General features: G+C 67.1%; 53 protein-coding genes (2 of these 53 running past the window's edge). 30 read left to right on the forward strand and 23 right to left on the reverse strand.

Annotated features, from left to right (window positions below; translation table 11 throughout):
• Positions 1-1,251, forward strand: the 3' portion of a protein-coding gene (locus tag AC0J42_RS17630) for an EAL domain-containing protein (protein ID WP_473002706.1). It extends 315 nt beyond the left edge of the window; 1,251 of the gene's 1,566 nt are visible here — the last part of the coding sequence; its start codon lies off the left edge, out of view; its stop codon occupies positions 1,249-1,251.
• A gap of 111 nt (positions 1,252-1,362) precedes the next feature.
• On the opposite strand, the gene AC0J42_RS17635 is transcribed toward AC0J42_RS17630, so the two are convergent.
• On the reverse strand, positions 1,363-3,411 hold the full coding sequence (locus AC0J42_RS17635; RefSeq protein WP_473006874.1) for a TonB-dependent siderophore receptor: 2,049 nt from the start codon (positions 3,409-3,411) through the stop codon (positions 1,363-1,365).
• Positions 3,412-3,664: 253 nt separating this feature from the next.
• On the opposite strand from AC0J42_RS17635, the gene AC0J42_RS17640 reads away from it, so the two are divergent.
• Positions 3,665-5,791 (forward strand): TonB-dependent receptor family protein, encoded by a 2,127-nt coding sequence (locus AC0J42_RS17640; protein WP_473002707.1) that lies wholly within the window; start codon positions 3,665-3,667, stop codon positions 5,789-5,791.
• A gap of 88 nt (positions 5,792-5,879) precedes the next feature.
• On the opposite strand, the gene AC0J42_RS17645 is transcribed toward AC0J42_RS17640, so the two are convergent.
• The gene (locus AC0J42_RS17645) at positions 5,880-6,461 is read right to left on the reverse strand and encodes a TetR/AcrR family transcriptional regulator (protein ID WP_473002708.1); all 582 of its coding nucleotides are present in this window, start codon (positions 6,459-6,461) and stop codon (positions 5,880-5,882) included.
• Between the two features lie 107 nt (positions 6,462-6,568).
• Between AC0J42_RS17645 and AC0J42_RS17650 the strand changes: the two genes are divergently transcribed.
• Entirely contained in the window at positions 6,569-7,648 is a 1,080-nt protein-coding gene (locus AC0J42_RS17650) for a sugar phosphate isomerase/epimerase family protein (RefSeq protein WP_473002709.1), read from the forward strand.
• A complete protein-coding gene (locus tag AC0J42_RS17655; RefSeq protein WP_473002710.1) occupies positions 7,645-8,529 on the forward strand; it encodes an alpha/beta fold hydrolase in 885 nt (294 codons plus the stop codon). Before AC0J42_RS17650 ends, AC0J42_RS17655 begins: the two co-directional genes overlap by 4 nt.
• Before the next feature lie 36 nt (positions 8,530-8,565).
• On the opposite strand, the gene AC0J42_RS17660 is transcribed toward AC0J42_RS17655, so the two are convergent.
• The 3 genes from AC0J42_RS17660 to AC0J42_RS17670 all read right to left on the reverse strand — a co-directional run bounded on the left by AC0J42_RS17660 (position 8,566) and on the right by AC0J42_RS17670 (position 12,592).
• Positions 8,566-9,516, reverse strand: a complete 951-nt coding sequence (locus AC0J42_RS17660) for a PDR/VanB family oxidoreductase (RefSeq protein WP_473002712.1) — start codon at positions 9,514-9,516, stop codon at positions 8,566-8,568.
• A complete protein-coding gene (locus tag AC0J42_RS17665; RefSeq protein ID WP_473002713.1) occupies positions 9,513-10,559 on the reverse strand; it encodes an aromatic ring-hydroxylating dioxygenase subunit alpha in 1,047 nt (348 codons plus the stop codon). The genes AC0J42_RS17660 and AC0J42_RS17665 overlap by 4 nt, the downstream gene beginning before the upstream one ends.
• A 107-nt stretch (positions 10,560-10,666) precedes the next feature.
• Complete coding sequence (locus AC0J42_RS17670; RefSeq protein WP_473002714.1) at positions 10,667-12,592, reverse strand: hybrid sensor histidine kinase/response regulator; 1,926 nt, start codon at positions 12,590-12,592, stop codon at positions 10,667-10,669.
• A gap of 330 nt (positions 12,593-12,922) precedes the next feature.
• On the opposite strand from AC0J42_RS17670, the gene AC0J42_RS17675 reads away from it, so the two are divergent.
• From AC0J42_RS17675 to AC0J42_RS17690, 4 genes are all read left to right on the forward strand, one after another.
• A complete protein-coding gene (locus tag AC0J42_RS17675; RefSeq protein WP_473006875.1) occupies positions 12,923-15,016 on the forward strand; it encodes a TonB-dependent receptor family protein in 2,094 nt (697 codons plus the stop codon).
• A 223-nt stretch (positions 15,017-15,239) separates the two neighbouring features.
• Positions 15,240-16,184 carry a fatty acid desaturase gene (locus AC0J42_RS17680; protein ID WP_473002715.1) on the forward strand — a complete coding sequence of 315 codons (945 nt, stop codon included), beginning with the start codon at positions 15,240-15,242 and terminating at the stop codon, positions 16,182-16,184.
• On the forward strand, positions 16,181-16,900 hold the full coding sequence (locus AC0J42_RS17685; protein WP_473002716.1) for a phosphate/phosphite/phosphonate ABC transporter substrate-binding protein: 720 nt from the start codon (positions 16,181-16,183) through the stop codon (positions 16,898-16,900). The genes AC0J42_RS17680 and AC0J42_RS17685 overlap by 4 nt, the downstream gene beginning before the upstream one ends.
• 124 nt (positions 16,901-17,024) lie before the next feature.
• Positions 17,025-18,068, forward strand: coding sequence for a DMT family transporter (locus AC0J42_RS17690; RefSeq protein WP_473002718.1), 1,044 nt, complete (start codon positions 17,025-17,027; stop codon positions 18,066-18,068).
• Here the strand turns inward: AC0J42_RS17690 and AC0J42_RS17695 are convergent.
• Together AC0J42_RS17695 and AC0J42_RS17700 are read right to left on the reverse strand one after the other, a co-directional pair.
• A complete protein-coding gene (locus AC0J42_RS17695) occupies positions 18,059-18,586 on the reverse strand; it encodes a GNAT family N-acetyltransferase (protein ID WP_473002719.1) in 528 nt (175 codons plus the stop codon). The genes AC0J42_RS17690 and AC0J42_RS17695 overlap by 10 nt on opposite strands.
• Positions 18,587-18,596: 10 nt before the next feature.
• Positions 18,597-19,163: a helix-turn-helix domain-containing protein gene (locus AC0J42_RS17700; protein WP_473002720.1), complete on the reverse strand. Its 567-nt coding sequence runs from the start codon at positions 19,161-19,163 to the stop codon at positions 18,597-18,599.
• Positions 19,164-19,311: 148 nt separating this feature from the next.
• Here AC0J42_RS17700 and AC0J42_RS17705 point away from each other — a divergent pair, with 148 nt between their 5' ends.
• A complete protein-coding gene (locus AC0J42_RS17705; protein WP_473002721.1) occupies positions 19,312-19,707 on the forward strand; it encodes a hypothetical protein in 396 nt (131 codons plus the stop codon).
• A 106-nt stretch (positions 19,708-19,813) separates the two neighbouring features.
• On the forward strand, positions 19,814-20,206 hold the full coding sequence (locus AC0J42_RS17710; RefSeq protein WP_473002723.1) for a hypothetical protein: 393 nt from the start codon (positions 19,814-19,816) through the stop codon (positions 20,204-20,206).
• A gap of 117 nt (positions 20,207-20,323) precedes the next feature.
• Here AC0J42_RS17710 and AC0J42_RS17715 read toward each other — a convergent pair whose 3' ends face one another.
• Positions 20,324-21,049 carry a uracil-DNA glycosylase gene (locus AC0J42_RS17715; protein ID WP_416424870.1) on the reverse strand — a complete coding sequence of 242 codons (726 nt, stop codon included), beginning with the start codon at positions 21,047-21,049 and terminating at the stop codon, positions 20,324-20,326.
• 33 nt (positions 21,050-21,082) lie between these two features.
• Between AC0J42_RS17715 and AC0J42_RS17720 the strand changes: the two genes are divergently transcribed.
• Entirely contained in the window at positions 21,083-21,223 is a 141-nt protein-coding gene (locus AC0J42_RS17720; protein ID WP_416424871.1) for a DUF2256 domain-containing protein, read from the forward strand.
• Positions 21,224-21,265: 42 nt separating this feature from the next.
• On the opposite strand, the gene AC0J42_RS17725 is transcribed toward AC0J42_RS17720, so the two are convergent.
• Complete coding sequence (locus tag AC0J42_RS17725) at positions 21,266-22,321, reverse strand: NAD(P)-dependent alcohol dehydrogenase (protein ID WP_473002724.1); 1,056 nt, start codon at positions 22,319-22,321, stop codon at positions 21,266-21,268.
• A 225-nt stretch (positions 22,322-22,546) separates the two neighbouring features.
• Between AC0J42_RS17725 and AC0J42_RS17730 the strand changes: the two genes are divergently transcribed.
• The 8 genes from AC0J42_RS17730 (at position 22,547) to glcF (ending at position 31,524) form a co-directional block, all read left to right on the forward strand.
• Complete coding sequence (locus tag AC0J42_RS17730; protein ID WP_416424873.1) at positions 22,547-23,734, forward strand: MFS transporter; 1,188 nt, start codon at positions 22,547-22,549, stop codon at positions 23,732-23,734.
• A gap of 145 nt (positions 23,735-23,879) precedes the next feature.
• Positions 23,880-24,083 (forward strand): hypothetical protein, encoded by a 204-nt coding sequence (locus AC0J42_RS17735; protein ID WP_416424874.1) that lies wholly within the window; start codon positions 23,880-23,882, stop codon positions 24,081-24,083.
• A gap of 60 nt (positions 24,084-24,143) precedes the next feature.
• On the forward strand, positions 24,144-25,955 hold the full coding sequence (locus tag AC0J42_RS17740) for an ABC transporter ATP-binding protein (protein ID WP_473002727.1): 1,812 nt from the start codon (positions 24,144-24,146) through the stop codon (positions 25,953-25,955).
• A gap of 64 nt (positions 25,956-26,019) precedes the next feature.
• The gene (locus AC0J42_RS17745; RefSeq protein WP_473002728.1) at positions 26,020-26,793 is read left to right on the forward strand and encodes an ABC transporter ATP-binding protein; all 774 of its coding nucleotides are present in this window, start codon (positions 26,020-26,022) and stop codon (positions 26,791-26,793) included.
• 27 nt (positions 26,794-26,820) lie between these two features.
• Positions 26,821-27,612: a 2OG-Fe(II) oxygenase gene (locus AC0J42_RS17750; RefSeq protein ID WP_416424877.1), complete on the forward strand. Its 792-nt coding sequence runs from the start codon at positions 26,821-26,823 to the stop codon at positions 27,610-27,612.
• Between the two features lie 144 nt (positions 27,613-27,756).
• Positions 27,757-29,256, forward strand: coding sequence for a glycolate oxidase subunit GlcD (gene glcD / locus AC0J42_RS17755; protein WP_473002730.1), 1,500 nt, complete (start codon positions 27,757-27,759; stop codon positions 29,254-29,256).
• Positions 29,256-30,299, forward strand: a complete 1,044-nt coding sequence (gene glcE, locus AC0J42_RS17760) for a glycolate oxidase subunit GlcE (protein WP_473002732.1) — start codon at positions 29,256-29,258, stop codon at positions 30,297-30,299. Before glcD ends, glcE begins: the two co-directional genes overlap by 1 nt.
• A gap of 1 nt (position 30,300) precedes the next feature.
• Positions 30,301-31,524 (forward strand): glycolate oxidase subunit GlcF, encoded by a 1,224-nt coding sequence (glcF, locus tag AC0J42_RS17765; protein WP_473002735.1) that lies wholly within the window; start codon positions 30,301-30,303, stop codon positions 31,522-31,524.
• A gap of 78 nt (positions 31,525-31,602) precedes the next feature.
• Here the strand turns inward: glcF and AC0J42_RS17770 are convergent, their stop codons facing one another.
• Complete coding sequence (locus AC0J42_RS17770) at positions 31,603-32,103, reverse strand: P-loop nucleotide/nucleoside kinase family protein (RefSeq protein WP_473002737.1); 501 nt, start codon at positions 32,101-32,103, stop codon at positions 31,603-31,605.
• A gap of 127 nt (positions 32,104-32,230) precedes the next feature.
• On the opposite strand from AC0J42_RS17770, the gene AC0J42_RS17775 reads away from it, so the two are divergent.
• From AC0J42_RS17775 to hpnA, 4 genes are all read left to right on the forward strand, one after another.
• Positions 32,231-32,506 carry a metal/formaldehyde-sensitive transcriptional repressor gene (locus AC0J42_RS17775; protein WP_416424882.1) on the forward strand — a complete coding sequence of 92 codons (276 nt, stop codon included), beginning with the start codon at positions 32,231-32,233 and terminating at the stop codon, positions 32,504-32,506.
• The gene (gene dmeF, locus AC0J42_RS17780; RefSeq protein ID WP_473002740.1) at positions 32,503-33,432 is read left to right on the forward strand and encodes a CDF family Co(II)/Ni(II) efflux transporter DmeF; all 930 of its coding nucleotides are present in this window, start codon (positions 32,503-32,505) and stop codon (positions 33,430-33,432) included. Before AC0J42_RS17775 ends, dmeF begins: the two co-directional genes overlap by 4 nt.
• Positions 33,432-33,608, forward strand: a complete 177-nt coding sequence (locus AC0J42_RS17785; protein ID WP_416424884.1) for a DUF1289 domain-containing protein — start codon at positions 33,432-33,434, stop codon at positions 33,606-33,608. The genes dmeF and AC0J42_RS17785 overlap by 1 nt, the downstream gene beginning before the upstream one ends.
• Before the next feature lie 118 nt (positions 33,609-33,726).
• Positions 33,727-34,701, forward strand: a complete 975-nt coding sequence (hpnA, locus tag AC0J42_RS17790) for a hopanoid-associated sugar epimerase (RefSeq protein ID WP_473002741.1) — start codon at positions 33,727-33,729, stop codon at positions 34,699-34,701.
• Here the strand turns inward: hpnA and AC0J42_RS17795 are convergent.
• Positions 34,688-35,584 carry a ferritin-like domain-containing protein gene (locus tag AC0J42_RS17795; RefSeq protein WP_416424886.1) on the reverse strand — a complete coding sequence of 299 codons (897 nt, stop codon included), beginning with the start codon at positions 35,582-35,584 and terminating at the stop codon, positions 34,688-34,690. The two genes, hpnA and AC0J42_RS17795, sit on opposite strands and share 14 nt — an antisense overlap.
• A gap of 34 nt (positions 35,585-35,618) precedes the next feature.
• On the opposite strand from AC0J42_RS17795, the gene AC0J42_RS17800 reads away from it, so the two are divergent.
• Positions 35,619-35,816, forward strand: coding sequence for a hypothetical protein (locus tag AC0J42_RS17800; RefSeq protein WP_473002744.1), 198 nt, complete (start codon positions 35,619-35,621; stop codon positions 35,814-35,816).
• A gap of 592 nt (positions 35,817-36,408) precedes the next feature.
• On the opposite strand, the gene AC0J42_RS17805 is transcribed toward AC0J42_RS17800, so the two are convergent.
• From AC0J42_RS17805 to hpnI, 4 genes are read right to left on the reverse strand one after another with little or no spacing between them, the layout of a single operon-like run.
• A complete protein-coding gene (locus tag AC0J42_RS17805; protein ID WP_473002746.1) occupies positions 36,409-37,449 on the reverse strand; it encodes a lysylphosphatidylglycerol synthase domain-containing protein in 1,041 nt (346 codons plus the stop codon).
• Positions 37,446-38,273: a hopanoid biosynthesis-associated protein HpnK gene (gene hpnK / locus AC0J42_RS17810; RefSeq protein ID WP_416424888.1), complete on the reverse strand. Its 828-nt coding sequence runs from the start codon at positions 38,271-38,273 to the stop codon at positions 37,446-37,448. The genes AC0J42_RS17805 and hpnK overlap by 4 nt, the downstream gene beginning before the upstream one ends.
• Positions 38,273-39,700 carry a hopanoid biosynthesis associated radical SAM protein HpnJ gene (gene hpnJ, locus AC0J42_RS17815; protein WP_473002748.1) on the reverse strand — a complete coding sequence of 476 codons (1,428 nt, stop codon included), beginning with the start codon at positions 39,698-39,700 and terminating at the stop codon, positions 38,273-38,275. The genes hpnK and hpnJ overlap by 1 nt, the downstream gene beginning before the upstream one ends.
• Before the next feature lie 57 nt (positions 39,701-39,757).
• Positions 39,758-40,882, reverse strand: a complete 1,125-nt coding sequence (gene hpnI, locus AC0J42_RS17820; RefSeq protein ID WP_473002750.1) for a bacteriohopanetetrol glucosamine biosynthesis glycosyltransferase HpnI — start codon at positions 40,880-40,882, stop codon at positions 39,758-39,760.
• Between the two features lie 150 nt (positions 40,883-41,032).
• Between hpnI and idi the strand changes: the two genes are divergently transcribed.
• The 4 genes from idi to dxs are packed head-to-tail and all read left to right on the forward strand — an operon-like array spanning position 41,033 to position 45,640.
• Positions 41,033-41,629 carry an isopentenyl-diphosphate Delta-isomerase gene (gene idi / locus AC0J42_RS17825; protein WP_416424891.1) on the forward strand — a complete coding sequence of 199 codons (597 nt, stop codon included), beginning with the start codon at positions 41,033-41,035 and terminating at the stop codon, positions 41,627-41,629.
• Between the two features lie 19 nt (positions 41,630-41,648).
• Entirely contained in the window at positions 41,649-42,740 is a 1,092-nt protein-coding gene (gene hpnH / locus AC0J42_RS17830) for an adenosyl-hopene transferase HpnH (protein ID WP_473002753.1), read from the forward strand.
• Positions 42,741-42,794: 54 nt separating this feature from the next.
• Entirely contained in the window at positions 42,795-43,682 is an 888-nt protein-coding gene (ispA, locus tag AC0J42_RS17835) for a (2E,6E)-farnesyl diphosphate synthase (RefSeq protein ID WP_416424893.1), read from the forward strand.
• A gap of 44 nt (positions 43,683-43,726) precedes the next feature.
• On the forward strand, positions 43,727-45,640 hold the full coding sequence (gene dxs / locus AC0J42_RS17840; protein WP_473002756.1) for a 1-deoxy-D-xylulose-5-phosphate synthase: 1,914 nt from the start codon (positions 43,727-43,729) through the stop codon (positions 45,638-45,640).
• A gap of 44 nt (positions 45,641-45,684) precedes the next feature.
• Here dxs and AC0J42_RS17845 read toward each other — a convergent pair whose 3' ends face one another.
• The 4 genes from AC0J42_RS17845 to AC0J42_RS17860 all read right to left on the reverse strand — a co-directional run bounded on the left by AC0J42_RS17845 (position 45,685) and on the right by AC0J42_RS17860 (position 50,417).
• Entirely contained in the window at positions 45,685-46,545 is an 861-nt protein-coding gene (locus AC0J42_RS17845; RefSeq protein WP_473002757.1) for an SPFH domain-containing protein, read from the reverse strand.
• A gap of 33 nt (positions 46,546-46,578) precedes the next feature.
• The gene (locus AC0J42_RS17850) at positions 46,579-47,016 is read right to left on the reverse strand and encodes an NfeD family protein (RefSeq protein WP_416424896.1); all 438 of its coding nucleotides are present in this window, start codon (positions 47,014-47,016) and stop codon (positions 46,579-46,581) included.
• 221 nt (positions 47,017-47,237) lie between these two features.
• Positions 47,238-48,611: a DUF1329 domain-containing protein gene (locus AC0J42_RS17855; RefSeq protein WP_473002760.1), complete on the reverse strand. Its 1,374-nt coding sequence runs from the start codon at positions 48,609-48,611 to the stop codon at positions 47,238-47,240.
• A gap of 12 nt (positions 48,612-48,623) precedes the next feature.
• A complete protein-coding gene (locus AC0J42_RS17860) occupies positions 48,624-50,417 on the reverse strand; it encodes a DUF1302 domain-containing protein (RefSeq protein ID WP_473002762.1) in 1,794 nt (597 codons plus the stop codon).
• Between AC0J42_RS17860 and AC0J42_RS17865 the strand changes: the two genes are divergently transcribed.
• Entirely contained in the window at positions 50,317-50,523 is a 207-nt protein-coding gene (locus AC0J42_RS17865) for a hypothetical protein (RefSeq protein ID WP_416427612.1), read from the forward strand. The two genes, AC0J42_RS17860 and AC0J42_RS17865, sit on opposite strands and share 101 nt — an antisense overlap.
• Positions 50,524-50,886: 363 nt before the next feature.
• Here the strand turns inward: AC0J42_RS17865 and AC0J42_RS17870 are convergent, their stop codons facing one another.
• The 4 genes from AC0J42_RS17870 to AC0J42_RS17885 form a co-directional block, all read right to left on the reverse strand.
• Complete coding sequence (locus AC0J42_RS17870; protein WP_473002764.1) at positions 50,887-51,813, reverse strand: 2-hydroxyacid dehydrogenase; 927 nt, start codon at positions 51,811-51,813, stop codon at positions 50,887-50,889.
• A 33-nt stretch (positions 51,814-51,846) separates the two neighbouring features.
• Positions 51,847-52,608 carry an SDR family oxidoreductase gene (locus AC0J42_RS17875; protein ID WP_473002766.1) on the reverse strand — a complete coding sequence of 254 codons (762 nt, stop codon included), beginning with the start codon at positions 52,606-52,608 and terminating at the stop codon, positions 51,847-51,849.
• 24 nt (positions 52,609-52,632) lie between these two features.
• On the reverse strand, positions 52,633-53,322 hold the full coding sequence (locus AC0J42_RS17880) for a fumarylacetoacetate hydrolase family protein (protein ID WP_473002768.1): 690 nt from the start codon (positions 53,320-53,322) through the stop codon (positions 52,633-52,635).
• A gap of 98 nt (positions 53,323-53,420) precedes the next feature.
• Positions 53,421-54,668, reverse strand: a complete 1,248-nt coding sequence (locus tag AC0J42_RS17885; protein ID WP_473006876.1) for an MFS transporter — start codon at positions 54,666-54,668, stop codon at positions 53,421-53,423.
• Positions 54,669-55,155: 487 nt separating this feature from the next.
• On the opposite strand from AC0J42_RS17885, the gene AC0J42_RS17890 reads away from it, so the two are divergent.
• Positions 55,156-55,938: the 5' portion of a helix-turn-helix transcriptional regulator gene (locus AC0J42_RS17890; protein WP_416424902.1), read on the forward strand. Its footprint extends 138 nt past the window's final position; 783 of the gene's 921 nt are visible here — the first part of the coding sequence; its start codon is at positions 55,156-55,158; its stop codon lies off the right edge, out of view.

The raw sequence follows: 55,938 nt of genomic DNA on the forward strand, positions 1-55,938 counted from the left end.
TCCACCCTGCCCTCGGCGCGCCAGCAGGTGGACCTGGGGCCAGCCAGCCATGTGACCGCCAGCAGCGGCCGGCGCTGGAGCCGGGTGGTGCTACCGGACGCGCCGGGCGAAATGTTCGCGATCAACGAGCACGACGGCTACGCGGGGATTATCGTGCCCAGCCTGGTGCTGGACGTGGTGGGCGAACAGACCGACATCGACATCACCCATTTCCGCAACAGCGACCAGGTGGTGGTGCGCTCGCGCGGCGAGTTCAAGCCGCAATGGCTGGCACAGTACCAACGGCAACCCGTGGCCTTCTTCGCCGATGGCAAATACGTGTTCATCCAGCCCTCCACCGATCGCGACTCCTCGGTGCTGGCTGCCATGCCCAAGGCGCGGGTCGCGCAGAGGGTGTGGGCCGTGCTGCCCGGTTACCTGGCGGTGGGCGGCCTGTCGGGGCTGATCGTTGGCGTGCTGCTGTACCTGGGCGTACGCCATCGGCTGTCGTTCAAGTCGCAACTGCTGCGGGCGCTGCGCCGGCGCGAGTTTTTCCTGCTGTACCAGCCGGTGATGGACCTGCGCAGCGGCAGGTGCGTGGGCGCCGAGGCGCTGATTCGCTGGAAGCAGCCGGAGCGCGGCTTGATCAGCCCGATGGAGTTCATTCCCGCCGCCGAAGCCAACGGCCTGATCCAGCAGGTGACCGCGCAGGTGATGGAGATGGTCGCCAACGATTCAGTGCAGTTGATCAAGGACAACCCCGACACCCACATCGCCATCAACTTCTCCGCCGAGGACCTGCACTCCGAGCAGACCGAGCAACGCCTGCAGGCGCTGATCCGCGCCTCGGGCGGCACCTCGGAAAACATCCTGATCGAGGCCACCGAGCGCGGCCTGATGGTGCCGGACAAGGCCAGGGAAGTGCTGCTGTCGATTCGCGCGAAAGGCTTCAAGGTGGCGATCGACGACTTCGGCACCGGCAATTCGAGCCTGTCGTACCTGGCCACCTACGACCTGGACTACCTGAAGATCGACAAGGCGTTCGTCGACGAGATCGGCGAGGCGCGCAGCAGCAGCCCGCTGCTGTTCCACATCATCGAGATAGCCCGTTCGTTGAAGCTGAAGATGATTGCCGAAGGGGTGGAGACCGAGCACCAGCGCAACGTGCTGCGCGATGCCGGGGTGCAGCTGGCCCAGGGCTGGTTCTTCGGCAAGCCGATGCCGATTGATGAACTGGGACAGTTCATCCAGCGCTGCAAAGCGGTTGCCTGACCCCGTAGCAGCTGCCGCCAGGCTGCGTCACACGGCGCATGCGGTAATCCTGGAAAACCGCGGTGCCGGTGACGCCGCCTGGCGGCAGCTGCTACGGGGTGGGGCGCGCGCTTAATACTTCCAGGTCACCGACGCCGTCACGTTGCGGGTGGCGCCGTAGCTGGCGGTGGTGGCGCTGTTGTACAGCGACAGCAGGTATTTGCGGTCGAAGACGTTGTTGAGGTTCAGCGACGTGCTCCAGTTGCTGTTGAAGTCGTAGCTGGCCATCAGGTCCACCAGGGCGTAGGCGTTCTGGCGGATGGCGCTGGTGTCGTCGTTCTGCACCGCGCTCTGCCAGCTCACGCGGGTACCCACCTTGGCCTGTTCCATGAACGGCAGGCGGTAGGTGGCCATGCCGCGCACGCTGTGGGTGGGCACGTATTTGCGCGCACGGTCGCCGTCGTCGTTCTCGATGTGCACGTAGGTGTAGCCGGCCAGCAGGTCCAGGCCCGGCAGCGCTTCACCCGAGGCCTGCAGCTCGACGCCGCGGCTCTTGTAGTCCACCGGGTTGTAGACTTCCTGCACGCCGTTGTAGCCGGCGTCCTCGGCGACGTTGCGCTGGTCGGCCTTGAACAGCGCGGCGGTGACGTTGAGGCGGCTGTCCATCAGGCTGCCCTTGACCCCCACTTCGGTGCTCTTGCCTTCCAGCGGCGCCAGCAGTTTGTTGTCGGCGCCGACGTTGTACTGCGGGGTGTAGATCTCGGTCCAGCTGCCGTACACGCTCCACTGCGGGGTCAGGTCGTAGACCAGGCCGGTGTACGGGGTCACCTTGCCGTGGGCGCGGGTGTAGTAGTCGGCGCCATAGCTGCTGCCCGAGGCATCGGCGCTGAGCATGCGCGCGCCGGCGATCCAGTGCAGGTCGTCAGTGAGGCTGAAGCGTGCGCCGGCGTAGACGCTGCGCTGGGTGTCGACGAAGTTCTGGGTCAGCGCGTCGCTGGTGTAGTTGAACGCAGGCAACGCGGCATTGCCCGCCAGTATGCCGGCGAACGAGGTCTCATACGAGCCATCGGCGCTCACATCGTACTCGCGGCCTTGTTGGTGGGTGCGGCCGTAGGCGGTGCCGATGGTCAGCTCATGCTCGCGGCCAAACAGGGTGAACGGGCCCGACAGCTTGGCCTCGCCCAGCAACTGGTGCGCCTCGCTGCTGGTGTGGTTGGCGTACACCGTGGCGTCGTCACCGGTCACCTGGTAGACGTAGAGCATGTTGGTGTCTTGCTTTTCCTTGACCGCGGTGGCGGTCAGGGTGGCGTTCCAGCCGTTGCCGAAATCATGCTTGAGTTCGGCGAAAGCACGCTGGGTGTTGAGGTTCCAGTACGTCCACGGCTGGCCGATGTTGGCGCCGCGGCTGCTGTAGTGGATGGCGTTGCCGCTGCTGTCCACCAACGGCAGGTTGCCCCAGGTGCTGGCGTTGGAATCACTGTTGTGCTGGGAAAAGCCCACGGTCAGGGTGTCGGCCTCGGACAGGTCGAAGGCCAGCAGGCCGGCGGCGACGTTGCGCTCGTGGCCATAGCGGTCCATCCACGAATCGCCCTTGTCGTGGGTGTAGATGAAGCGGCCGCGCACGTTGCCGGTCGGCGTCAGCGGGCCCGAGACGTCGACGTCCACCCGGCGGTTGTCCCACGAACCGACGCTGGTGTTGATCTGCGCCTGGAAGGTGTCGGTGGGGCGCTTGCGCACGAAGTTGACCGTGGCCGAGGGGTTGCCCGCCCCGCTCATCAGGCCGTTGGCGCCATGCAGCACGTCGATCTGCTCGTACTCGGCCAGGTCCTGCTCGCCCACCAGCACGGTGCCCACGAAGGGCATGCCCATGCCGTCGTATTCGAAGGTGTTGATGTCGAAGCCGCGCGAGGTGAATTCGGTGCGGTCGGTCTCGGTCTGCTCCACGGTCACCGACGGCGCCGCGCGCAGGGCGTCCTTGATGCCGGTGATCTTGAAGTCCTTCAGCTCCTGCTGGGTGATGGTGGTCACGCCTTGCGGGGTCTCCTTGTCGGTCAGGCCCAGGCGCGTGGTGCTGGACACCGGCTCGCCCTGATACCCCACGCTCTGCCCTTGGCTACTGTCACTGCTGCTTTCGATCTGGGTGGCCGGCAGGGTCATGTCGTCTGCGTAGGCCAGGGGCATGGCACTGCAGGCACCGGCGAGCAACAAACTGGCAGGGAGGCGATGTTTCAAGGCGAGACTTCCTGTAACGGTTTAGGTGAGAATGAGATTCTGTTTCAAAGTGTGAATGAGAATCTAACCCAGTTACCAATGAAATTTCGACAATTTTTTCACATTTCGTAATATTGCTTGGCCAGCAGGCAAATTTTCCTGTGCTCCGCTCGTCTCCCAGTGCGTCGCACCACTCTCTTGTCCCCCCGTTGGAGCCACCACCATGCGTTCGCCGAAAACCCTGCCCACCGCCCTGCTGGGCCTTGCCCTGTGCTGCCCGGGGCTGGCCGATGCCCAGGACATGGAACTGGGCCAGGTGCTGATCAAGGGCCAGGACGGCAGCGGCGACGACCAAGGGGCCGAAGACGCCAACGCGCGCCTGGCCCAGGTGCCGGGCGGCACCAACGTGGTGGACATGAAAAAAACCCTGCAGGGCCGGGTGGCCAGCAACCAGGACGTGCTGGCCTACCAGCCGGGCGTGTACGCGCAGTCGGCCGGCAACGAAGGCGTGAAGATTTCCATTCGCGGCTCGGGCATCAACCGCGCGCCGGGCGCCCATGCCTCGGGCATCTACGCCATGCTCGACGGCCTGCCGCTGACCGGCCCCGGCGGCACACCCTATGAGTTGCTGGAACCGCTGTGGCTGGACCATGTGGAGGTGCTGCGCGGCGCCAACGGCTTCGACTACGGCGGCCTGGCGCTGGGCGGCGCCATCAATTACGTCAGCCACAGCGGCTACGACGCGCCGCTGCTGCAAGTGCGCTACGCCATGGGCAGCCACGGCTACCGCCAGCGCCAGGTCAGCTCGGGCCAGGTGCTGGGCGACTTCGACTACTACGTGGCGGTGACCGACGCGCAGTCGGACGGCTACCAGGACCACACCGCCAGCACCAGCCAGGGGGTGATCGCCAACGTCGGCTACTGCTTCAACCCGAACCTGGAAACGCGTTTCTACATCCGCCACCGCGAGACTGACAACGAGCTGGCCGGGCGTGTGACCAAGGACTCCATCGAGCACCACGCCCAGGCGGCCAACCCCACGTACGAGGCGCGCGACTACCAGCGCGACGAGCCGGGCAGCACCTTCATCGGCAACAAGACCACCTACTACATCGACGACGATTCCAGCATTCAGACCGGGCTGGTGTACCACGACTACCCCATGGACCTGCGCGAAGGCCCCAACCGCCTGAAGGTGGCCTACACCGACGTCAGCGGCACCTTCGACTACAAGCGCCGCGACACCCTGTGGGGCCTGGAAAGCAACAGCACCTTGGGCCTGCGCGTGACCAAGCACCTGCCCAATGACGGCGCCAGCGAGTTCGTGCGCATCCCCACCGGCAACACCGCGGGCTACGCGCCGGGCACGCGCATCCGCAATTTCACCTACCAGGGTTCGGACACGGTGCTGCATTTCAGCAACGACCTGGAGATTGCCGACGACCTGTGGCTGACCACCGGCATCGCCGCCATCTACACCCGCCGCGAGAGCGCGGTCACCTACCCCGCCGACGGCGGCAAGGTCAGCCTGCATGACTGGGACTATGCGCCGCGCCTGGGCCTGCGCTACCAGCTGACGCCCGGCGTGCAACTGTTCGGCAACCTCAGCCGCTCGGTGGAAGCGCCGCACCCTTGGTCGCTGATCTACAGCTCCAACCAGCTATTCCCCGCCGGCAGCGGCGTGGCCACCGGCGCCCAGCGCGTGCCCGTCGCGCTGCGCAACCAGACCGCCACCACCGTGGAAATCGGCGGCCGTGGCGACAGCGTCGCTGGCCAGTGGAGCCTGGCCTGGTACTACGCCCAGGTGCGCCACGAACTGCTGTCGGTGCTGCCGGATGCCAGCGCCACCACGCCTTACGAGCTGAACGCCAGCCCCACCGTGCACCAGGGCGTGGAAGCCAGCCTGCAAAGCACCCTGTGGTCGCGCGACGGCGTGGGCGCCCTGAGCCTGCGCCAGGCCTACACCTTCAGCGACTTCCACTACCGCAACGACGACCAGTTCGGCAGCAACCGCCTGCCCGGCCTGCCCATGCATTACTACCAGGCGGAGCTGCGCTACGACTGGCCGCAAGGCTTCTTCGCGGCAGCCAACACCCAGCTGATGTCGAAAGTGGCGGTGGATTACGCCGACAGCTACTACGCCGATGCCTATGCGCTGTTCGGCGCCACCCTGGGCTACAACGCGCCCAAGGGCGACTGGCAGGCCTGGGTGGACATGCGCAACCTGACCAACCAGCACTACGCCGCCACCGTGACCCCAGGCTACGACGACAAGGGCGTGGACGCCGCGCGCTCCACGCCCGGCGAAGGGATGGGCGTGTACCTGGGCGTATCCTGGAGCCTGCGCTGACCCCGGACGCAGCCTGCGGCAGCTGCTACGCAAACCCGTAGCAGCGGCCGCAGGCCGCGTCCCATACGCGAGGCATCGCCCGGGGGCGTCACTGCAATAACTTCAACGCCTGCGCCACCGCCTGCAACAACGCCGCCGCCGGCACCCCGTCGCGGGCCTGCACCGACAACCCGTGCAGGAACGTCGCGTAGAAGTCCCCCAATGCCTGCACGTCGGCCGTCGCCGACAGCTGCCCCTGTGCCTGGGCCACCTGCAGGCGCTCGATGACCGACCGGGTGCGCTGCTGGCGGTGGCCCGCCAGCCAGTTCAGCACGCCGATGTTTTCCGCCGCCACGCCGTTCGCCGCGCTCACCACCAGGCAGCCACGCGGGTGGTCGGCACGGGTGTAGGTAGCCACCGCGTCGCGCAGCAGCTGGCCGATGGCCGCGCCGATATCTGCCTGGGCCAGCGCCCGTTCGGCAAAACCGCCCTCGCCGCTTTCGTACAGCGCCACCGCCTCCTCGAACAGCTGCTGCTTGCTGCCGAACGCTGCGTAGATGCGCGCCGAGGCAAGGCCCAGCGCCTCCACCAGCGCCGACATCGACGTGCCTTCGTAGCCGTGTTCCCAGAACACCCGCATCGCCTGTGCCAGTGCCTGCTGCTTGTCGAACTGCCGTGGTCGCCCTGCCATGTGGTTCCGCCTGGAAATCGAGAGCGCGCAGTTTAACGCAGTTGCGCTTGACGCTTGTCATCGCCGAACCCTATTCTTTGTCGATCGACAAAGAATAGGATGGACCCATGCGAACCCTCAAAGGCCCGAGCCTGCACCTGGCCCAATTCAGCAGCGCGCAACCGCCCTACGACAACCTGCCAAACCTGGCGGCCTGGGCCGCCGCCCAAGGCTTCAAGGCCCTGCAGATTCCCACCTGGGACGCACGCCTGTTCGACCTGGCGCAAGCGGCGCAGAGCCAGGCGTACTGCGACGACATCAAGGGCCTGCTGGCCGAACATGGCTTGCAGGTCAGCGAGCTGACCAGCCACCTGCACGGCCAGCTGGTGGCGGTGCACCCCGCCTACGAGGCCATGTGGGACGGCTTCATTCCGGCGCACCTGCGCGGCCGCCCCGAGGCGCGCACGGCCTGGGCCATCGACCAGGTGAAGCTGGCAGCCCGGGCGTCGGCGCGCCTGGGCCTGACCGAGCTGGGCACCTTTTCCGGCTCGCTCGCGTGGCCGTACCTGTTCCCCTTCCCCCAGCGCCCGGACGGTTTGATTGACGCGGCGTTCGACGAACTGGCGCGGCGCTGGCGGCCGATCCTCGATGAGTGCGAGGCGGCCGGAGTCAACCTCTGCTTCGAAATCCACCCAGCCGAAGACCTCCACGACGGCACCAGTTTCGAACACTTTCTCGACCGGGTGGGCCAGCACCCACGCTGCAACCTGCTGTTCGACCCCAGCCATTTCGTGCTGCAGCAACTGGACTACCTCAGCTACCTGGACATCTACCACGCGCGCATCCGCATGTTTCACGTCAAGGACGCCGAGTTCAACCCCACCGGCCGCCAGGGCATCTACGGCGGCTACAGCGACTGGGCCGAGCGCGCCGGCCGCTTCCGCTCGCTGGGCGACGGCCAGGTCAACTTCAAGGCGATCTTCGCCAAGCTGGCCGAGTACGACTACCCCGGCTGGGCCACCCTGGAGTGGGAGTGCTGCCTGAAAAACCAGGAAGACGGCGCCCGCGAAGGCGTGGCCTTCATCAACCATCACATCATCCGCGTCACCGACCGGGTGTTCGATGACTTCGCCGGCGCGCACCTGGCCAGCGCGCAAATCCAACAACTGCTTGGCATCACCCCACCCGCACGGAACGCCCGCCCATGAACCTGCCGGTTGACCCTGCCGCCCCCTGCGACAGCACTTTCACCCACCGCTACGTGCGCGTGCAGGGCCTGCGCCTGCACTGCGTGACCGCCGGCAACGGCACGCCGGTGCTGCTGGTGCCCGGCTGGCCACAGACCTGGTACGCCTGGCGCCACGTGATGCAGGCCCTGGCGGCGGCCGGCTACCTGGCGATTGCCGTGGACCCGCCGGGCCTGGGCGACTCCGACCGCCCCGAACAGGGCTACGACACCGGCAGCGTCGCCAGCCTGCTGCGGCAGGCCATGGCACAACTGGGCCACGAGCGCTTCCACCTGGTGGGCCACGACGTGGGCATGTGGATCGCCTACGCCCTGACCAGTGATTACCCCGAGGCGGTGCGCAGCGTGGTGATGACGGAGGCGGTGATACCCGGCCTGGCCGAGGCACCGCCGATATTCGTGGCGCCGGAGCAGAACATCTTCCTGTGGCACTTCCTGTTCAACCAGGTGCGCGACCTGCCGGAGCTGCTGATCACGGGCCGGGAAGCGGCGTACCTGACGTTCATGTTCGACCGCTGGGCGTTCCGCCGTCATGCCGTGGCGGCCGACACCTACATCCGCGCCTATTCAGCGCCCGGCGGGCTGCGCGGCGGTTTCGCCTATTACCGCGCCATTCCCGAGACCATCCGCCAGAACCAGCTGCGCGCGCAACGGCCGCTGGCCATGCCGGTGCTGGCGATTGGCGCCGAGCACGCCACGGGCGACGCGCCGTTGCGCACCTTGGAAGGCCATGCGCGGCAGGTGCAAAGGGTGATCATCGAAGGGTGCGGGCATTTCGTGATGGAGGAAGCGCCGGATGAGTTCATCCGGCATGTGTTGGCGTTCTTGCACCGAGCCCCGTAATGCTGCGGACAGGCAGCGGCTACGGGACCAAGCGCATCAGAGGTCCAACACCAGCAACGCCGACCTGGCCCGCGAACAGCACGGCGTGAACTGGTCGTTGGCGGCTTGTTCTTCCTCGGTGAGGAACAGGTCGCGGTGCTCCGGCACGCCCTCCAGCACGCGGGTCAGGCAGGTGCCGCAGACGCCCTGCTCGCAGGAGATCGGCACCTCCACCCCATGGCTTTCCAGCACCTGCACCACGGTCTTGTCCGCCGGGACCTGGAAGGTGCGCCCGCAACGGTTGAGCTTCACCGCGAAGCTGCCGTCCGCCGAGGTGTCCACCGCCAGCGGCGCGAAGTATTCGCGGTGCAGGTGGTCGTCCGCCCAGCCCTGGGCCTTGGCGGTGTCCAGCACGTGAGCCATGAACCCGGCCGGGCCACACACGTACAGGTGCTGGCCGGGCTGGGGGCTTGCCAGCACCTGGGCGGCGTCGAGACGAGTCTCGGGCTGTTCGTCGAAATGCACCTGCACGCGGTCGGCAAAGGGCGCGGCCCGCAGCCGGGCGAGGAACGCCGCGCGTTCGCTGGAACGCGCGCAGTAGTGCAGTTCGAACGGTGCGCCGTCGCGGGCCAGGGCCTCGGCCATGGCCAGGATCGGTGTGATGCCGATGCCACCGGCGAACAGCAGGCTGCGCTCGGCGCCTTCGTGCAGGGCGAACAGGTTGCGCGGCGCGCTGATGCGCAACCGGTCGCCCTGCCGGACCTGCTCGTGCAAGGCCTGGGAACCGCCGCGCGAGGCGGCGTCCTTGAGCACGCCGATCAGGTAGCGGTGGCGCTCCTGGGGGTGGTTGCACAGTGAGTACTGGCGCACCAGGCCATCGGCCAGGTGCACGTCGATGTGCGCGCCGGCGCTGAACGCCGGCAACGCCTGGCCGTCGGCTGCGGCCAGCTCGTAGCTGCAGATATCCACGGCTTCATCGTGACGCGCGGTCACCACCACCTCGATCATGAGGCTTCTCCCACGGGCGCGCGCTCACGGCTGATGAGGCGGTCCAGCACGCGCCGCGACTGCACGCCACCGGCGTCGATGTTGAGCTTGAGCAGGTTGCGCAGCGGGTTCGCCAGCAGGTTCTGCTGCTGGCGCTCGAGCATCTCCAGGTCTTCGCTGAAGATCTTGCCCTGCCCGTCGCGGATGCTGGCGGTCAGCGCCTCATCCTGCGGGTTGAAGTTGCGCGCCATGCCCCAGAAGTACCAGATCGAGGTCTCGGTTTCCGGGGTGATGAAGTCCACCACGATGCTCGACGCCTTGTGCTCGGCCGGCGCGTCATAGCCGCCCTTGCCGGCGTGGGCCACGCCCACCTCGATCAGCACGTGGCTGGGCGGGGTGAAACGGCAGATCTGCCAGCGGTCCACCGGCACGTCGTCGGCCAGGTTGTTGCCGCGCAGGGCCATGCGCCAGAACGGCGGCGGCAGGATGTTTTCCATGTGCCGGGCGGTCACCACCTCGTCGCCTTCCACCGTGGTGACCGGTGGCGCTTCGTCGATTTCCTTCTGGCCGATGCTGGACGCGTGCACGTAGGTCTCGTGGGTCAGGTCCATGAGGTTGTCGATCATCAGCCGGTAGTCGCAGTTGATGTGGAACAGCCCGCCACCGTAGGCCCACTCGTCGCTGACGGCCCATTCCAGGTGGTGGATCAGCGCCGGGTCGGCCTGTTCCTGGTCGCCTGGCCACACCCAGATGAAGCCGTAGCGCTCCACCACCGCGTAGGTCTTGTTGCAGGGGAAGCCGCGCACGCGCTGGCCGGGCATGGCCACGGTCTTGCCGTCGCAGCCCATCACCAGGCCGTGGTAGCCGCACACCAGGTTGCCGTCCTCGACGTAGCCCAGGGACAACGGCGCACCACGGTGCGGGCAGAAGTTTTCGACGGCGGCTACCTGGCCCTGGGCGCCGCGGTAGAAGGCGATGTGCTCGCCACAGATCTGCCGGCCCAGGGGCTTGTCGGCGATTTCATCGGGGGTGCAGGCGACGTACCAGGTGTTTTTTGGATACATGGGGAGACCTCTCAGGTTTTGTTTTTATGGATCCATGGAATCCTAAAAACCCTGAACAGGTCAACAAAAATAACAACCAATGGATCCATTAAACCCAAAACCATCCATCAAACCAGCTGCAGGCCCGCCAACGCCCGGGCCAGGCTCTGCTGGTCAAACGGCTTGGCCAGCCGCGCAAAGGCCGTGGCGGCGCTGTCCACCTCGCCAAAGCCGCTGACGATCAACACCTGCAGCCCCGGGCACAGCGCCAGGGCGCGGGCGGCCAGTTGCGGGCCGGACATATGCGGCATCATGTGGTCGGTGATCAGCAGGTCGAAGCCGTCGCTGCCTTGCTCCAGCAGCGCCAGCGCCTGCTCGCCGGAGGCCGCGGTGTGCACGCGGCAGCCCAGGTCTTCGAGCATGGCTTCGGCGCTGACCAGAATCAGCGGGTCGTCGTCCACCAGCAGCACGCTCAGGCCCTTGGCCGTGCTGACCTGGCTGCTGGCGCTGGCCACCGGGGCCGCGACGGTCGCGCCTTCGTCCACCGGCAACCACAGCTCGGCGGTGGTGCCGCCCGGCCGGGCGCTGCGCACCACCAGCTTGCCGCCCACCTGGGCGGCCACGCCGTCGACCATCGACAGCCCCAGGCCGGTGCCCTTGCCCACGCCCTTGGTGGTGAAGAACGGCTCGGTGGCCCGTGCCAGGGTCAATGGATCCATGCCCTCGCCCGTGTCGGTCAGCGACAGGCACACGTAATTGCCCGCCGCCACGCCCTCCCGCGGCTCGGTGAGCTGGCATTCACGGGCCTCGATCACCAGCACGCCGCCATCGGGCATCGCGTCCCGGGCGTTCACCGCCAGGTTCAGCACCGCCAATTCCAGCTGGTTGCCGTCGGCGCGCACCGGGCGTACGAACAGCGGAAAGCGCGTTTCGATCTGGATGCGCGAACCCAGCGAGCTTTGCAGCAGGTCGGCCATGCCCCGCACCATCACTCCCAGGTCCACCGCTTCCAGCACCAACTGCTGGCGCCGGGCGAAGGCCAGCATGCGCCGGGTCAGCGAGGCGCCGCGCTGGGCGCCCTGCACGGCATTGTTGAGCAGCGGCGTGATGCGCGGGTCCGGCGGCAGGCGCCGGCGCACGATCTCCAGGCTGCTGAGAATCACCATCAGCAGGTTGTTGAAGTCGTGGGCGATACCCCCGGTCAACTGGCCCAGGGCTTCCATTTTCTGTGACTGGAACAGCGCCTCGCGGGCCTCGTCGAGGGCGCGCTGGGTCTCCACGCTTTCGGTGATGTCGCGGGTGATCTTGGCGAAGCCCAGCAGCGTGCCGCTGTCGTCGCGAATGGCGTCGATGACGATGTTGGCGAAGAACCGCGTGCCGTCCTTGCGCACCCGCCAGGCGCGGTTCTCGAAGCGCCCTTCGGCCAGCGCCGTGGCCAGGCTGCGCTGGGGCTCGCCGGCGTTGCGCGCCGCCTCTTCGAAGAACATCGAGAAGTGCCGGCCGATCACCTCGTCGGGGCGGTAGCCCTTGATGCGCTCGGCGCCGGCGTTCCAGTTGGTGATGATGCCGTCGGGGTCGAGCATGTAGATGGCGTAGTCGGTGACGCCCAGCACCAGCAGGCGAAACTGCTCCTGGGACTGGCGTAGCGCCTCCTGGGCCTGGCGCTGCTGGGTCAGGTCGCGGGTCACCTTGGCGAAGCCGATCACGCTGCCGTCGGGCGTACGCACGGGGTCGATGATCACGTGGCACCAGAACTGCGAGCCGTCCTTGCGCACCCGCCAGCCCTCGCTCTCGAACCGCCCCTGCTGCGCCGCGCAGGCCAGCGCCAGGCCGGGCTTGCCGGCGGCGCGGTCCTCGTCGGTGTAGAACCGGGAGAAATGCTGGCCCAGGATCTCCTGCTCGTCATAGCCCTTGAAGCGCCTGGCGCCGGCGTTCCAGCTGATGATTTCGCCGTCCAGGTTGAGCATGTAGATGGCGTAGTCGGTGATTGAGTCGATCAGCAGCCGGAAGCGATCTTCGGCGACATAAGGGGGCTGAACCAGTTCTAGGGTCATGGGAGGTTGGCCGGGCAGGAAGGCTGGGAACGATACTGTAACGAGCATAGTGCCATCGACGAAAGCTGCCGATGCCCCTCCCACCCCGTAGCAGCTGCCGCAGGCTGCGTCCCCCCGCCCCCCGCACTGCGCCAATTGCCCCGGACCAGTGTCGGCAGCGCAACAGCACATCTGCAATTTGCCCTCCCGGCTACCCCGTGCTTGCCACGCAATGCCCCGAAAACCGCTCTAGCCCGGGTGGTACGGCATTTGCTCCTGCACCCGCGGGCCAGACTATTCACATAGATGCTCCTCACAGACATTGGACTCTCAGGGGTATTGCACTTGACCATGAATCACCGGGCGCCCACGCGCGTCTTCACCCAGCTTTCCCTGGCCACCGCACTGGCCATCCTCGCCACCACCGCCCACGCCGACGACACCACGCCAAGCCTGGGCACCGTGGAAGTCACCGGCCACGCCCAGACCGACGCCCAGGCTGACAAGGCGCGCCTGGACAAGGTGGCCGGCGCCACCAGCGTGGTCGACAACAAGGAGGTGGAAAAAGGCCGCGCCGCCACCGCCGAAGACGTGCTGGCCTACCAGCCGGGCGTCTACGCGCAGGCCACCAGCGGCCAGAGTGCGGCGAAGATTTCCATTCGCGGCTCGGGCCTCGACAGTTTCTACGGCGGCTACGCGCTGGGCATCAAGTACCTGTACGACGGCATTCCCATCACCGGCCCCGGCGGCACCCAGGAGGACCTGCTGGACATGGCGGCCGTCGACCACACCGAAGTGCTCTCGGGCGCCAACGCCTTCGAGTACAGCGCGCTGAACCTGGGCGGCGCCATCAACATGGTGACCCACACCGGCTACACCTCGCCGGGCAACTACGTGCGCCTGGAGGGCGGCAGCTTCGGCTACAAGAAGGAACAGCTGAGCACCGGCGGCGTGGTCGGCGACAGCGACTATTACCTGTCGGTGCTGCACAACGAGCGGCGCGGCTACCAGGACGACTCGCCCAACCACGGCAACGACGTGATCGCCAACTTCGGCCACGTGTTCAACGACAAGCTGGAGACCCGCGTGACCTTCCGCTACCGCGACGAGGTCAACACCAACGCCAGCCCGCTGACCCTGTACCAGATCAAGCATGACCCCACCGCCAACAACTACCGCTGGGTGCGCAAGAAACCCGGCACCACCCTGCTGGGCAGCACCACCACCTACACCTTTGACGACAACGCCAAGCTGGAAGTGGGCCTGGGCTACCACCACTACACCCTCACTGACGGCCTGCATTACTACGCCAACCCCGGCCAGTGGAACTCCACCGATTTCTCCACCTCGGTGCGCTACCTGCGCAAGGGCGACAGCCTGTTCGGCCTGCCCAGCGACACCACCCTGAGCTTCAGCAGCACCATCCTTGAGCCGGGCAACGAGAAGGTCCGCGACCCCAACACCTGGGCACTGGTGCAGAAGTACAACTTCGCCAGCTCGCGCGACACGGTGTTCTCCCTGGGCAACGAACTGCAGCTCACCGACCGCACCTGGCTGACCACCGGCCTGTCCCTGGCCAACACCAGGCGCGACGTGCGCAGCACCTACGCCACCAACGCCAACACCAGCGAGTTCCCCAGCGCGGTGGACTACGACGACTGGAACCTGGCCCCGCGCCTCGGCTTCCGCTACGCGCTCACACCGGGCCTGCAGCTGTACGGCAACGTCAGCCGCTCCATCGACCCGCCGGTGACCTGGTACTACTCCACCGGCCCCGTGTCCAACCCCTACGTCACCCCGCTGCAGGCGCAGAAGGCCAACACCGTGGAGTTGGGCATCCGCGGTAGCCAGGGCATCTTCGATGGCAGCCTGACGGTGTACCGCTCCTGGGTACAGGGCGAGCTGCTGTCGGCGGTGATCGCCGAAGCCACCGCCACCTCCAACCAGGTGATTTCCGACACCAACGCCTCGGGCACCATCCACCAGGGCGTCGAACTGGGGCTGAACACCCGGTTGTGGACCGGCAGCCACGGCGCCAGCGTCAACTGGCGCCAGGCGTTCACGGTGAACGACTTCTACTTCCGCAACGACCCCACCTTCGGCCACAACCAACTGCCCGGCCTGCCCCGCCAGGTGTACCAGGCCGCCCTGCAGTACCAACACCCCAGCGGCTTCTACGGCGAGATCAACATGAACCACGCCTCCAGCTACTACGCCGACTTCGCCAACACCGTGAAGGCGCCCGAATACACCATTTTCGGCGCCAAAGTCGGCTACCAGGCCCCGGGTCAGCGCTGGAACGTGTTCCTCGACGCCCGCAACCTCACCGACAAGCACTACGTCACCGCTACCCAGACCACCTACGACCTCAAGGGCGTGGACTCGGCGAACTTCTACGTGGGCGACGGCTTCGGCGTGACCACTGGCGTCTCCTACCGGTTCTGACCCCACAACTCCGCGCTAACAGGCCATGGCACGTTGCAACAGATGTAGGAGCCGGCCTTGGCCGCGATAGGCCGCGCGGGCGGCCGGTGGTGGCCATGATTGAGTCCCGAAATAGGCGCATGAGGTTTAATGCACTCTGGTTCTAAGCAAGTAGCGCAATATGATTATTCGCGCATAACCAGACTTGCTAAGGTGCCGCCATCAGCACCACCGGTCGCCCCTTATGCCTGCCTACCTCGACGCCGCCCACCAGCGGCACATCAACCACCTGCTCGGCACCTGGACCGCCCGCAGCGACTGGCCCACCTGGCTGCTGTTACTGGGCACCTACGCCGGTTGGCTGGGCCTGGTGCACGCCAGCCCACACCTGGGCCAGGGCCTGACGCTGCTGGTGCTGGTGCCACTGATCACCCTGTGGATGTCGTTGCAGCACGAGCTGCTGCACGGCCACCCTACCCGCTGGCCATGGCTGAACAAAGGGTTGGGCTACGCGCCCATCGCCCTCTGGTACCCCTACACCCTGTACCGCGACGACCACCTGCGCCACCACCGCGACAGCGAACTGACCCGCCCGGCACGGGACCCTGAGAGCCGCTACCTGGACGACCACGCCTGGGACCGCAGCAGCCCTGCCGAACGCGGCCTGCACTGGCTGAACAAGACCTTGTACGGCCGCCTGCTGGTCGGCCCGGCGCTGGCCCTGGGCGGCCTTTGCGGTGGCCAGCTGGCGCGCCTGCGCCGTGGCGAAGCCTGGGGCATGTGGCTGTGCCACGGCGCCTGGGTGGCGGTGCTGCTGGCCTACGTGCAGGCCCAGGGCCTGGCTATCGGCACCTACCTGCTGGCCAGCGTGCTGGCGTTGGCGCTGTCCATGGTGCGCTCGTACCACGAACACCGCCCCGCCACCTCGCCGGAACAACGCTCGGTGCTCAACGAAGCCGGCTGGCCGTGGCGCTGGCTGTTCCTCAACCTCAACCTGCACCTGGTGCACCACGACCTGCCGGGGCTGCCCTGGTACTACCTGCCCCGGGTGTACGCGGCGCGCCGCGATGACTGGCTGCGCCGCAGTGGCCAGTTCCGGGTGGGCGGCTATGGTGAACTGTTCCGCCGCCACGGCTGGCGCCCCATCGACAGCCCGCGGCACCCCTGGCATTCAGGAGCCCGGCCGTGACCGCCGCACAGATCGCCGAACTGCCCATGTACGTGGCCCCCAGCGCCGTGCGCGAAGCCAGCGAGCAGTGGTTGGCGCTGACCCTGCAACTGCTGGGGGTTGCCGCGCGCGAGCGCTTTGCCGGCGACCTGTACGACCTGTGGCTGCACCCGCGATTGCTGTTGGCGCAAACCTGCGGCTACCCGTTGCGCACCCGCCTGGGCGAACAGGTGCAGCTCGTCGGGCGCCCGCGCTTCGACCTGCCTGACGCCCAAAACGGCGCACATTGCAGCCTGCTGGTGGTGCGCCGCGACGACCCGCGCCAGGCGCTGGAACAGTGGCGCGGCAGCCATGTGGCGCTGAACAGCCGCGACTCCAACAGCGGCACGCACCTGCTCTACGACACCCTGGAAGCCCTGGCCCCGCGCGGGCAGTTTTTCGGGCGTGAAAGCCTCAGCGGCAGCCACCGCCAGAGCCTGGCCTGGGTCGCCACCGGCAAGGCTGACCTGGCGGCCATCGACAGCGTTACCTTCGCCTACCTGCCGGCGGAAGAAACTGCCGGCGTGCGCATCCTCGGGCGCACCGGCCAGAGCCCGACCCTGCCCTACATCACCCGCGCCACCGGCACCGCCCCCGAGGCGATACGCGCCGCCATGAACCAGGCCCTGCCGCCGTTCCGCGACACCCTGCGCATCACCCAAATCCTCCCCGCCACCCTCACCGACTACCACCCGTAGCAGCTGCCGCAGGCTGCGTCCCCAGGCGCCGCAATCGGCAAAGGAACACACTGGCCTCGGACGCAGCCTGCGGCAGCTGCTACGGGTATGATGGGGGCCTGTCCCGCCTGTTTCGGTTTTTGCCATGAACATCAGCATCCTCTACGCCCTGGCCGCCGCCGCGCTGTTCGGCGCCAGCACGCCGCTGGCCAAGTACCTCGGCCTGTCCATTCACCCGGTGCTGCTGGCTGGCCTGCTGTACCTGGGCAGCGGCGTCGGCCTGCTGGCCGTGCGGCTGCTGCGCGACAAGGGCTGGCAGCGCCCACGCCTGGCGCCCGGCGAGTGGCCGTGGCTGCTGGGCGCCATCGGCTTTGGCGGGGTGCTGGGGCCGGTGGCGCTGATGCTGGCGCTGACGCGCACCCCGGCGGCCAGCGCCTCGCTGCTGCTGAACCTGGAGTCGGTGCTGACCGCGCTGCTGGCCTGGGTGGTGTTCAAGGAAAACGCCGACCGCCGCATCGTCCTGGGCATGGCGGTGATCGTCGCCGGCGGCGTGGTGCTGGCGTGGCCCGGCGCCGGCCTGCAGCTGCACAGCCTGCTGGGCCCGCTGGGCGTGGCGGCGGCGTGCCTGTGCTGGGCCATCGACAACAACCTGACGCGCAAGGTATCCGCCTCGGACGCGCTGTTTTTGGCCGGCATCAAGGGCCTGGTGGCCGGCGCGGTGAACACCGCCCTGGCGCTGCTGCTGGGCGCGCAGCTACCGGGCCTGGCGTTGCTGGCGCCCACTTTGCTGGTGGGCCTGCTGGGCTATGGCGTCAGCCTGGTGCTGTTCGTGCTGGCGCTGCGCGGGCTGGGCTCGGCGCGCACCGGGGCGTATTTCTCCACGGCGCCGTTCCTGGGCGCGGCCATCGCCCTGCTGTTGCTCGGTGAGCCGGTCACTGCCAGTTTCTGGCTGGCGGCGGCGCTGATGGCCGTGGGCGTGTGGATTCACCTCACCGAACACCACGCCCACGAACACCAGCACGAGCCGATGGCCCATACCCACCCCCACGTGCATGACGAGCACCACCAACACAGCCATGATTTCGCCTGGGACGGCGTCGAGCCCCATGTGCACCCGCACCAGCATCAGCCGCTGCGCCACAGCCACGCGCACTTCCCCGACATCCACCACCGCCACGATCACCCGTAGCAGCCGCCCACCCGTTTGTGGAAGATCGTGGTGGCGCACAGGCCGCCCGCCGGCCACAGGGCGTAGGCTGGCACCTGCCCGGTCACCTGCCAGCCCAGCCGTTGGTACAGGCGCTCGGCGTCGCCGCCGGAGGCGGTGTCCAGCACCAGGACGCTCTTGCCTTCGTCGATGGCTGCACGCTCCGCCGCCTCCATCAGCGCCTGCCCCACGCCCAGCCGGCGGCCACGGCGGTGCACCAGCAGCTTGGCGATGTCGGCGCGGTGCGGCTGGTTCTCCGGCTGGGCCAGCACCACCTGCACCGTGCCCAGCAGCTGCCCGCCTGCGTCCTCAGCCACCAGCAAGGCCCGCTCGCCCGCTTCGACGCTGGCGCGCAGGCCCTGCCAGAACGCCTCGGCACGCGCCTGCGACAAGGGCAACATGAAGCTCACAGAGGCGCCGCCTTCGACGCAGTCAATGAGGATGTCGGCGAGCTGCGCGCAGGCGGCGTCGTCGAGACGGGTGAGGCGTTTGATGTGCATGGGGCTGTCCTTAGCGGCGGCTGTCAGTGACGATGATCACGGCGTAGCGCGCCGGCTCGCCGTGGGGGTTGTGAAAACGGGTAGGCTTGTCCAGGGGAAACGCCAGGCAGTCGCCGGTTTCAAGCTGGTAGAGCTGCTCGCCCACCTGGATGTCCATGCGCCCGGCCAGCAGCCACACCTGCTGGTCCACCCGCACATCACGGGTGGAGGTTTCATAGGCCACCGACGCGCCGGCCGGAAACTCCACTTCCACCAGCTGGATGGGTGACTGCGCGCCGCTGGGCGAGACGTTGCGGCGGATGTAGCCTGATTGCGGGTCGCGCCATTGCAGTTGGTCGGCGGCGCGCAGCAGTTGCCCTGCCTCTTCGGCAGGTGCTTCGAACAAGGCTGACAGCGGGACGCCCAAGGCGGTGGCGAGCTTTTCCAGGACCACGGCGGTAGGGCTGCTCTGGCCGCGCTCAATGAGGGAAATCATCGAGCGGCTGACGGCGCTTTTTTCCGCCAGGGCTTCCAGCGACAGGTGCAAGGATTTGCGCAGGGTGCTGATACGGGTGGCGATGCGGGTGTTGATGTCCATGCAGAAGGCCGTAACGGTGGTGTCACCACATCATCCATCATGATGGATTTATTAGTCAATATACTGGATAAAATCCCACAAACGTCGGACGCCGCGTGGAAACCGGCTACGCTGAATCTCTCGCCCTGTCGCGTGTTCGAGGTGTGTCATGGCACGTATTTACCCGCTCCCCCTCCTCGCCCTGGTGCTGCTGACGGCCTGCGCCGGCCCCGGGCAACCGCCCATCAAACCTGTCTCCGCTGCCGCCACGCCGCTGACTGACGCGCAAGTGCGCCAGACCCTGATCGGCAACAAGCTGACCAACATCGGCACCTCCGGGCGCCCGTACTCGTTGAGCTTCCGCGGCGATGGCACGGAGATCTTCCAGATGGGCGGCGACACCCCGGTCACCGAACACTGGACCGTGCAGGACGGGGTGATCACCTTCACCTCTCCCAACCAGCCGGTGGAACGCTACCGCCTGCTGCAGGACAAGGATGACTACTGGCTGGTGGACCCGCAGACCGGTGCAGTGCATTACCACTACTCGCTGGCCCCGCAGTAACGCGGCGTCAACCGTTCGGCGCAATGGATCCCAGATGTGCACGGGCTCATCTAGGCTTTGATTTGTCCCGAAAAAATGGTTTTCGGGCTATCGAAGAGGGTGTGCCATGAACAACAGGACTCTCGCCGCCGCCTCACTGCTTGCCCTGCTGGCCGGTTGCGCCAGCACCTCCAACCACGAACCGCCCCCCGTGCCGCCGGGCGCGGTGACCCTCAACGATGGGCAGGTGCGCGATACCCTGGTAGGCAAGAAGTTCTATGGCACCACCCGCATGGGCTACCCCTACTCGCTGGCCTTCGCCGCCGATGGCACCGACGTGTTCAGCATGAGCACCGAGCAACCCGTGGCCGAAAAATGGACGCTGAACAACGGCACCGTGTGCCTGATCATGAAGGACTACCCCACCGAATGCAGCCAGGTGAAAATGGCCGATGGCGCCTACTGGTTCGTCGACCCGAACACCGGCAAGGTCAATTCCTGGCTGAGGCTGAACCCGTAGCCTGGCGACACTTGCACTGACGTCATCGCGACTAAAGTCGGCTCCTACACCGTCCGTGGTAGGAGCCGACTTTAGTCGCGATGCAGACGACGCGATTCTACGAGGGAACTGCCACCATCAGCGAACACTCCCATTACTCTCGACTAACGCAGCGCAAACATAGGTGTGGACCTGGTGCAGGGTAGCCAGGATTTTCTCGCGGTTGCCTAAGCGTCGGTTCACGTACAAGGGGCTTGGATGGCCGCAGCTGAATACTTTAAGATCAGGCCGGACCGTAGCGATCAACGCCGCCGCCTTCTCTGCTTTCCTGCCCAGTAATACGACAGCTCGCAGCGCTGGCAGCAAGGCCAGTAAACGCGGCAATGGTCGAAGCCCTGCTACAAGATCTTTCGGCGTAGCAGGGCGAATTCTTGTGCCGCTACCGATGTACCAGGGCACCACGTTCCAGAGCACCGTCTGCTTGCGCTCAAGGCCGGCAACAGCACTAAGCTCAAAGATGTTTTTTGCGGTTTCATCCGGGTTGTTGCGGGAGATGAAGCCCGAGGCGACCGCCTTGGCGCCAGGTGCCTCAAGCAGGAACAGCACCTGGGCCGCAATGCCTGCATCCCACGGGTCGAAGTAGGGAATGTGGGCATCAGGCCCGGCTTCGTCCCGAAGCTCCTGAACGAACGCATTCAGCGTGGTGACATGGCTTGCGTGAATCTGGCTCAGGCGCATGGCCTTGTGGTCCGGATCCTTCAGGGTCTTGGGTCCGTCAAGTATCATTGTGGATGCTGCGGCAATGGATGAGTGCAGATCATAACTCCCCAATGAAACCAATGGCTTGCCATTCAGGTTCCGCACGCAGCCCCCGCAAGCCCCATCAAGGAGAACCCGTTGAAGAAAAGCGAACTCCCGGTCAAGACCTGTGTGGTCTGCGGGCGGCCGTTCAACTGGCGCAAGAAGTGGGCGCGCTGCTGGGACGAGGTGCGCTACTGCTCGGAGCGCTGCCGCCGCCACACACCACCGCCCCCGTAGCAGCGGCCGCCAGGTCGCGTCCCGGCCGCCGCTACTCCTCCATCAGGTCTCTGGATTCAATGTCGCGCTGTCGATGACGAAACGGTACTTCACATCACCCTTGAGCATGCGCTCGTAGGCCTGGTTGATCTCGTCGGCGCGGATCAGTTCGATGTCGGCGGTGATGCCGTGCTCGGCGCAGAAATCGAGCATCTCCTGGGTCTCGGGAATACCGCCGATCATCGAGCCGGCCAGGGTGCGGCGCTTCATGATCATGTTGAACACGTTGGGCGAGGCATGCGGCGAGGCCGGGGCGCCCACCAGGGTCATGGCGCCGTCACGCTTGAGCAGCACCAGGAAGGCGTCGAGGTCATGTGGCGCGGCCACGGTGTTGATGATCAGGTCGAAGCTCTTGGCGTGGGCGGCCATCTGCGCGGCGTCGCGCGACACCACTACTTCGTCGGCGCCCAGGGCCTTGGCAGCCTCGCGCTTGGACTCGGACCTGGTGAAGGCCACCACGTGGGCGCCCATGGCGTGGGCCAGCTTGATGCCCATGTGACCCAGGCCGCCAATACCGACGATGCCGACCTTCTTGCCAGGGCCGGCCTGCCAGTGGCGCAGCGGCGAATAGGTGGTGATGCCGGCGCACAGCAGCGGCGCGACGGCGGCCAGTTGGCTGGCCGGGTGGCGCACGTGCAGCACGTAGCGCTCATGCACGACGATGCTTTCCGAGTAACCGCCCAGGGTCCAGCCCGGCGCGTCGGGGGTGGGGAAGTTGTAGGTGCCGATCATGCCGTCGCAGTAGTTTTCCAGGCCTTCCTCGCAGTCCTGGCAGTGCCGGCAGCTGTCCACCAGGCAGCCGACGCCCACCAGGTCACCGACCTTGAAGCCGCTGACGTGGCCGCCCACGGCGCGCACGCGGCCGACGATCTCGTGGCCGGGCACGCAAGGGAATTGGGTGCCTTCCCACTCCGCGCGGGCCTGGTGCAGGTCCGAATGGCAGACGCCGCAGAAGGCGATGTCGATGGCGACGTCGTGGGCGCCAGGCTCGCGACGGTGGATTTGCAGGGGTTCAAGCGGCTTGTCGCCCGCGTGGGCGCCGTAGGCGTGTACTGGCATAACAGGGTTCCATGGATAGTGGCTGGCGGTGGCCAGCGCTCGCCCCCATGTTCAACGTTGGTGCCGGTGCACCGTTAGAGCAATCCGGTTGAATGCTTGCCTGATCCTGCGAGCGGCCGCCGCGCGTGGAACTCCAGCGTGAAACCCTGTTCTAGACGCTGCTGAAACCATTTCGCTATCATTGGCGGTTTTCCCTGTTGCCAGCCCTGAAGAACGGAGCGACGCATGACCATCCAGCAATCACCGGGGCTTGTGCTGCCCGCGCGCGCCGCCGCCAAAATGGAAGCCGCCATGGCGGTGGGCAGTTTCGCCATCGGCACCGGCGAGTTCGCCATCATGGGCCTGATGCCCGACATCGCCACCAACCTGCACCTGAGTGAACCGCAGGTGGGCCACGCCATCAGCGCCTACGCTCTGGGCGTAATGGTGGGCGCGCCGCTGCTGGCGATCCTTGGCGCCAAGCTGTTGCGCAAGCACCTGCTGATGCTGCTGATGGTGTTGTACGCCGTCGGCAACCTGGCCACGGCCTTCACCCCCACGTTCGCCAGCCTGGTGGCGTTCCGCTTCATCAGCGGCCTGCCCCACGGCGCCTATTTCGGCATTGCCGCGGTAGTGGCCTCGAGCATGGTGCCGGCCAACAAGCGCGCCGGCGCCGTGGCGCGGGTGATGATGGGCCTGACCCTGGCCATGCTGCTGGGCAACCCCATCGCCACCTTCCTGGGGCAGTTCTTCGGCTGGCGCTCGGCGTTCGCCCTGGTGGGCGCCATTGCCATCACCACCATCGCCCTGATCTGGCGCTTCGTGCCGGACCGCCATGACGAGCCGCGCAGCGACCCGCGCAAGGAAATGCGCGCGTTCAAGCAGCCGCAGATCTGGATGGCCCTGAGCATCGGTGCCATCGGTTTCGCCGGCATGTTCTGCGTGTTCAGCTACCTGGCGCCGACCATGCTCGACGTCACCCGCGTGAAGCCGGAATGGATCCCCTTCGGCCTGGCGGCGTTCGGCGTGGGCGGCATCATCGGCAACATTGCCGGCGGCAAGCTGTTCGATCGCCTGGGCTTCCGCGCCGTGGGGCTGCTGCTGGTGTGGTCGATGGCCGTGCTGCTGTTGTTCCCCGTGGCCGCCGGCTCCCTGGCCGGGGTGATGCTGGGCATCGGCCTGGTGGGAACCATGGTGGCCCTGGCGTCGCCGCTGCAGATCCGCCTGATGGACATCGCCCACGAGGCCCCGAGCCTTGCCGCGGCCTCCAACCACGCTGCCTTCAACCTGGCCAACGCCCTGGGCCCATGGCTGGGCGGCATGGCCATTACCGCAGGGCTGGGCTGGACCAGCACCGGCTACATCGGCGCGGCGACGGCGCTGGTCGGGTTGGGGCTGTACCTGGTGGCGCGGCGGATGAAGGGTGGGGAGTGATCTGCGCGTCGCCTGCATCGCGGCCAAGGCCGGCTCCTACCACGAACGGGGTAGGAGCCGACTTTAGTCGCGATGCAGGCGACGCCATTTCAAGACAGTTGCTGGTACGGTTGGTTTTTCTTTGCAGGTAGGCCGCTGACTCACCATGCTGGACGACTACGCGCACATGGAAGCCGCCCCGGCCTGGATCCGCCGGTATCGGACGCTGATCCGCGTGGCGTTCGTGCTGTGCGTGCTGCCGGCAGGCGTGGTGGCGCTGGTACTGGCCCTGCTGCACCGCCGCCGATCCCCCCCCGTAGCAGCGGCCGTCAGGCCGCGTCAAAGCCTGGCACACCGCGGTGTGCCGTGACGCGGCCTAATTGCCGCTGCTACAGTGGGGCGCGTTTTTCTCCTGGGAACCGTTTCTGGCATGCCTGTGGTTGCTCGCTTCACCGCTTTTCTCGACCAGGCCCGCCGCGCCGTAGCGCTGGTGTGGAGCACTTCGCGCCCGCTGTTTGCCGGGCTGGTGCTGGCCACGCTAGCGGCGGGCATGCTGCCGGCGCTGGCGGCGTGGATCGGCCAGCGCATCGTCGATGCCGTGCTGGCGGCCATGCAGTTGCACGCCAGCAGCGGCCAGGCGCCGCTCTGGCCGGTGCTGCGCTATGTGCTGGCCGAGGCCGGCGTGCTTGGCCTGCTGGCGGCGGCGCAGCGTGGGCTGTCGGTGCAGCAGGCGCTGCTGCGGGTGCAACTGGGGCAGAAGGTCAACCTGCTGATTCTGGAAAAGGCCCAGACCCTGTCGCTGCTGCAGTTCGAGGACTCGGCCTTCTACGACAAGCTGGTGCGCGTGCGCCGCGACGCCTCCACGCGGCCGCTGGGGCTGGTGACCAAGGGCCTGGGGCTGGTGCAGAACCTGATCTCGCTGATCAGCTTCGCGGTGCTGCTGGTGCACTTCTCGCCCTGGGCGCTGGCGATCCTGGTGCTGGGCGCGCTGCCGGTGTTCTTTGCCGAGGCGCATTTTTCCGGCGACGCGTTCCGGCTGTTCAAGCGCCGCGCGCCCGAAACCCGCCAGCAAGGCTACCTGGAGGCGCTGCTGTCCCAGGAGGCGCACACCAAGGAGGTCAAGCTGTTCGGCCTGGCGCCGCTGCTACTGCAGCGCTACCGCGACAACTTCACCCGCCTGTACGCCGAGGACCGGCGCCTGACCCTGCGCCGCGACGGCTGGGGCTTCGCCCTGGGCCTGCTGGGCACCGCGGCCTTCTACCTGGCCTACGCCTGGGTGGTGCTGGACACGGTCAACGGCCAGACCACCCTGGGCCAGATGACCATGTACCTGGTGCTGTTCAAGCAGGGTCAAAGCGCCATCAGCGCCAGCCTGGGCGCCATCGCCGGCCTGTACGAGGACGGCCTGTACCTGTCCGACCTGTACGAATACCTGGGCCACCCGGTTACCCCCGCGCGCGGCACCCTCACCCACGGCATCAAGCCCGGCGACGGCCTGCGCTGCGAACAGCTGGGCTTCCGCTACCCCGGCGCCAGCCGCGATACGCTCAGCGGCATCAACCTGCACCTGGCGCCGGGCCGCAGCCTGGCGCTGGTGGGCGAGAACGGCTCGGGCAAGACCACCCTGATCAAGCTGCTGACCCGCCTCTACACCCCGGACCACGGCCGTATCCTGCTGGACGGCAGCGACCTGCAGGACTGGGACGAACACGCCCTGCACCAGCGCATCGGGGTGATTTTCCAGGACTACATCCGCTACCAGATGACCGTGGGCGAGAACCTCGGCGTGGGCGACGTGCGCGCCTTCGGTGACCAGGGCCGCTGGCGCGATGCCGCGGCGCAGGGCATTGCCGCTGATTTCATCGAACAGCTGCAGCACGGCTATGCCACCCAGTTGGGCCGCTGGTTCGTTGGCGGCCAGGAGCTGTCGGGCGGGCAATGGCAGAAGGTCGCGCTGTCGCGCGCCTACATGCGCCGGGACGCCGATATCCTGATTCTCGACGAACCCACCGCCGCCCTGGATGCCGGCGCCGAGGCCGCGGTGTTCGAGCATTTTCGCGAGTACGCGCGCGGGCGCATGACGCTGCTGATCTCGCACCGCTTCTCCAGCGTGCGCAGCGCCGACCACATCGTGGTGCTGGACCAGGGCCGGGTGCTGGAAGAAGGCAACCACCCGCAGCTGATGGCCGCCGGTGGGCGCTATGCGCAGCTGTTCGACCTGCAGGCCCAGGGCTACCGCTAGCCCCCGTTGCAATAAGGCGGCGTGATTGCTTCAATGACGCCCCCGCCCTTCGCTAAGGCTTGTCATGATCGAACTGAACCAGGTCACCGCCTACCAACAGGAAAACCGCGTCTTCGACCAGCTGTCGCTGCACATCGGCGACCGCGAGCGCGTGGCCATCCTGGGCCCCAACGGCGCCGGCAAGAGCACGCTGCTCAAGCTGATCAACCGCGAGATCTACCCGGTGGAGCGCCCTGGCAGCTTCCTGCGCCTGTTCGGTCACGAGACCTTCAACCTGTGGGACCTGCGCGCCAAGATCGGCTTCGTGTCCCAGGACATGCAGGAAGACTACACCCCCTACACCTCGGCGCTGGACGTGGTGATTTCCGGCTTCTTCGGCGCCATGGGCACCCACGCCCACCTGCAACCCAACGCCGAGCAAATCGCCCACGCCCGCGAACTGCTGGGCCAGCTGGGCATGCAGATCGACGAACAGCGCATGTTCCAGCGCCTGTCCACCGGGCAGAAACGCCGCCTGCTGCTGGCCCGCGCCCTGGTGCACAACCCGCGCGCCTTGATCCTCGACGAACCCACCGCCGGCCTCGACATGGGCGCCAGCCTCAGCCTGCTGAGCCTGATGCGCGAGTTCTGCCACGACGACCGGGCGATGATCATCACCACCCACCACATCGACGAGATCATCCCCGAGATCGAGCGCGTGGTGCTGATCAGCCAGGGGCGCATCATCGCCGACGGGCCCAAGGCCCAGGTGCTGACCAGCGAGCAGCTGTCGAACCTGTACCAGACCCAATTGCAGGTCAGCGAGCACGACGGCTGGTACCGCTGCTGGCACGGCTGAACCCTGTCACCTATTCAAGGAGTTGCAATGCACACATTGCCCATCACCGCCGTGCCGGAGCTGGATTTCGACCTGGAGGCCGCGACCCGGCTGGGCCAGGCGCTGGCCGATGACTACCGCGCAGCCACGCCGTTCGCGCACATCGTGCTCGATGATTTCCTGCCCCAGGACCTGATCCAGCGCATCTGCGAGACCTTCCCCGTGGAGGCCACCGCCAACGAGACCCTGTACGAGCGCGGCTACAAGGGCCAGCTCAAACGCCAGATCAGCCCCAACGAATGCCCGCCGTACCTGCGCTCGGTGTTCGCGGTGTTCAACTCGGCGCCCATGCTCAGCTTCCTCGAACAGATGACCGGCATCGAAGGGCTGATCCCCGACCCGTACTTCGTCGGCGGCGGCCTGCACGAGACCAAGGCAGGCGGTTTCCTGGGCGTGCACTCGGACTTCCGCCTGAACAAGAAGCTCAAGGTGCAGCGGCGCATCAACGCCATCATCTACCTCAACCCCGAGTGGGAAGAGGCCTACGGTGGCCACCTGGAGCTGTGGGACAAGCCCATGCGCACCTGCCTGAAGAAGGTGTTGCCGGTGTACAACCGCTGCGTGATCTTCAACACCGACCCCGACAGCAACCACGGCCACCCCGAGCCGCTGACCTGCCCGCCGGACCGCTCGCGGCGCTCCATCGCCCTGTACTACTACACCGCCGACCTGCCCGAGGCCGACCCCAACCAGCGCCACAAGACCCACTACAAGCCCCGCCCCAAGGACCTGGTGAGCCCGGGCTACTACATCAACAAGTTCTTCAAGAAAAAACGCTGAGCCGTGTCCAACCCTGTTGCGTAGCCGCCGCCGAAGGCTGCGCTGGCCCTGCGCCCCACTGAAGGTCTCAAGGGTTCACACCGACCAGCGCAGCCTGACGGCAGCGGCTACGCTACTGGCATCACAACAACAAGATGCCCGGCCATGAACATCCTCCACGACGAGCGCCTGGACGGTGCCCTGCCGCAGGTCGACAAGCAGGGCCTGATCAACGCGCTGATCGGCGCCCTGCCCGACCTCGACCTGCTGTACCGCAGCGAAGACCTCAAGCCCTACGAATGCGACGGCCTCTCGGCCTACCGCACCACGCCGCTGCTGGTGGCCCTGCCCCGGCACCTTGAGGAAGTTCAGACTATCCTGCGCATCTGCCACCAGCGCCACGTGCCGGTGGTGCCCCGTGGCGCCGGCACCGGCCTGTCGGGCGGCGCGCTGCCCCTGGCCCAGGGCGTTCTGCTGGTGCTGGCGCGCTTCAACCAGATCCTCCACATCGACCCGCAGGCACGCACCGCCCGGGTGCAGCCGGGGGTGCGCAACCTGGCCATTTCCCAGGCCGCGGCGCCTCATGGCCTGTACTACGCCCCCGACCCGTCGTCGCAAATCGCCTGTTCCATCGGCGGCAACGTCGCCGAAAACGCCGGCGGCGTGCACTGCCTCAAGTACGGCCTGACCGTGCACAACCTGGTCAAGCTTGAGGTGCTGACCGTGGAGGGCCAGCCCCTGACCCTGGGCAGCGACGCCCTGGACAGCCCCGGCTTCGACCTGCTGGCGCTGTTCACCGGCTCCGAAGGCATGCTCGGCGTGGTCACCGAGGTCACCGTGCGCCTGCTGCCCAAACCCCAGGTGGCCAAGGTGCTGCTGGCCGCCTTCGACTCGGTGGAAAACGCCGGGCGCGCCGTGGCCGATATCATCGCCGCCGGCATCATCCCCGGCGGCCTGGAGATGATGGACAACCTGGCCATCCGCGCCGCCGAGGACTTCATCCACGCCGGCTACCCGGTGGACGCCGAGGCGATCCTGCTGTGCGAACTGGACGGCGTCGTAGCCGACGTGCACGAAGACTGCGCGCGCGTGCGCCAGCTGCTGGAAGCGGCCGGCGCCACCGAAGTACGCCAGGCCCTGGACGAGGCCGAGCGCGTGCGCTTCTGGGCCGGGCGCAAGAACGCCTTCCCCGCCGTGGGGCGGCTGTCGCCGGACTACTACTGCATGGACGGCACCATCCCGCGGCGCGAGCTGCCCGCCGTGCTCAAGGGCATCGCCGCGCTGGCGGCCGAGTACCAGCTGCGCGTGGCCAACGTCTTCCACGCCGGCGACGGCAACATGCACCCATTGATTCTGTTCGACGCCAACCAGCCCGGCGAGCTGGAACGCGCCGAGGCCCTGGGCGGCAGGATCCTGGAGATGTGCGTGGCGGTGGGCGGCAGCATCACCGGCGAACACGGCGTGGGCCGCGAGAAAATCAACCAGATGTGCGCCCAGTTCAACGCCGACGAACTCACCGTGTTTCACGCCATCAAGGCCGCCTTCGACCCCAGCGGCCTGCTCAACCCCGGCAAGAACATCCCCACCCTGCACCGCTGCGCCGAGTTCGGCGCCATGCACATCCACCACGGCCAGTTGCCGTTCCCTGAACTGGAGCGCTTCTGATGAGCCTGGACACGTTGCTGGACGCCGTGCACCAGGCCATCGCCAGCGCCACGCCGCTGCGCATCCGCGGTGGCGACAGCAAGGCGTTCCTGGGCCGCCCCACCCCGGGCACCCCGCTGGACACCCGCGGGCACCGGGGCATTGTCAGCTACGACCCCACCGAACTGGTGGTCAGCGTGCGCGCCGGCACGCCGCTGCGCGAACTCAACGCCGCGCTGGCGGAGGCCGGGCAGATGCTGCCCTGCGAACCGCCGGACTTCGACGGCCAGGCCACGGTGGGCGGCATGGTCGCTGCCGGCCTCGCCGGGCCACGGCGGCCATGGAGCGGCGCGGTGCGTGATTTCGTCCTCGGCACGCGGGTGATCACTGGCACCGGCAAGCACCTGCGCTTTGGCGGCGAAGTCATGAAAAACGTCGCCGGCTACGACCTGTCGCGCCTGCTGGCCGGCAGTTTCGGCAGCCTGGGGCTGCTCACCGAAGTGTCGCTGAAGGTGCTGCCCAGCCCGCGCTGCAGCGCCAGCCTGACCCTCGACCTGGGCCCCGCCGAAGCCCTGCGCCGGCTGACCGAATGGGGCCAGCAGGCGCTGCCCATCAGCGGCGCCTGCTACCACGGCGAGGTGCTGCACCTGCGCCTGGAGGGCGGCGAAGGCTCGGTGGCGGCGGCCCGCGAACGGCTGGGTTGCCGCGCCGCCGACGCGCAGTTCTGGGCGGACCTGCGCGAGCAGCGGCTGCCATTTTTCCGTGACCCACGACCGCTGTGGCGGCTGTCGTTGCCGTTCAACGTCGGCCTGCTGGAGCTGCCGGGCACGCAGCTGCTCGATTGGGCCGGCGCCCAGCGCTGGCTGAAATCCGACGCCGAGGCCGCGCAGATTCGCGCGGCGGCCAGCGCCCTGGGCGGCCACGCCAGTTGCTTCAGCAGCGGCGCCTGCGACACACCGTTCCAGCCGCTGGCCCCGGCCCTGTTGCGCTACCACCAGCAGCTCAAGGCGCAGCTCGACCCCCACGGCATTTTCAACCCTGGCCGCCTGTACCCGGAGCTCTGACATGCAAACCCACCTCAGCGAACAGGCGCGCCAGCTGCCGCGCGCCGCCGAAGCGGAAAAGGTGCTGCGCAGCTGCGTGCACTGCGGCTTCTGCAACGCCACCTGCCCCACCTACCAGCTGCTGGGCGACGAACTGGACGGCCCGCGCGGGCGCATCTACCTGATGAAGGAAATGCTCGAAGGCGCGCCCATCACCGCCGCCACCCAGACCCACCTGGACCGCTGCCTGAGCTGCCGCAACTGCGAAAGCACCTGCCCGTCGGGCGTCGAATACCACACCCTGCTGGACATCGGCCGCGACTTCATCGAGCAGCAGGTGCCGCGCCCCCTGGGCGAACGCCTGCTGCGCGGCGGCCTGCGCGCGGTGGTGCCGCGCCCGGCGCTGTTCACTGCGCTGACCCGCGCCGGCCAGGTGCTGCGGCCATGGCTGCCCGGCGGCCTGCAGGCCAAGCTGCCGCGCCAGGCTCGGCCGGCCGGGGTGCGCCCGCCCATCCGCCACCCACGGCGCATGCTGATCCTGGAAGGCTGCGTGCAGCCGGGTTTCTCGCCCAACACCAACGCCGCCACCGCGCGGGTGCTCGACCGCCTGGGCATCAGCCTGCTGCCAACACCCCACGCCGGCTGCTGCGGCGCCGTGGACTTCCACGGCAACGCCCAGCACCGCGGCCTGGACCGCGCCCGGCGCAACATCGACGCCTGGTGGCCGGCGGTGCAGGCCGGGGTCGAAGCCATCGTGCAGACGGCCAGCGGCTGCGGCGCCTTCGTCAAGGAATACGGCGTGCTGCTCAAGGACGATGCGCATTACGCCGACAAGGCCCGCCGCGTCAGCGCCCTGGCCCGGGATTTGGTCGAGGTGCTGCGCGACGAACCGCTGGCTGCATTGAACGTGCACGGCGAGCTGCGCCTGGCCTTCCACTGCCCCTGCACCCTGCAACATGCGCAAAAACTGGGTGGCGCCGTGGAAGGCGTGCTGACGCGCCTGGGCTTCAGCCTCAGCGCGGTGCCCGATGGCCACCTGTGCTGCGGCTCGGCGGGCACCTATTCGCTGACCCAGCCGGCGCTGGCCCGGCAGCTGCGCGACAACCGCCTGGGCGCGCTGGAAAGCGGCCACCCGGACGTCATCGTCACCGCCAACATCGGCTGCCAGACCCACCTCGACGGCGCCGGCCGCACCCCGGTGCGGCACTGGATAGAAATCATCGACGAGTCCCTACCACCCCCGTAGCAGCTGCCGCAGGCGGCGTCCTCCACCCGCGGTGCATCAGGTACACCTCAGCGCCCAGGACGCGGCCTGCGGCCGCTGTTACGGGGTGGGGGTCGACAATTGCTGGTGGATCATGGCCAACGCTTCGGCAACCGAGAGCCGGGCGGTATCGACGGTGAACGGCGCGGGCAGCCAGGGCTCGTACTCGTGGGCCAGCACCGAGGCCCAGCTGGGCGGCACCAGGCCGGGCACATCGACAGTGCGAGACTGAGTGCGGCGCTGGTGTTCGGCAAGGTCCGAACACACCACCTGCACATCCAGCAGCACCACCCGTGCGGTCGCCGCCACGTCGCGCCATGCCTGGCGGCTCTCGGCCACCGGGTTGACACAGTCCACCACCACCCGGTTGCCCAGCTGCAGGTTGCCCAGCGCCACGGCATTGGCCACCCGATAACCATTGGCCCCCACCTCGCAGCCGCCGTCGCGCAGCGCCTGTTCGATGCTGTCGAGGCGCACATACAGCGCGCCCATGTGCCGGGCAAGGGCCTTGGCCAGGGTGGTCTTGCCGGTGGCGGGCAGGCCGCTGAAGACGATGAGCATGGCTTCTCCTTGGTTACCCGGCCGATGCTGCCCGCATACCCGGCCCGCCGCAAGCACGACCGACGCCCCTTGCATAGGTATAGGGGGTATACCTATACTGCGCGCATTCACATTTCAGGTACCTCCCATGGGCCACATTGCTTCCAACCGCGACGACCTGCTCAAGCGCGTCAAGCGCATCGCCGGGCAGATCCAGGCCATCGAGCGCGCCCTGGAGGGCGACCACGACTGCGCCAAGACCCTGCACCTGGTAGCCGCCACCCGTGGCGCCATCAACGGCTTGATGGACGAGATCATCGAAGACCACGCCCGCGAGCACGTCGCCAACCCGGCCCTCACCGACGCCCAGCGCAACCAGGGCGTGGAAGAGCTGCTGGAAGCCATCCGCCGGTACTCCAAATGAGCGCCGCCCTGCACGGTCACAGCCACGTGTTCCTGGGCTCGGCCCACGCCGAGAACGCCCGCCGCACCCTGTGGGTGGTGGTGCTGACAGTGGTGATGATGGTCGGCGAGATCGCCGCCGGCTATTTCACCGGCTCCATGGCGCTGCTGGCCGACGGCTTTCACATGGCCACCCACGCGGTGGCGCTGGGCATTACCGCGGCGGCCTATGCCTACGCCCAACGTCACGCGCAGAACGCCCACTTCAGTTTCGGCACCGGCAAGGTCGGCGACCTGGGCGGCTTCGCCTCGGCGCTGATCCTGGGGCTGGTGTCGCTGGGCGTGGCGATCGAGTCGGTGCAGCGCCTGCTGCACCCGGCGGACGTGCAGTTCGGCACCGCCACGCTGATCGCCATTGTCGGCCTGCTGGTGAACATCGCCAGCGCCCTGCTGCTGGGGCATGGCCACAGCCACGGCCATCACGACCATGATCATGATGACCATCACCACGACCACCATGGCCATGACAACAACCTCAAGTCCGCCTATGTGCACGTGATCGCCGACGCCTTCACCTCGGTGCTGGCCATCGCCGCCTTGCTGGCCGGCCGCTACCTGGGCTGGGTGTGGCTGGACCCGGTGATCGGCATCGTCGGCGCGCTGGTGATTGCCCGCTGGGCCTGGACCCTGATGGGCGCCACCGCCGCCGTGCTGCTGGACCACACCGACGACCACGTGGCGGAAGAAATCCGCGCACTGGTGGAGGCACCCGGTGACGCCACCATCACCGACCTGCACGTGTGGCGCGTCGGCCCTGAAGCGCGCGCGGCGATTGTCAGCGTGGTGGGCCAGGCGGGCGTTTCGGCCGAGGCCATCCGCGAGCGCCTGGCGCCGGTGCATGAGGTCAGCCACCTGACCGTGGAAGTCCAGCGACGGGGTCAGGGTTGATGGCCAAGGAAATCGAAAACCCCTGCACGGCGCTGTGCCAGCTCAGCGGCGACCTGTGCGTGAGCTGCGGGCGCAGCAAGGACGACATCCGCAAATGGAAGCGCATGAAGCGCCCGGAAAAGATGGCCGCCGTGCAACGCGCCACCGCACGCCTCAAGGCCCTGAAAAAGAAATAGCCCCGTAGCAGCGGCCAAAGGCCGCGTCCGCACTCCTCCTGATACACCGCGCTGGCTGGGACGCGGCCTATGGGCCGCTGCTACGCTGTGTGCGTGGTTTCATCAAAGGAGGCAGCCCTTGAGTACTCTGGTTACCGGTGCCACCGGTTTCGTCGGCTCCGCCGTGGCGCGCCGGCTGTTGCAGCAGGGCCATGCCGTGCGGGCGCTGGTGCGGCCGGGGGCCGACCGCAGCAACCTGGCGGGCCTGCCCATCGAGGTAGTGGAAGGCGACCTCACCCGCCCCGACACCCTGGCCCGCGCCTGTGCCGGCTGCGCGGCGCTGTTCCATGTGGCCGCCGACTACCGCCTGTGGGCACCCGACCCCAATGACCTGTACCGCACCAACGTGCAGGGCACCGAGGCGCTGCTGCAGGCCGCCGGCGACGCTGGCGTGGCGCGCATCGTCTACACCAGCAGCGTCGCCACCCTGGGCATCCCGCCCGGCGGCGCCGAGGGCGACGAAAGCACCCCGGTGGCGCTGGCCGACATGATCGGCCACTACAAGCGCTCCAAATTCCTCGCCGAGCAACGAGTGCGCGAACTGGCGGCCGGCGGCCTGCCGGTGGTCATCGTCAACCCGTCCACGCCCCTGGGCCCGCGGGACATCAAGCCCACCCCCACTGGCCGCATCGTCCGCGACGCCCTGGCCGGGCGGCTGCCCGCCTACGTCGACACCGGCCTGAACCTGGTGCACGTCGACGACGTCGCCCTGGGCCACTGGCTGGCCTTCGAGCACGGCCAGGTGGGCGAGCGCTACGTGCTGGGCGGCAGCAACCTGAGCCTGCGTGAAATGCTCGAACAACTGGCCGCCCTGTGCGGCCGCCAGCCGCCACGCTGGCGCCTGCCCCACGGCGTGGTGCTGCCCATCGCCCACCTGGCGCAGGGCTGGGCGCGGCTCACCGGCACCCAGCCCCTGGCCACCGTGGAAGAGGTGCGCATGGCGCGCAAGCTGATGTACTTCTCCAGCGCCAGGGCCCGCCGCGAACTGGGCTACGCCCCACGGCCGGTGCAGCAGGCGCTGGAAGACGCGGTGTGCTGGTTCAGCCGCGCATGAAACGCCGCGCCAGGCGCGCCAGTTTCGGCACGAAGGTGGGCCGCAGCAGCCGCTGGTCGTAGCCGCCCATGCGCCGCCGGTCCTCGGCCAGGCACAGGTCCAGCAAGGCGCCCACGCTCAGGTCCAGGCCGATCTGCTGGTTGCCGGTGAGGGCGAAATTGGCGTCCTGCATCTGCCCGGCGCCATCCAGCCCTCGGGCGATGCCAATGCGTTCCCACACCAGGAACGCCCACACCCGCGCCACCTTGAACTCGAACGCCAGCCGCTGCCACCACGACAACTGCCGCCGGTACCAGGCCACCCAGTTGGCGAAGAACAGAATATGCCGGGCCTCCTCCTGCACCACCGGCTCGAAGGTATCCACCAGCTCGGCGGGGAAATAGCCGGTGCGCTTGGCCGACTCGAACAGGCCGAAGGCGAAGAAACTGTCGATACATTCGCTGTAGCCGGTCACCAGCCAACCCCACTGCGGGTCCTTGGGCACCAGGTATTCCGGCTCCGGCGCCAGGGCGATGCCGTAGGCTTCCACCAGTTTGCTCAACACCACCTTGTGCCGCGCCTCCTCGCCGCCATCCATCACCAACGCCTCGTGCAGCAGCGGGTCGCGAACGGTGTGGGCGTAGGTGTGCACCTGCAACTGCGCGCGGCCTTCGGTTTGCACGGCGATGTCCCAGATGGGCAACGAGGTGATACGGCCCAGGGCTTCGTCGTCCAGCGTTGGCCAGAGCATGACGGCGGGTTTGTAGGGGTTGTGGGTGTCAAGCAGCATGCGGCAGAACAGGCGCTTGTGCGCCTCGGAGCCCACCTTGATCTGCCCAGGCTCACTGCTGCGCCAGTGGCGCATGGCGTGGTCGGCTGCGTCGATGACGGCGTCACTGCACATGGTGTCTCCTTCTACGAAGTTCAGGTTTGAAGTCATGAACCATCTGTTGTTGCTGTTGATCTGGCTTTTGATCTCGCTCTTGATCTGGCTTTTGATCTGGCTTTTGATCTGGCTTTTGATCTTGATCTGGCTCTTGATCTGGCTTTTGATCTGGCTTTTGATCTTGATCTGGCTCTTGATCTGGCTCTTGATCTTGGCCCCGTTAAGCGCCCGGGCCGACCGGAGGCGTTGATCAAGCGGGCCTCGGCGGAGCCGAGGGAGACGGAACCGGAGGCGCTTCTATTCCGGGCCGTCGTCCGCTTGAGCGACGCCGAAGGGAGGGGACCCGTAGCACAGCGGAGGGCCCAAGCAGGGGCGAGCCCTTTTTGCTTCCTTTTTGGGGCGACTGCCAAAAAGGGAGTCGCCGTAAGGGCGAAACGGTCGGTGGTATCCCCGCGAAAATGGATATGTTCGAAATCGCCGAAGCGGGATTCGAAAGCCCTATGTATATCCAGCATTTAGGGTGATGCCACTTCACCTTTCCGGCCTTACGCCGGCTCACTTTTTGTCAAACGCCACAAAAAGTAAGCAAAAAAGGCTTGCCCCTGCTTGGTCCCTACGCTTTGCTACGGGTCCCCTCCCTCCGGCGCCGATCAAGCGGACGACGGCCCGGAATAGAAGCGCCTCCGGTTCCGTCTTCCTCGGCTCCGCCTCGGACCGCTTGCTCGACGCCTCCAGTCGGCCCTGGCGCTTTACGGGGCATACAATCAAGATCAAAGGCCTCACGGAAGCAAAAGCAGTCTGCGGTGTCACGGCTGTTGCTGTTGCTGTGGCTTTTGCTGTGGCTATTGCTGTTGCTGTTGCTGTTGCTGTTGCTGTTGCTGTTGCTGTTGGCGTTGCGGCCGCGGCCGCTGCCGCACCTGCCGCACCTCCACCCAATACCAGGAAACCAACGCCGGCACCCCAAACCCAATCTCCCGCAACCGCTTCACCAACGACAACGCCAGGCTCGCCTCCACCGGCACGCCAATCAAACTGCCAAACAACACCAACCCACCCTCCTGCACCCCCAGCCCCGCCGGCACGATGAAGATCAGGTGGCGCAGCGCCTGGGTCACCGCCTCGATGGCGATGGCGTCCCAGACGCTCACCTCGAACCCCAGCAACCGCAACGCCAACCACGTCTCCAGGCTGCCCACCACGAACCCCGCCAGCTGCCAGCCGCCGGCCGCCAAAAGCCGCCAGCGCGGGGTGCTAAGGGCACGGATGTCCTGGTCCAGGCGCTGGCCGTTGATCAGTTCGGTGAGCCGCGTGCGGCCACCCAGGATGCGTTCGGCCACGCTTTCCAGGCGCGCGAACAGTTGCCCGTGACGCACCAGCCAGAACAGCCCCAGGGGCAACGGCAGGCTGGCGAGCAAGGCGAATAACAGCGAATCCAACGCCCCCACCTGACGGGTGATGGCGATCAGCAACACCACCCCCAGGGCGGTGAACAGGTACTGATTGACCAGGGTCAGCAGCACTTCAAGGACGATGCTGGCGGTGGCCGCTGCGCCGTCGACGCCGCGCCACTTCACCAGGCGGATGCCGACGATCTCACCGCCAATATTGGCCACCGGCAGCAGCCGGTTGAAGGCCTCGCGGATGGCCGCGATCCACAGCAGCACCGCCACCCCGGCGCGGCCCTCGGGGTCGCGCGGGGCCAGCAACACCCGCCAGCCGAGCACGTCCAGCCACAGCGGCACGAGGTGAAACGGCAGCAGCCACAGCAGCGCCCAGCCGGCGTGCTGGACGGCGGCGAGGATGGCGCCCACGTCCTGGTGCAGCACCAGGGCGATCACCGCGATCAGCCCCAGCAGCCCGGCCAGCCAGGTCCAGCGGTTCATGGTTGCAGGGCCGCCGGGTCGCCGAAGCCGTTGCACAGCCGGCAGTGGTGATCAACGGCCTGGCGTACCCGCGGCGACAGCAGCGCGGCCAGTTCGTCGGCGTGGCGGTAGCTGCCCATGGCCGGGGTCAGGCCGCCATGCACCGCCGGGTGCAGGTACAGCTCGGACAGGCCGCCAGGCAGCCGAGCCAGGGCGTCCAGCAGCACGCCTTCGTCCATGGCGCCGCTGTGGCGCAGGCCGAACACGTGGTCGTTGCAGGCCACCCCGGCACGCCCCAGGCGCCAGCGCATCAGCGCCAGCCACGGCCGCAGCCAGGGGCCCATGCCCGGCTCGGCCGGCACGCGCACGGCGCGCAGGCCGAAGTCGCGGCCGATGCGCAGGATCAGCGTCAGCACCGTGGGGTGCAGGTGGAAGTGCTTGTGGGCGTTGACGTGGTCCAGGCGCAGGCCGGTGGCGGCGAACGCCTGGAACTGCGCACGGATCTCCGCCGCCAGCTGCCGGCGCACCCTGGGCAGGAAGAAAAAGCGCACGCCGGCGCCGACCATGTTGCTGCCGAACTGGCCGCTGGCGTCTACAAGGTCGGGGATCTGCGCGGGCGCCAGCACCGCCCTGCCCTCGGCCAGCACCAGGTGCAGGCCCACGGCCAGGCCAGGCAGGCGCCGGGCCCGGGCCACCGCATCGGCCGCCGCCGGCGCGGCCACCATCAGGCTGGCGGCGCGCAGCACGCCCTGGCTGAAACCCTGCTCCACCGCCTGGTTCACCGCCGGGTGCAGGCCGAAATCATCGGCGGTGACGATCAGCCGCGGCCGGGTGTCGGCTGCCATCAAGCCTGGTGCTCACGCAGGAAGCGGAAAAACTCCACGCCCTCGCGCAGGCGGCGCTTGGTCATTTCCCAGCTGCCGAGCATCTCGCGCACGATTTCCCAGATCTTTGAGGGGCGGAAATAGAAACTGCGGTAGAAGGTCTCGATGCCGTGGAATATGTCTTCGCGCGACAGGTGCGGGTAGCTGATGGACGCCAGTTGCACGCCCTTGTCGTTGACCAGGTGGCCGCCCTCCTCGGGCTGCAGCCAGCCGTTCTCCACGGCCTGGCGGTACAGGGTGGTGCCGGGGTACGGCGCCGCCAGCGACACCTGCACGGTGTGCGGGTTGATCTCCTTGGCGAAGGCGATGGTCTTGGCGATGGTCTCGCGGGTCTCGCCGGGCAGGCCGAGGATGAAGGTGCCGTGCACCTGAATGCCCAACTGCCGGCAGTTCTCGCTGAAGCGCCGGGCGATGTCCACGCGCAGGCCCTTCTTGATGTTGTGCAGGATCTGGTCGTCGCCCGACTCGAAGCCCACCAGCAGCAGGCGCAGGCCGTTGTCCTTCATGATTTTCAGCGACTCGTAGGGCACGTTGGCCTTGGCGTTGCAGCTCCAGGTCCAGCCCAGCTCATGCAGGCCGCGGGCAATGTCGTGCACCCGGGGCAGGTTGCTGCTGTCGGTGAAGGTGTCGTCGTCGAACATCAGCTCCTTGACCTGGGGCATGTTCTCCTTGATCCACTTCGCCTCGGCGATCACGTTGGCCGCCGAGCGCACCCGGTAGCGGTGGCCGCCGACGGTCTGCGGCCACAGGCAGAAGGTGCATTTGGAGCGGCAGCCACGGCCGGTGTAGATCGATACGTAGGGGTGCTTGAGGTAGCCGATGAAATAGCGCTCGATCTTCAGGTCGCGCTGGTACACCGGGGCCACGAACGGCAGTTCGTCCATGTCCTCGATCATCGCCCGGGGCGGGTTGTGCACCAGCTTGCCGTCGGCGTCGCGCCAGGTGATGCCCGCCACCTGGGCCAGGGGCCGGCCAGCGGCGATTTCCTTGCAGGTGTAGTCGAATTCCTCGCGCGCGACGAAATCGATGGCGCTGCTGGCGGCCAGGGAATCGGCGGGGTCCACCGCCACCTTGGCGCCCACCAGGCCGATCAGCATGGCCGGGCAGCGTGCTTTGAGCAGCTCGACAAAACGCACGTCGGTGGGAAAGGACGGCGTGCTGGTGTGGATGATCACCAGCTCGAAGGCGGCGGCAATGTCGAGGGTGGCCTCCACCGACAGCTCTTCAACCGGCGCGTCCAGCAGCCGCGCGCCGGGCACCATGGCCGCGGGCTGGGCCAGCCAGGTGGGGTACCAGAAGCTCTTGATTTCACGCCGGGCCTGGTACCGCGAGCCCGCCCCGCCATCGAACCCGTCGAACGACGGTGCCTGCAGAAAAAGCGTCTTCATGGGATTCTCAGCTCCAACGGCCCTTGGCCGGGTTTGCCTGACATTCACCTGCGCCGATCAAGAATAGCGTATCGGCCCGTCCTTACGCGCATGCATCACCTGCCCGCGCCATTTCACCCGCCAGCCGGTCAGCGCCACGGCCCATTCCAGCAGCAACAGCACATCGCGCACCGGCATCAACCAGGCGCTTTGCGCCCCCGCCCCGCGCCGCCAGCGCAGCACCCGCGCGCCCAGGGCCAGCACTGCCAACGCCAGGTTCAGAGCAGTGGGCGCCAGGGTCAGGCCCAGCAGCGCCAGCGGCCAGGTGAAGCACACCACACTGGCAAAGAAGCCCGCCGGGGCGATGGCGCGAATGGTGCGCAGCCAGCGCAGCTCGTGGCTGACCAGCGTAGCAAAGCGGGTTTCGCTGACCTCGGTGCCCACCCACACCGGCGACAGCACCGTGCGCAAGCCGGCGCGCCGGGTCAGCTCGCCCAGCCAGAAGTCGTCGGCCAGGGTGTCGGCCAGCGTTGCCAGGCCGCCGATGGCCGCCAGGCTGTCGGCGCGCAGGGCGATGGTCGAGCCGAAGGCAAAGCGCCGCGAGCCCAGGGCGTGGGACAGGCGCACAGAGGGCGCGAACCAGTCGTCGATGAACAGGCAGCCCAGCCGCGACCAGAAGCTGGCCTGGGCCACGCCGTGGTACAGGCAGGTGACCACGCCCACGCCCGGGTCGGCCAGCGGTGCCACCACCGCGTCCAGGTAACCGGGGGGCACGCTGATGTCGCTGTCGGCCAGCACCAGCCAGTCGTGGCGGGCCTGCGCCAGGAGGTTGAGCAAGTTGCTGACCTTGAGGTTGCTGCCGTGCACGCGCGGCTCCAGCACCAGCTGGATGTCACGGCCCGGCAGCGCCGCCTGCAGCGCCTGCACCACGGCGATGGCCGGGTCGTGGGCCTCGCGCACGCCGCAAAGCAATTGGTCGCCCTCGCGCAGCTGGCTGGCCACCGTGAATAAATTTTCATACAGCCGCGGCTCGGCGCCATGCAGGGGCTTGAGCACCGACACCGCGGGCCGGCCGGCCGTGGCCTGGGCCGGCAACGGCTTGCGTACCGCCCACAGGCTCGCCAGCGCGTAGCCTGCGGCTGCCAGCAGCAAACCGCTGCCCAGCCACTGCCCTGCATGATTGAGAACCTCTGCCAAGCCCATCGCAGCCTCGCCTGTTCGCCCGTGCCAGTCTGACACCTTAGCCGCTGTTCACGCAGCTTGCCGATGATCGAACACATCCACAAACCGGGTCGCACACTGAAAATTGTGCACTATAGTGATGAGCGTTGACTGGGCCCAGGAGGTAGACCCTTGACCACTCCGGAACTGGAAAGTCGCCCTTGGCGGCATTCACGCAGTGTCGTGTCGTTCAACGACGAACCGCTGGTATTGGTAGACGAACAGGACCGCGAAGTCGGTTTCCTCGACAAGGCCTCGGCCCACCAGGGCCAGGGCGTGCTGCACCGTGCCTTCTCGCTGCTGGTGTTCAACCACAAGGGCGAGTTGCTGCTGCAACAGCGCGCCGCGGGCAAGCGCCTGTGGCCCGGCTACTGGTCCAACACCTGCTGCAGCCACCCGCGCCGTGACGAAAGCATGGAGGTGGCCATCGAGCGCCGCCTGGAAGAAGAACTGGGCATGCGCTGTGATTTCCGCTTCCTGTTCAAATTCCAGTACCAGGCCCAGTTCGACGCCCAGGGTGCCGAGAACGAATTGTGCTGGGTGTACGCCGGGCGCACCGACGCAGCCCCGGTGCTCAACCTCAACGAGGTATCGGCCCTGCGCTATATCGCCCCCGAGGCGCTGGACCAGGAAATAGCCGAGCGGCCGCACACCTTCACCCCCTGGTTCAAGAGCGAATGGCAACGGCTGCGCCGTGACCACGCCGAGGTGTTCGCCCCGTTGGCTTGATGACGCGAAGGAGACTGTGGTGGGTATTCCAATTATTCAGCAGGTCAAGATCGCCGGGTACATCCTGGGCAAGAAGCTCACCGGCCAGCGCCGCTATCCGTTGGCGATGATGCTCGAGCCCCTGTTCCAGTGCAACCTGGCCTGCGCCGGCTGCGGCAAGATCGACCACCCCAAGGACATCCTCCAGCGGCGCATGAGCATCGACGATGCCCTGCGCGCGGTGGACGAATGCGGCGCCCCGGTGGTGTCGATTCCCGGCGGCGAGCCGCTGATCCACAAGGAGCTGCCGCAGATCGTGCAGGGCATCATCGCCCGCAAGAAGTTCGTCTACCTGTGCACCAATGCCATCCTGCTGGCCAAGCACATCGACGAGTACCAGCCCTCCCCCTACTTCACCTGGTCGATCCACCTGGATGGCCTGCGCGAACGCCATGACCAATCGGTGTGCATGGACGGCGTGTTCGACAAGGCGGTGGCGGCGATCAAGCTGGCGCTGTCACGCGGCTACCGGGTCACGGTCAACTGCACCTTGTTCAACGAGGAACCGCCGGACGACATCGCCGCCTTCTTCGACTACGCCATGGAACTGGGCGTGGAAGGCATCACCGTGTCCCCCGGTTTCAGCTACGACCACGCGCCGCGCCACGACGTGTTCCTGGGCCGCACCGAAAGCAGCCAGCTGTTCCGCGAGGTGTTCAAGCGCGGCAAGGGCCGCTCGCGCAAATGGGTGTTCAACCAGTCGTCGATGTTCCTCGACTTCCTGGCCGGCAACCAGCGCTACCAGTGCACGCCCTGGTCCAACCCCACCTACAACATTTTTGGCTGGCAGAAGCCCTGCTACCTGCTGGTGGACGAAGGCTACGCGCCCAGCTACCAGGCGCTGATGGACAGCACCGAATGGGAACGCTACGGCGTGGGCATCAACCCCAAGTGCGACAACTGCATGGCCCACTGCGGGTTCGAGGGCACCGCCGTCGACGACACCTTCGCCCACCCGCTCAAGGCCTTGCGCGTGGCGCTGCTGGGGCCGCGTACTGAAGGCGCGATGGCCGAGGCGCTGCCGGTGCGCTATGCCCAGCCGATACCGGTGAAGCTGATCGACACACCGTGACCGCCGCCGGCCGCGCGCTGGCGGCCACGGCACATAACTAGAAAAGGACCACCGATGATTATCGCCTACCAGAAACAGTGCCAGGCGTGGGTCGACGCTGGCCTGCAGGAGTTGCTGCAGACGCCCAGCGCGCCCTTGCAGCATTTGTACGACGCCATGCGCTACAGCGTGCTCAACGGCGGCAAGCGCGTGCGCCCGTTGCTGGTGCACGGCGCCTGCCAGGCCCTGGAGGGCGACCCGCGCCAGGCCCTGGGTGCCGCCTGCGCCGTGGAGCTGATACACGCCTATTCACTGGTGCACGACGACCTGCCGGCCATGGACGACGATGACTTGCGCCGCGGCCAGCCCACCACCCACAAGGCCTTCGACGAGGCCACCGCGATCCTTGCCGGTGACGGGTTGCAGACCCTCGCCTTCGAAACCCTGTGCAGCGAGCGCCACAACCCCGCCGACCCGGGCCTGCGCCTGCGCATGCTGCGCACCCTGGCCCAGGCTTCCGGCCCGGCGGGCATGGCTGGCGGCCAGGCCATCGACCTGGCGGCGGTGGGCAAGCAGCTGGACCAGCCGGCGCTGGAAACCATGCACCGGCACAAGACTGGCGCGCTGATCAGCGCCAGCGTGCGCATGGGCGCCCTGGCCAGCGGCCGTGCCGACGAGGCCGCGCTCAAGGCCCTGGCTGACTACGCCCGGGCCGTGGGCCTGGCGTTCCAGGTGCAGGACGACATTCTCGACGTGGAAAGCGACACCGCCACCCTGGGCAAGCGCCAGGGCGCCGACCAAGCCCACCACAAGCCCACCTACCCTGCCCTGCTGGGGCTGGCGGCGGCCAAGGACTATGCCCGGCATCTGCTGGACGAAGCCCTAGGCGCGCTGAACCCGCTGGACCATCACGCCGACGCGCTGCGGGCGCTGGCGCGGTTCATTGTCGAGCGTCATCACTGAGGCCGCCCCGGCGTTCGCCAGCCGGGCCACGTGGGGAGAAGACCATGCAGAAAACCTTCCTGGAAATACCCCGCACCGCGCCGGCCACGCCGCTGCTCGACCACACGCCCACGCCGCTGCAATTGCGCCGCCTCAACGAGGCGCAGTTGCAGGCCCTGGCCGATGAGCTGCGCCAGGAACTGCTGTACACCGTGGGCCGCACGGGCGGCCACTTCGGCGCCGGCCTTGGGGTGATCGAACTGACCATCGCCCTGCACTACGTGTTCGACACCCCGGTGGACCGCCTGGTGTGGGACGTGGGCCACCAGGCCTACCCGCACAAGATCCTCACCGGGCGCCGCGGCCTGATGCACACCCTGCGCCAGCAGCACGGCCTGGCGGCGTTTCCGCGGCGCTGCGAAAGCGCCTACGACACCTTTGGCGTTGGCCATTCCAGCACCTCCATCAGCACGGCCCTGGGCATGGCCATCGCTGCCCGCCTGCGCGGCCTGCCACACAAGACCGTGGCGGTGATCGGCGACGGCGCGATGACCGCCGGCATGGCTTTCGAGGCCCTGAACCATGCCCCGGAGGTAGGCGCCGACCTGCTGGTGGTGCTCAACGACAACGACATGTCGATTTCCCGCAACCTGGGTGGGCTGTCCAATTACCTGGCGCGGGTGCTGTCCAGCCGCACCTACAGCTGCATGCGCGAGGGCGGCAAGCGCATCCTCGCGCGCCTGCCCGGCGCCTGGGAGCTGGGCCGGCGCACCGAGGAGTACGCCAAGGGCATGCTCGCCCCCGGCATGCTGTTCGAAGAGCTGGGCTGGAACTACATCGGCCCCATCGACGGCCACGACCTGCCCACCCTGGTGGCCACCCTGGGCAACATGCGCGACCTCAAGGGCCCGCAGTTCCTCCACGTCGCCACCCGCAAGGGCAAGGGCTTCGCCCCCGCCGAGGCCGACCCCATCACCTGGCACGCCATCGGCAAGCTGCCGGCCCCCGAGGCCGCGCCGGTGCCCAAGGCGACCAGTGGGCCGAAGTATTCCAGCGTGTTCGGCCAGTGGCTGTGCGACATGGCGGCCGCCGACCCGCGCCTGACCGGCATTACCCCGGCCATGAAGGAAGGCTCGGACCTGGTGGCCTTCAGCGAACGCTACCCCCAGCGCTACTTCGACGTGGCCATCGCCGAACAGCACGCCGTGACCCTGGCCGCCGGCATGGCCTGCGAGGGCCTGAAGCCGGTGGTGGCGATCTACTCGACGTTCCTGCAGCGCGCCTATGACCAGCTGATCCACGACGTGGCCCTGCAGAACCTCGACGTGCTGTTCGCCATCGACCGCGCGGGGCTGGTGGGCGAGGATGGCCCGACCCACGCCGGCAGCTTCGACCTGTGCTACCTGCGCTGCGTGCCGGGCATGGTGATCATGGCGCCCAGCGACGAGAACGAACTGCGCCGGCTGCTGAGCACCGGCTTCCAGTATTCAGGCCCCGCCGCCGTGCGTTACCCGCGCGGCACCGGGCCCAACGCGCGCATCGAGCCGGGGCTGCAGCCGCTGGAGATCGGCAAGGGCGTGCTACGCCGGCGCGGCCGCCAGGTGGCGCTGCTGGTGTTCGGCACCCTGCTGCCGGCGGCGCTGCAGGTGGCAGAGGCGCTGGACCTGAGCGTGGCCGACATGCGCTTCGTCAAACCACTGGACGAGGCGCTGATTCGCCAGCTGGCGGCCGAGCATGAGTTGTTGGTGACGGTGGAGGAAAACAGCCTGATGGGCGGCGCTGGCAGCGCCGTGGGCGAATACCTGGCCGCCCAGGGCATCATCATGCCGCTGCTGCAGCTGGGCTTGCCGGACCGCTACATCGAGCACGCCACCCCGGCGCAGATGCTGGCCGAGTGCGGGCTGGACGCGGCGGGCATCGAGGCCGCCATCCGCCAGCGCCTGGCGCCAGCCGTAAAGGTAGCCTCACGCTCAGCCTGACACCCCGTAGCAGCTGCCGCAGGCTGCGTCCGGGCACACCGCGGTCACCCGCTCTTCTTGCCCATCAACCCGCGCACGGTTTCCTGCAGGTCGGCGGGCAACACCACCACCTTGGCGTTGTTGCTGGCCGCCAGCGACTGCATGGCGTCGATGTAGCGCTCGCCCAGCAGGTACATGGCCGGCACCATGTCATCGCCGATCGCCTGCTTGATCTTGACGATGGACGTCGCCGAGGCCTCGGCCAGCTTCACCGTGGCCGCGGCATCCTTGGTGGCCGCTTCTTCGCGGGCGGTAGCTGCCAGCACCGCCGCCTGGCGTTCGCCCTCGGCGCGGGTCACGGCGGCCTTGCGCTCACGCTCGGCTGCGGCCTGGCGTTCCATGGCGCCCTGCATGGACGCCGACGGTTTGATGTCCTGGATCTCCACCGAACGCACGGCAATGCCCCAGTCGTCGGTCTGGGTGCTCATCGCCTCGGCCAGCTTGGCCTTGATGGCCTCGCGGCTGGACAGCGCCTCGTCCAGGTCCAGTGTGCCGATGATGGCCCGCAACGCAGTCATGGTCAGGCTGGACACCGCGTATTGGTAATCCTGCACGCCATAGGCGGCCTTCTGCGGGTCGATCACCTTGAGGAAGCACAGGGCGTTGGCAACGATGATGGCGTTGTCCTTGGTGATGATTTCCTGCTGCTGGATGTCGAGGATAATGTCCTTGGTGGGCAGGTTGTACTGCACCCGGTCCATGTACGGAATGACGAAGTTGAGCCCCGGCTTGAGGGTGGTGTGGTAGCGCCCCAGGCGCTCCACTATCCATTCCTCGCCCTGGGGCACGATGCGCACGCCCTTGGCCAGGGTGACCAGGGCGAAAGCGGTGAGCAACAACGGGATGATCAAGCTGCTGAAGAGCATGGTGTCGGTCCTTGAGAATAGTGAGCAGGAAAATCAGGCGACGGTGACGCGCACCGTGCCACCTTCCACCTTCACTAGGCGCACGCGGGTGCCGGCGCTGATGGCTTCGTCGGCCACGCAGGCCCACTCCTCGGCGCCGAGGATGGGCTTCTGGAAGCGCACCCGGCCCTTCTGGAACGGCGCCACGGCTACGGTCAGCAGGCCCACCTCGCCCAGCACCTCGTCCACGCTCCAGCGGGTTTCGGGGCGGCGCTTGCGAAAGAACTTCAGCCACACCAGGGCGATCAGCGACGACAGCAGCACCCAACTGACGATCTGCGTGCCCAGGGCGACAGCCGGCACGACCAAGGCCACCACGCCGATGAGCACGGCGCCCACGGCGAACCAGAGGATGAAGAACGTCGCGGTGAAGAGCTCCAGCACCGCCAGGGCCACGCCCAGGGCGATCCAGATCTGCCAGTCAAAATCCATGTCGGCTCGCTTGTGTGTATCGGGGAAGGAGGTACGGGCGAGAGTGTGCCAGAGAACCCGGCAGCGGATCGAGAAGAGGATGTAACAAGACAGGAATGCCACAGCCTTGTAGCCGCTGCCGACAGGCTGCGCTGGCCCTTGGGTACACTGGAAATTTCCAGTGTATTTGAGGGCCAGCGCAGCCTTCGGCAGCGGCTACGAGGGCGCGTGGCTAGGCGATATCAGCGGGTACCCGCGCTGCGCAGCGCGTTGGGGGTGTAGTCGGCAGGGGTCATCTTCAGGTCGAACTGCACGAAGTTGCGCTCTTCGTTGCTCATGCCGGTGACGATGTAGCGGCCGCCCAGCAGGTCATACAGCCCCTCGAACGCCTCGGCCTGGACCTGACGGTGGTAGTACGGCATCAGCATCGCCTGCCCTACGCGCCACAGCTGGCCGCGGCCGTCGTACAGGTCGGACATGGCGATGTTCCAGCTGTCCTCGTCCACATAGAAGGTGCGCTTGCCGTAGATATTGCGGGCGCTGGGCTTGAGCGTGGCTTCCACCACCCACACCCGGTGCAGCTCATAGCGGGCCAGGGTCTGGTTGGTGTGGCCGGCCTGCAGGATGTCGGCGTATTTCACTGTCGGCAGCGCCAGGCGGAAGTTGTTGTAGGGGATGTACATCTCCTGCTTGCCCACCAGCTTCCAGTCGTAGCGGTCCGGGGCGCCGTTGAACATGTCGAAGTTGTCCGAGGTGCGCATGCCGTCCGAGGCGGTGCCCGGGCCGTCGTAGGCTACCTGCGGAGCTCGCCGCACGCGGCGCTGGCCAGCGCTGTAGACCCAGGCTTCGCGCGGCTGCTTGATCTGGTTCAGCGAGTCGTGCACCAACAGCACGTCACCGGCCAGGCGCGCCGGCGCGGTGACTTCCTGCTTGAAGTACAGCAGCGCGTTCTGCGCCTCCTGGGGGTCGATGCCGGGCATCTGGTCAGGGAAACCGACCTGGTCACGCAGCTGCACGATGTTGTAGGAGCCGTTGGCCTGTGGCGCGGCCTGGGTGTACACGCGGCTGAGGTTGCCACCGCGGTAGCGGGTGATGTGGTTCCAGATCACCTCCAGGCCGTTCTGCGGGATCGGGAAGGCGTAGAAGCGGCTCTGGTCGAAGTTTTCCAGGCCGTTGCCGTCCGCCACCAGGTTGACCTTGGCAGCGCTGATTTTCGCCGCTGCGGCCACGTTGGCCGGCACCGCGACGCTGCGGTGGGTGGTGTACACCGGGATCACGAACGTATCGGGATAGCGCTTGAACAGGGCGATCTGCCCGGCCGAGAGCTTGCCCTGGTACTGGTCGAGGTTCTTCGCGGTAATGGTGAACAAGGGTTTTTCGCCGGCGTAGGGGTCGCCCAGGAAGCCGTTGCTGTCCACCGGCGCGGCGTTGGTTTTCAGGCCGCCGTCGTAGGCCGGGATGCTGCCGTCCTTGTTGCCGGCCTTCTCGCCTCCCAGCGGGGTCAGGGTGGTGCCGAGCTTGGCCACCTGGTCGGGGCTGACCGCCGCCATCACGTTCACTGCCACCAGGCTCAGGGCCAGGGCGGCGCATTGCATTGCCTGCTTGCCAATCATCATGAGTTCCCCACCTTAGAAGTTCACGCCGAAGCTGAGGGCGACGAAGTCGCGGTCAGACACGGTGTTGTAATCGCCACCAAAGAAGTTGGTGTAGTTGAGGCTGGCGGTGTAGGTGTTCTGGTAGTCGGCATCCAGCCCCAGGCTGACGGCCTTGACCCCTTCGTTGAACACCGGCCCATAGCCGTGCACGTCATGTGACCAGGCAATGTTGGGCTTGAGGTTGATGCCGGCGATGGCGTTGGCATAGTCCCAGATGGCCCGGGCGCGGTAGCCCCACGAGGTGGTGGTGTAGAAGCCGCCCGAGCCGTACTCGGCGTCGGCCGCGGCGTTTTCCGGAATGCCGAACACGGCGTCGCGGCCAAAGCGGTTGCCGGCGATGTCGCTGACCCCGGACACGTGGTCCATGCCCACCTCGCCCACCAGCGTCAGGCGCTGGGCGCCCATCACCTGGTCGAAGAAGTGGGTGAAGGTGGTCTGCACCTGGGTGACCGGCTTGCGCACGTAGCCGCTGTCCACCTGGTTGGCCTGGGCCAGCGCCGCGGCCGCGCCGCCGGTGGCCGCGGCGGTGGCCACGGAACTGGCGAGCATGGTCGTGACGTCGGTGGTGTTGAGCTGCAGCGGCATGTTCGGCCGGTAGCTGACCTCGCCGCTCCAGGCGGTGCCGGTGGGCAACGTGGTAGCGAAGCTCAGGCCGTACAGGCGAATGTCCTCGGGGTATTCGAGGAAGTAGCTGCCGCGCCCCAGCAGAATCGGCTGGGCCAGCGCCGGGGTGGTCAGCGCGCGGCGGATGTCGGCGGCGCTGGCGTTCTGCACGCTCACGTACGGGGTGCGGCTGTGATAGTTCATCACGTAGGCGCCGTACTCGGTGTCGTCGCCCAGCCAGCGCAAGGCCAGGCCCCACTGGCCGGAGTCGCGCGCATCGTTGTCGGAGCCGCGCGGTACGATCAGGCCTTCAGGCGTCACGTTCACGCCCAGCGAATTCAGCGCGGCCTTGGTGCCCGGCTGGTTCAGCGCGTTGACGGTGGTGGCGTCGAGGATGGTGTAGTTGTTGCGGCAGCCCTTGGCGGCCACGTCGGTGGACGAGAAGAAGGTGCCGCAGTTGTCGAGGATGGTGTTGTCCCAACCCAGTTGGTAGAACGCCTCGGCGGACAGTTTGTCGGTCAGCCCCTGGGACACGTACAACATGTTCACCGGGATCAGGCCTTCCTTGATTTCCGCACCGGGGCGGCGGAACGCCGACACGTCGATGGGGTTGATGGAGTTGATACCCCCGCCAATGAAAGTACTTTCACCCCAACTCACCACTTGCTTGCCCAGGCGCACGCTGCCGGGCTTTTCCGCGAGTTGGTAGTTGTAATAAGCGAAGGCGTCAAGTAATTCGATGCCGGAAGATTTGGCCGCTTCCTGGCGATGGTCATTACTGACGTTCTTGAAGTCCTGGTTCTCGTCCTGAAGTTCGAAGTCATACCAATACTTGGCACGGGTAAACACGCCAAAATTATTGTACTTCAACTCCAGGTCATGGATGCCCTTGAAAATCTTGGAGAAAGTCTCGCCCTTCTCGAAGTTCAAGCGCCCGTCATCGTTGGTCTGGGTAAAGCCATGGCCGCCGTTGGCCGAGCCGATCAGCGACTGCTTGGGGCTCTGGGTGCTCCAGCTGGCGCCGATGGAGAGGGACGAGTCGAACTGCCCCTCGATTTCCCCAATGTTGAAATTCACCGCCTGTGCCTCGAAGCTGACGGCACACCCCGCGACGACGGCCACAATGGTTGATGAAAAGCCCGCGAACCTTATTTTTGTTATCATTTGGCGCTCCCTGGTGAATCCCCACATTATTGTTGCACCGCCCGCGCGAACGCCCGGTCATGCCTTTTTTTATTCCGTGAAGACAGCTAAAGATGCGGAAGGTTAATTCAACTGTACGCATTTGAAACAACCTGCCAACAATCTATGTGCCATCCCTGATACTGTCAAATTGACCAAAACGCGTGCAGGCCCATGGCGCCGGGCCTGGGTACGATTGTTGCTTGGGCAGTTAAAACCTTTCAGCCCCGCCAAACTCGCGGGCTGCACCGGGTATATGCGGGGGCGTTATAGGGGCCCATAAACAAAAGCCCGCGATGAGCGGGCGGTGTTATTCATGGCGCAATGTGAGCTGTATCACCAAACAACATGTGTGACACATTGTTTCGCGCCCGTGGGAGCTGGCTTGCCAGCGAGTTGTTGAAGCATCCAAAAAGCTCGCTGGCAAGCCAGCTCCTACAAGCGCGGTGCCTCAGATCAGGGCCTGCCGCAAACTCGCGATCACCATCTCGCCCATGCGCGTGCGCGTCTGCACGGTGGCGCTGGCGCGGTGCGGTTGCAGCACCACGTCTTCGCGGGCGAACAGCGCCGGCGGCACGTTGGGCTCGTCGACGAACACGTCCAGCCCGGCCCCGGCAATGTGCCCCGCTTCCAGCGCGGCCACCAGGTCCGGCTCGTTCACCAGCTTGCCGCGCGCCACGTTGATCAGGTAGCCACCGCTGCCCAGGGCCTGCAACACCCTGGCGTCGATGATGCCCTCGGCCTTGTCTGCTGCCGCCGCCACGATAAGCGCGTCGCTGTGGCGCGCCAGTTCCACCAGGTCGGCGACGAAGGTGTAGGGCACGTCGCCCATGGGCTGCAGGTCGGTGTAGCTGATGGGGCAGCCAAACGCGGTGGCGCGGGTGGCGACAGCGCGCCCTACCCGGCCCAGGCCGACGATGCCCACGCGCAGGCCACTCACCTGGCGCGCCAGCGGCAGCGGCGCCAGTGGCGTGGCGCTGGCCGGCCACTGGCCGCTGCGCACGTAGCGGTCGCTGGTGCACAGGCCGCGACAGGCGGCGATCAGCAGGCCCATGGCAAGGTCGGCAACGTCCTCGGTCAGCGCGCCCACGGTGGCGCTGACGGTGATGCCGTTGTCGCGGGCATAGGCCAGGTCCACGGCGTCGGTGCCCACGCCGTTCACGGCCACCACTTCCAGGTGGGGCAGTTGTTCCATCACCTGGCGGGTGATGCCGGTGTGGCCGCCGGTGATCACTCCACGGATCTGCCCGCCCACTTCACGCAGGTACGCGGCCTTGTCGGCCTGTTGGTAATAGGGGTGCACGGTGAACAGCGTGGCCAGCTGCTCGCGAATCTCGGGGATGAGGATGGGGCTCAGTTGCAGGATGTGCGGCTTCATGGTGACCTCGAAGACAAAGGGGAACGGCGCGGCTCAGCCACGGCCCACGAACGGCATGTTGGTGGCCATCACGGTCATGTTCAGCACGTTGGCCGACAGGGGCAGCCCGGCGATGTAGCGCACCGCGTCGGCGATGTGCTGCACGTCGACCATGGGCTCCACGGCGATCTCGCCGTTGGCCTGGCGCACGCCCTTGGTCATGCGCACCGACAGCTCGGTGAGGGCGTTGCCGATGTCGATCTGGCTGCAGGCGATGTTGAACTCGCGGCCGTCCAGCGCCAGGCTCTTGGTCAGGCCCAGCACCGCGTGCTTGCTGGCGGTGTAGGGCGCGCTGAACGGCCGTGGCGCGTGGGCCGAGATCGAGCCGTTGTTGATGATGCGCCCGCCCTGGGGCTGCTGGCGGCGCATCAGGCCGAAGGCGCCACGGCTGCACAGGAACACCCCGGTAAGGTTGGTGTTGATCACGTTCAGCCACTGGTCCACGGCCAGTTCGTCGATGGGCACTGCAGGGGTGTTGACCCCGGCGTTGTTGAAAATCACGTCCAGGCGGCCGTACACCTCCTCCACCGTGGCGAACAGCGCGTCGACGCTGGCCGGGTCACGCACGTCGGTGGGCACTGCCAGCGCCTCGCCGCCTTCGGCACGGGCCTTTTCCACCAATTCCTGCAGGGGCTCGGCGCGGCGGCCGGCCAGCACCAGGGTGAAGCCGTCGGCCAGCAGGCCCAGGGCCACGGCGCGGCCGATGCCACTGCCGGCGCCGGTTACCAGGGCCACTTTGCGCGTTGTCGTTGTCATGTCGCTCACTCCTTGATGATTGGATTAACGGCGCGCGCCCACGCGCACGCTCAGTTCGCCGATGCCGTCGATACCGGCGCTGATTACGTCGCCCGGCTCCAGCGCGGCCACCCCCGGCGGCGTGCCGGTCATGATCAGGTCGCCGGGGCGCAAGGCGATGGACTGGGACAGGCGGCTGATGATCTCGCTCACCGACCAGATCTGCTGTTCCAGGCTGGAGCGCTGGCGCTCCACGCCGTTGACCTGCAGCCACACTGCGCCGCGGTCGGGGTGGCCGATGCGGCTCACCGGCACCACCGCGCCGATGGGCGCCGAGCCGTCGAAGGCCTTGGCCGCCTCCCAGGGCTGGCCGGCGGCCTTGGCGGCCATCTGCAGGTCGCGGCGGGTCAGGTCCAGCCCTGCAGCGTAGCCCCAGACATGCTCCAGGGCGCGGCTTTCAGGAATGTCGCCGCCACCACTGCCGATGGCCACCACCAGTTCGATCTCGTGGCAGAACTCGCGGGTCAGCGGCGGGTACGCCAGCTCGCCGCCGGCCTGCACCACGGCGCTGGCCGGTTTCATGAAGAACATCGGCGCCTGGCGCACGGCGTCCTGGGCGTCGCCCCAGGGGTAGTTGCGGCCCAGGCAGAACACCCGGTTCACCGGGAAACGCGCGTCACTGCCCTGCACGTCCAGGGTCACGCCCGCGTCGGGGGCAAATACGAAAGGGCTCATGGTCTACCTCGTGGCCTGTGTGTCGTTGGCCCACAGCGTACGGCGCCGTGGGCGGTAAAAGTTGGAGAAAACCGTGGCTGTCCTGGAGTAAACCGGGCTCAGCGGGCACGCAGTTGAATGCGGTACAGGCGCCCCAGCAGCAGCGAGTACGACAGCGTGCCGCACAGCGCCACCGCGCCGATGAACCAGAAGGCGTAGGCGAACGAGCCGGTGGCATGGACGATGCCGCCGATGACGATGGGGGTGACGATGCCGCCGATGTTCGCCGCCAGGCTGGTGATGCCACCGGTCAGGCCCACCAGCTCCTTGGGCGCCACCTCCGACACCGCGGCCCACGACGCCGAGGCAATGCCCTGGGCGAAGAACGCGGTGGTAAGGATGGCGATGCACACCACGTTGGAGTCGGTGAAGTTCACCAGCACGATGGACATGCCCAGCATCGAGCCCACCACCAGCGGCAGCTTGCGTGCAAAGGACATGGAGTAGCCGCGGCGGATCATCCAGTCCGAGAGGATCCCGGCCAGGAGGATGCCCACCGTGGCGCCGAGGAACGGCATCACCGCGAAGATGCCGACCTTGATCATGGTCAGGTGGCGCTCTTCGATCAGGTAGGTGGGGAACCAGGTGAGGAAGAAATACAGCGCCGAGGTGCTGGCGAACTTGCCGATGCAGATCGCCCAGATCTGCCGGTAGCTGAGCAACTCGCCGATCTGCCGCCAGCTGAAGCGGGTGCGCTGGGCGCTGGCTTTCACCAGGCCGCCGCCATCCTCGATGTACTGCAGTTCCTGGGCGCTGACCTTCTTGCAGGCCAGCGGGTCGCGGTACAGGTACAGCCAGGCCACGCCGAAGGCGATGCCCACCAGGCCGGTGGTGTAGAACACGTGGCGCCAGTCGTAGGTGGTGGCCAGCCACAGCAGCGCGCCGGTGAACAGCGCCGTGCCCAGGTACTGGCCGCACACGTAGATGCTGCTCGCCAGGCCGCGCTCGCGGGCCGGGAACCACACCGCCACCGCACGGCTGTTGGCCGGGAACGCCGGGGCTTCCAGGGCGCCGACGGCCAGGCGCAGGCCGAACAGCGAGGCAAAGCCACCGGCCAGGCCCTGGCCGACGGTGACCGCCGACCAGGTGATCAGCGACAGGCCGTAGGTGAAGCGCGAGCCAAAGCGGTCGGCGACGAAGCCGGCCGGCACCAGCGCCAGCGCGTAGGTCCAGGCGAAGCCGGAGAAAATCAGGCCCATCTGGATTTTGTCCAGGCCCAGGTCCTTGGCCATGAATGGCGCGGCGATGGAGATGTTCACCCGGTCGACGTAGTTGATGATGGTGGCGATCAGCAGCAGCGACAGCATGAACCAGCGTCGCCGGGTGGGCAGGCGCGCGGCGCTGGTGCTGTGGTCGAAGGTTTCGGCGGGGGCGGCCACCAGGTCGGCGTCGACGTTGGGCATCTGCCGGTTGCTGGGGGCCAGGTACTCGTGGGGAGTCGTCTGCATGGTACGAACACCTTCTAATTATTGTTGATAGGTATCGAGTCGGACGCCTCCAAAGTGATCGTACAACCATTGAAAATCAACGGGCCGGTTAGAACGTTTTTGCACAGCGAAACCGGCTAGAGGTCAAAAGTCCAAAAACAAAAAGCGCTGAAAACAGGCTGGCAAAACGCCAATTAATCGCCAGGATTATTGGTTTAGAGCGGTTACCATCGGCCAGGCGCGCAGCAGCGTTTTTGCACTTGGCAAAAACCACAAAGCCACGCAAAGTGTGCAAAGTGATCGTACAATCACCCAAAACAACACGCCTGACAGCCGCCCCCAGCGGCTGAACAACAGGAGAGACACCATGCAGTCTTCCAGCCGCGTGCCCACCTTCGGCATGCAGCAACGCAGCGAACGCCCCGACTTCTACATCCGCGACGAAAGCGTGCGCAAACCCGAGACCGCCCCGCACCGCCACGAGTATTTCCAGATCCAGGTGAACCTGGGCGGCGACACCGTGCAGCACATCGGCAACGTGCAGCGGCCCTTCCCCAGCCGCGCCCTGGCGTTCATCCTGCCGCACCGGGTGCACATGATCCCGCACCCTGCGCACGCGCATTTCCAGTTGATCAACTTCTCCCAGGCCTTCCTGCTGCCGCACCTGAGCTGCGACCCGCTGGACCTGGAAGACGTGTCGATTGCCCTGGCCCCGGAGCTGGCGCCGTTTCGCTTCCAGGAGCACCTGGACTTCATCCTCGAGCCCGCGCCCTTCGCCCAGGTGTGCGGCTTGCTAGAGCAGATGCACGCGCTGGACCGCGACCGCCAGTTCGGCATGCGCGAGTCGCTCAAGGGGCTGCTGCTGCAGCTGATCGGCGGCGTCTGCAGCCAATACGCCGAGCCGCTCAAGGCCCTGGCCAGCGGCAATGCCGCCCAGCTCAGCCGGCGCGATGCGCTCAAGCGCATGTCCACCTACGTGCGCACGCACCTGGCCGACCCGGAGCTGGACCTGAAGAAGGTGGCGGCCGCCACCTACCTGTCGCCCCACTACCTGACCCACTGGCTGAAGAAGGAGATTGGCAAGAGCTTCAGCGAGCTGGTGCTGGAGCGGCGCATGCACCTGGCCCGGCAGCTGCTGCTGGACAGCCTC

It is taken from the genome of Pseudomonas sp. Tav-5-1A (genome assembly GCF_055755055.1).

Bases quoted from the DNA above. Each gene is read 5' to 3' on its own strand.
- AC0J42_RS17855 (WP_473002760.1), bottom strand. From the start codon at position 48,611: ATGATGATTGGCAAGCAGGCAATGCAATGCGCCGCCCTGGCCCTGAGC.
- AC0J42_RS17690 (WP_473002718.1), top strand. From the start codon at position 17,025: ATGAACATCAGCATCCTCTACGCCCTGGCCGCCGCCGCGCTGTTCGGC.
- glcD (WP_473002730.1), top strand. From the start codon at position 27,757: ATGAACATCCTCCACGACGAGCGCCTGGACGGTGCCCTGCCGCAGGTC.
- AC0J42_RS17860 (WP_473002762.1), bottom strand. From the start codon at position 50,417: ATGATAACAAAAATAAGGTTCGCGGGCTTTTCATCAACCATTGTGGCC.
- AC0J42_RS17805 (WP_473002746.1), bottom strand. From the start codon at position 37,449: ATGAACCGCTGGACCTGGCTGGCCGGGCTGCTGGGGCTGATCGCGGTG.
- glcE (WP_473002732.1), top strand. From the start codon at position 29,256: ATGAGCCTGGACACGTTGCTGGACGCCGTGCACCAGGCCATCGCCAGC.
- AC0J42_RS17770 (WP_473002737.1), bottom strand. From the start codon at position 32,103: ATGCTCATCGTCTTCAGCGGCCTGCCCGCCACCGGCAAGACCACCCTG.
- AC0J42_RS17710 (WP_473002723.1), top strand. From the start codon at position 19,814: ATGAACAACAGGACTCTCGCCGCCGCCTCACTGCTTGCCCTGCTGGCC.
- AC0J42_RS17650 (WP_473002709.1), top strand. From the start codon at position 6,569: ATGCGAACCCTCAAAGGCCCGAGCCTGCACCTGGCCCAATTCAGCAGC.
- ispA (WP_416424893.1), top strand. From the start codon at position 42,795: ATGATTATCGCCTACCAGAAACAGTGCCAGGCGTGGGTCGACGCTGGC.
- AC0J42_RS17875 (WP_473002766.1), bottom strand. From the start codon at position 52,608: ATGACAACGACAACGCGCAAAGTGGCCCTGGTAACCGGCGCCGGCAGT.
- AC0J42_RS17665 (WP_473002713.1), bottom strand. From the start codon at position 10,559: ATGTATCCAAAAAACACCTGGTACGTCGCCTGCACCCCCGATGAAATC.
- AC0J42_RS17635 (WP_473006874.1), bottom strand. From the start codon at position 3,411: ATGCCCCTGGCCTACGCAGACGACATGACCCTGCCGGCCACCCAGATC.
- hpnI (WP_473002750.1), bottom strand. From the start codon at position 40,882: ATGGGCTTGGCAGAGGTTCTCAATCATGCAGGGCAGTGGCTGGGCAGC.
- AC0J42_RS17795 (WP_416424886.1), bottom strand. From the start codon at position 35,584: ATGTGCAGTGACGCCGTCATCGACGCAGCCGACCACGCCATGCGCCAC.
- AC0J42_RS17850 (WP_416424896.1), bottom strand. From the start codon at position 47,016: ATGGATTTTGACTGGCAGATCTGGATCGCCCTGGGCGTGGCCCTGGCG.
- AC0J42_RS17735 (WP_416424874.1), top strand. From the start codon at position 23,880: ATGCTGGACGACTACGCGCACATGGAAGCCGCCCCGGCCTGGATCCGC.
- dmeF (WP_473002740.1), top strand. From the start codon at position 32,503: ATGAGCGCCGCCCTGCACGGTCACAGCCACGTGTTCCTGGGCTCGGCC.
- AC0J42_RS17725 (WP_473002724.1), bottom strand. From the start codon at position 22,321: ATGCCAGTACACGCCTACGGCGCCCACGCGGGCGACAAGCCGCTTGAA.
- AC0J42_RS17695 (WP_473002719.1), bottom strand. From the start codon at position 18,586: ATGCACATCAAACGCCTCACCCGTCTCGACGACGCCGCCTGCGCGCAG.
- AC0J42_RS17730 (WP_416424873.1), top strand. From the start codon at position 22,547: ATGACCATCCAGCAATCACCGGGGCTTGTGCTGCCCGCGCGCGCCGCC.
- AC0J42_RS17705 (WP_473002721.1), top strand. From the start codon at position 19,312: ATGGCACGTATTTACCCGCTCCCCCTCCTCGCCCTGGTGCTGCTGACG.
- AC0J42_RS17660 (WP_473002712.1), bottom strand. From the start codon at position 9,516: ATGATCGAGGTGGTGGTGACCGCGCGTCACGATGAAGCCGTGGATATC.
- AC0J42_RS17775 (WP_416424882.1), top strand. From the start codon at position 32,231: ATGGGCCACATTGCTTCCAACCGCGACGACCTGCTCAAGCGCGTCAAG.
- hpnK (WP_416424888.1), bottom strand. From the start codon at position 38,273: ATGGCAGCCGACACCCGGCCGCGGCTGATCGTCACCGCCGATGATTTC.
- glcF (WP_473002735.1), top strand. From the start codon at position 30,301: ATGCAAACCCACCTCAGCGAACAGGCGCGCCAGCTGCCGCGCGCCGCC.
- AC0J42_RS17745 (WP_473002728.1), top strand. From the start codon at position 26,020: ATGATCGAACTGAACCAGGTCACCGCCTACCAACAGGAAAACCGCGTC.
- AC0J42_RS17670 (WP_473002714.1), bottom strand. From the start codon at position 12,592: ATGACCCTAGAACTGGTTCAGCCCCCTTATGTCGCCGAAGATCGCTTC.
- AC0J42_RS17800 (WP_473002744.1), top strand. From the start codon at position 35,619: ATGAACCATCTGTTGTTGCTGTTGATCTGGCTTTTGATCTCGCTCTTG.
- AC0J42_RS17675 (WP_473006875.1), top strand. From the start codon at position 12,923: ATGAATCACCGGGCGCCCACGCGCGTCTTCACCCAGCTTTCCCTGGCC.
- AC0J42_RS17845 (WP_473002757.1), bottom strand. From the start codon at position 46,545: ATGCTCTTCAGCAGCTTGATCATCCCGTTGTTGCTCACCGCTTTCGCC.
- AC0J42_RS17640 (WP_473002707.1), top strand. From the start codon at position 3,665: ATGCGTTCGCCGAAAACCCTGCCCACCGCCCTGCTGGGCCTTGCCCTG.
- AC0J42_RS17865 (WP_416427612.1), top strand. From the start codon at position 50,317: ATGTTGAAATTCACCGCCTGTGCCTCGAAGCTGACGGCACACCCCGCG.
- AC0J42_RS17750 (WP_416424877.1), top strand. From the start codon at position 26,821: ATGCACACATTGCCCATCACCGCCGTGCCGGAGCTGGATTTCGACCTG.
- AC0J42_RS17785 (WP_416424884.1), top strand. From the start codon at position 33,432: ATGGCCAAGGAAATCGAAAACCCCTGCACGGCGCTGTGCCAGCTCAGC.
- AC0J42_RS17880 (WP_473002768.1), bottom strand. From the start codon at position 53,322: ATGAGCCCTTTCGTATTTGCCCCCGACGCGGGCGTGACCCTGGACGTG.
- AC0J42_RS17655 (WP_473002710.1), top strand. From the start codon at position 7,645: ATGAACCTGCCGGTTGACCCTGCCGCCCCCTGCGACAGCACTTTCACC.
- AC0J42_RS17870 (WP_473002764.1), bottom strand. From the start codon at position 51,813: ATGAAGCCGCACATCCTGCAACTGAGCCCCATCCTCATCCCCGAGATT.
- hpnJ (WP_473002748.1), bottom strand. From the start codon at position 39,700: ATGAAGACGCTTTTTCTGCAGGCACCGTCGTTCGACGGGTTCGATGGC.
- AC0J42_RS17645 (WP_473002708.1), bottom strand. From the start codon at position 6,461: ATGGCAGGGCGACCACGGCAGTTCGACAAGCAGCAGGCACTGGCACAG.
- AC0J42_RS17700 (WP_473002720.1), bottom strand. From the start codon at position 19,163: ATGGACATCAACACCCGCATCGCCACCCGTATCAGCACCCTGCGCAAA.
- dxs (WP_473002756.1), top strand. From the start codon at position 43,727: ATGCAGAAAACCTTCCTGGAAATACCCCGCACCGCGCCGGCCACGCCG.
- AC0J42_RS17680 (WP_473002715.1), top strand. From the start codon at position 15,240: ATGCCTGCCTACCTCGACGCCGCCCACCAGCGGCACATCAACCACCTG.
- AC0J42_RS17885 (WP_473006876.1), bottom strand. From the start codon at position 54,668: ATGCTGTCGCTGCTGCTGATCGCCACCATCATCAACTACGTCGACCGG.
- AC0J42_RS17740 (WP_473002727.1), top strand. From the start codon at position 24,144: ATGCCTGTGGTTGCTCGCTTCACCGCTTTTCTCGACCAGGCCCGCCGC.